The organism is Desulfobaculum bizertense DSM 18034, assembly GCF_900167065.1.
Taxonomy (GTDB): Bacteria; Desulfobacterota; Desulfovibrionia; order Desulfovibrionales; family Desulfovibrionaceae; genus Desulfobaculum; species Desulfobaculum bizertense.
The window spans coordinates 363,853-421,523 of record NZ_FUYA01000002.1; the positions used below are offsets into that span (position 1 = coordinate 363,853).

General features: G+C 45.9%; 37 protein-coding genes and 1 tRNA gene (1 of these 38 running past the window's edge). 11 read left to right on the forward strand and 27 right to left on the reverse strand.

All coding sequences use genetic code 11. The features are described 5' to 3' along the window. Positions 1-230: 230 nt before the first annotated feature. The 7 genes from cas2 to B5D23_RS04475 are packed head-to-tail and all read right to left on the reverse strand — an operon-like array spanning position 231 to position 7,665. Positions 231-521 carry a CRISPR-associated endonuclease Cas2 gene (cas2, locus tag B5D23_RS04445; protein WP_078684203.1) on the reverse strand — a complete coding sequence of 97 codons (291 nt, stop codon included), beginning with the start codon at positions 519-521 and terminating at the stop codon, positions 231-233. A 2-nt stretch (positions 522-523) separates the two neighbouring features. Beyond that, the gene (cas1c, locus tag B5D23_RS04450) at positions 524-1,546 is read right to left on the reverse strand and encodes a type I-C CRISPR-associated endonuclease Cas1c (RefSeq protein WP_078684204.1); all 1,023 of its coding nucleotides are present in this window, start codon (positions 1,544-1,546) and stop codon (positions 524-526) included. Beyond that, on the reverse strand, positions 1,539-2,171 hold the full coding sequence (cas4, locus tag B5D23_RS04455) for a CRISPR-associated protein Cas4 (RefSeq protein ID WP_078684205.1): 633 nt from the start codon (positions 2,169-2,171) through the stop codon (positions 1,539-1,541). The genes cas1c and cas4 overlap by 8 nt, the downstream gene beginning before the upstream one ends. A 14-nt stretch (positions 2,172-2,185) precedes the next feature. Continuing rightward, positions 2,186-3,055, reverse strand: coding sequence for a type I-C CRISPR-associated protein Cas7/Csd2 (gene cas7c / locus B5D23_RS04460; RefSeq protein WP_078684206.1), 870 nt, complete (start codon positions 3,053-3,055; stop codon positions 2,186-2,188). Between the two features lie 3 nt (positions 3,056-3,058). Continuing rightward, complete coding sequence (cas8c, locus tag B5D23_RS04465; protein WP_078684207.1) at positions 3,059-4,816, reverse strand: type I-C CRISPR-associated protein Cas8c/Csd1; 1,758 nt, start codon at positions 4,814-4,816, stop codon at positions 3,059-3,061. Further along, the gene (gene cas5c, locus B5D23_RS04470) at positions 4,813-5,481 is read right to left on the reverse strand and encodes a type I-C CRISPR-associated protein Cas5c (protein ID WP_078684208.1); all 669 of its coding nucleotides are present in this window, start codon (positions 5,479-5,481) and stop codon (positions 4,813-4,815) included. Before cas5c ends, cas8c begins: the two co-directional genes overlap by 4 nt. 21 nt (positions 5,482-5,502) lie before the next feature. Beyond that, positions 5,503-7,665: a CRISPR-associated helicase/endonuclease Cas3 gene (locus B5D23_RS04475; RefSeq protein WP_078684209.1), complete on the reverse strand. Its 2,163-nt coding sequence runs from the start codon at positions 7,663-7,665 to the stop codon at positions 5,503-5,505. Positions 7,666-8,166: 501 nt separating this feature from the next. Between B5D23_RS04475 and B5D23_RS04480 the strand changes: the two genes are divergently transcribed. Beyond that, the gene (locus B5D23_RS04480; RefSeq protein WP_078684210.1) at positions 8,167-9,441 is read left to right on the forward strand and encodes a site-specific integrase; all 1,275 of its coding nucleotides are present in this window, start codon (positions 8,167-8,169) and stop codon (positions 9,439-9,441) included. Positions 9,442-9,526: 85 nt separating this feature from the next. On the opposite strand, the gene B5D23_RS14905 is transcribed toward B5D23_RS04480, so the two are convergent. Continuing rightward, positions 9,527-9,895: a helix-turn-helix domain-containing protein gene (locus B5D23_RS14905; protein ID WP_200803624.1), complete on the reverse strand. Its 369-nt coding sequence runs from the start codon at positions 9,893-9,895 to the stop codon at positions 9,527-9,529. 215 nt (positions 9,896-10,110) lie between these two features. Here B5D23_RS14905 and B5D23_RS04490 point away from each other — a divergent pair, with 215 nt between their 5' ends. Further along, entirely contained in the window at positions 10,111-15,630 is a 5,520-nt protein-coding gene (locus B5D23_RS04490) for a DUF4011 domain-containing protein (RefSeq protein WP_078684212.1), read from the forward strand. Positions 15,631-15,715: 85 nt separating this feature from the next. Here the strand turns inward: B5D23_RS04490 and B5D23_RS04495 are convergent, their stop codons facing one another. Continuing rightward, positions 15,716-16,393 (reverse strand): hypothetical protein, encoded by a 678-nt coding sequence (locus tag B5D23_RS04495; protein ID WP_078684213.1) that lies wholly within the window; start codon positions 16,391-16,393, stop codon positions 15,716-15,718. A gap of 107 nt (positions 16,394-16,500) precedes the next feature. Here B5D23_RS04495 and B5D23_RS04500 point away from each other — a divergent pair, with 107 nt between their 5' ends. Further along, positions 16,501-16,980 (forward strand): hypothetical protein, encoded by a 480-nt coding sequence (locus B5D23_RS04500; protein WP_078684214.1) that lies wholly within the window; start codon positions 16,501-16,503, stop codon positions 16,978-16,980. A 59-nt stretch (positions 16,981-17,039) separates the two neighbouring features. Here B5D23_RS04500 and B5D23_RS04505 read toward each other — a convergent pair whose 3' ends face one another. The 6 genes from B5D23_RS04505 to cas6 form a co-directional block, all read right to left on the reverse strand. Beyond that, positions 17,040-18,500: a hypothetical protein gene (locus tag B5D23_RS04505; protein WP_078684215.1), complete on the reverse strand. Its 1,461-nt coding sequence runs from the start codon at positions 18,498-18,500 to the stop codon at positions 17,040-17,042. Beyond that, positions 18,493-19,440, reverse strand: coding sequence for a type III-A CRISPR-associated RAMP protein Csm4 (gene csm4 / locus B5D23_RS04510; RefSeq protein ID WP_078684216.1), 948 nt, complete (start codon positions 19,438-19,440; stop codon positions 18,493-18,495). The genes B5D23_RS04505 and csm4 overlap by 8 nt, the downstream gene beginning before the upstream one ends. A 1-nt stretch (position 19,441) precedes the next feature. Next, a complete protein-coding gene (gene csm3 / locus B5D23_RS04515; protein ID WP_078684217.1) occupies positions 19,442-20,152 on the reverse strand; it encodes a type III-A CRISPR-associated RAMP protein Csm3 in 711 nt (236 codons plus the stop codon). A 5-nt stretch (positions 20,153-20,157) separates the two neighbouring features. After that, positions 20,158-20,625 carry a type III-A CRISPR-associated protein Csm2 gene (gene csm2 / locus B5D23_RS04520; RefSeq protein ID WP_078684218.1) on the reverse strand — a complete coding sequence of 156 codons (468 nt, stop codon included), beginning with the start codon at positions 20,623-20,625 and terminating at the stop codon, positions 20,158-20,160. Positions 20,626-20,635: 10 nt separating this feature from the next. After that, positions 20,636-23,035 (reverse strand): type III-A CRISPR-associated protein Cas10/Csm1, encoded by a 2,400-nt coding sequence (gene cas10, locus B5D23_RS04525; protein ID WP_078684219.1) that lies wholly within the window; start codon positions 23,033-23,035, stop codon positions 20,636-20,638. Between the two features lie 1,060 nt (positions 23,036-24,095). Further along, positions 24,096-25,046 carry a CRISPR system precrRNA processing endoribonuclease RAMP protein Cas6 gene (cas6, locus tag B5D23_RS04530; RefSeq protein WP_159445911.1) on the reverse strand — a complete coding sequence of 317 codons (951 nt, stop codon included), beginning with the start codon at positions 25,044-25,046 and terminating at the stop codon, positions 24,096-24,098. A 121-nt stretch (positions 25,047-25,167) separates the two neighbouring features. Here cas6 and B5D23_RS04535 point away from each other — a divergent pair, with 121 nt between their 5' ends. Then, positions 25,168-25,563 carry a hypothetical protein gene (locus B5D23_RS04535; protein WP_159445912.1) on the forward strand — a complete coding sequence of 132 codons (396 nt, stop codon included), beginning with the start codon at positions 25,168-25,170 and terminating at the stop codon, positions 25,561-25,563. A 74-nt stretch (positions 25,564-25,637) separates the two neighbouring features. Then, complete coding sequence (locus B5D23_RS04540) at positions 25,638-26,723, forward strand: DUF6765 family protein (RefSeq protein WP_078684222.1); 1,086 nt, start codon at positions 25,638-25,640, stop codon at positions 26,721-26,723. A gap of 204 nt (positions 26,724-26,927) precedes the next feature. Here B5D23_RS04540 and B5D23_RS04545 read toward each other — a convergent pair whose 3' ends face one another. The 5 genes from B5D23_RS04545 to B5D23_RS04565 are packed head-to-tail and all read right to left on the reverse strand — an operon-like array spanning position 26,928 to position 33,932. Next, positions 26,928-27,338 (reverse strand): SMI1/KNR4 family protein, encoded by a 411-nt coding sequence (locus B5D23_RS04545; protein WP_078684223.1) that lies wholly within the window; start codon positions 27,336-27,338, stop codon positions 26,928-26,930. A gap of 22 nt (positions 27,339-27,360) precedes the next feature. Continuing rightward, on the reverse strand, positions 27,361-28,071 hold the full coding sequence (locus B5D23_RS04550) for an HNH/ENDO VII family nuclease (protein ID WP_078684224.1): 711 nt from the start codon (positions 28,069-28,071) through the stop codon (positions 27,361-27,363). Continuing rightward, complete coding sequence (locus B5D23_RS04555) at positions 28,068-31,247, reverse strand: ATP-binding protein (protein ID WP_078684225.1); 3,180 nt, start codon at positions 31,245-31,247, stop codon at positions 28,068-28,070. The genes B5D23_RS04550 and B5D23_RS04555 overlap by 4 nt, the downstream gene beginning before the upstream one ends. 8 nt (positions 31,248-31,255) lie before the next feature. Beyond that, entirely contained in the window at positions 31,256-31,864 is a 609-nt protein-coding gene (locus B5D23_RS04560; protein ID WP_078684226.1) for a hypothetical protein, read from the reverse strand. Beyond that, positions 31,854-33,932, reverse strand: a complete 2,079-nt coding sequence (locus tag B5D23_RS04565) for a GTPase domain-containing protein (RefSeq protein ID WP_078684227.1) — start codon at positions 33,930-33,932, stop codon at positions 31,854-31,856. The genes B5D23_RS04560 and B5D23_RS04565 overlap by 11 nt, the downstream gene beginning before the upstream one ends. Before the next feature lie 477 nt (positions 33,933-34,409). Here B5D23_RS04565 and B5D23_RS04570 point away from each other — a divergent pair, with 477 nt between their 5' ends. From B5D23_RS04570 to B5D23_RS04585, 4 genes are read left to right on the forward strand one after another with little or no spacing between them, the layout of a single operon-like run. Further along, positions 34,410-37,256: a DEAD/DEAH box helicase gene (locus B5D23_RS04570; RefSeq protein ID WP_078684228.1), complete on the forward strand. Its 2,847-nt coding sequence runs from the start codon at positions 34,410-34,412 to the stop codon at positions 37,254-37,256. An 8-nt stretch (positions 37,257-37,264) separates the two neighbouring features. After that, on the forward strand, positions 37,265-42,055 hold the full coding sequence (locus tag B5D23_RS04575) for an Eco57I restriction-modification methylase domain-containing protein (protein ID WP_078684320.1): 4,791 nt from the start codon (positions 37,265-37,267) through the stop codon (positions 42,053-42,055). A gap of 27 nt (positions 42,056-42,082) precedes the next feature. Continuing rightward, positions 42,083-48,448, forward strand: coding sequence for a DEAD/DEAH box helicase (locus B5D23_RS04580; protein WP_078684229.1), 6,366 nt, complete (start codon positions 42,083-42,085; stop codon positions 48,446-48,448). 13 nt (positions 48,449-48,461) lie between these two features. Beyond that, a complete protein-coding gene (locus tag B5D23_RS04585) occupies positions 48,462-50,576 on the forward strand; it encodes a UvrD-helicase domain-containing protein (RefSeq protein WP_144012538.1) in 2,115 nt (704 codons plus the stop codon). A gap of 14 nt (positions 50,577-50,590) precedes the next feature. On the opposite strand, the gene B5D23_RS04590 is transcribed toward B5D23_RS04585, so the two are convergent. Beyond that, positions 50,591-50,872, reverse strand: a complete 282-nt coding sequence (locus B5D23_RS04590) for a hypothetical protein (RefSeq protein ID WP_078684231.1) — start codon at positions 50,870-50,872, stop codon at positions 50,591-50,593. A 71-nt stretch (positions 50,873-50,943) separates the two neighbouring features. On the opposite strand from B5D23_RS04590, the gene B5D23_RS04595 reads away from it, so the two are divergent. Continuing rightward, entirely contained in the window at positions 50,944-51,909 is a 966-nt protein-coding gene (locus tag B5D23_RS04595) for a helix-turn-helix transcriptional regulator (protein WP_078684232.1), read from the forward strand. 91 nt (positions 51,910-52,000) lie between these two features. Here the strand turns inward: B5D23_RS04595 and B5D23_RS04600 are convergent, their stop codons facing one another. The 3 genes from B5D23_RS04600 to B5D23_RS04610 form a co-directional block, all read right to left on the reverse strand. Further along, positions 52,001-53,575 (reverse strand): hypothetical protein, encoded by a 1,575-nt coding sequence (locus tag B5D23_RS04600; RefSeq protein ID WP_078684233.1) that lies wholly within the window; start codon positions 53,573-53,575, stop codon positions 52,001-52,003. A gap of 198 nt (positions 53,576-53,773) precedes the next feature. After that, entirely contained in the window at positions 53,774-54,151 is a 378-nt protein-coding gene (locus B5D23_RS04605; RefSeq protein ID WP_078684234.1) for a hypothetical protein, read from the reverse strand. Positions 54,152-54,278: 127 nt separating this feature from the next. Beyond that, positions 54,279-54,881 carry a YagK/YfjJ domain-containing protein gene (locus tag B5D23_RS04610; RefSeq protein WP_078684235.1) on the reverse strand — a complete coding sequence of 201 codons (603 nt, stop codon included), beginning with the start codon at positions 54,879-54,881 and terminating at the stop codon, positions 54,279-54,281. A gap of 398 nt (positions 54,882-55,279) precedes the next feature. Between B5D23_RS04610 and B5D23_RS04615 the strand changes: the two genes are divergently transcribed. Further along, positions 55,280-56,314 (forward strand): AAA family ATPase, encoded by a 1,035-nt coding sequence (locus B5D23_RS04615; protein WP_078684236.1) that lies wholly within the window; start codon positions 55,280-55,282, stop codon positions 56,312-56,314. A 377-nt stretch (positions 56,315-56,691) separates the two neighbouring features. Here B5D23_RS04615 and B5D23_RS04620 read toward each other — a convergent pair. The 3 genes from B5D23_RS04620 to B5D23_RS04630 form a co-directional block, all read right to left on the reverse strand. Then, positions 56,692-56,767 (reverse strand) — tRNA-Thr (locus B5D23_RS04620). A 130-nt stretch (positions 56,768-56,897) separates the two neighbouring features. Then, entirely contained in the window at positions 56,898-57,524 is a 627-nt protein-coding gene (locus tag B5D23_RS04625) for an ATP-binding cassette domain-containing protein (protein ID WP_078684237.1), read from the reverse strand. Beyond that, positions 57,517-57,671 carry the end of an ABC transporter permease gene (locus B5D23_RS04630; RefSeq protein WP_159445913.1) on the reverse strand. Its footprint extends 610 nt past the window's final position, so 155 of the gene's 765 nt are visible here — the last part of the coding sequence; its start codon lies off the right edge, out of view — the gene reads right to left on this strand; it ends in the stop codon at positions 57,517-57,519. Before B5D23_RS04630 ends, B5D23_RS04625 begins: the two co-directional genes overlap by 8 nt.

Consider the following 57,671-nt stretch of genomic DNA (forward strand, 5'->3'; position numbering starts at 1 on the left):
CCCGCGTTTCAATCCACGCTCCCGTGGAGGGAGCGACTGCGGCGGTCTAAAACCCCCGGTATACAAGGCTTCCGAGGGGCGTTTCCGCCAACCTGCGTTTTTGACACAGGGAAAAAAGGAAAAGTAAAATGACCAGCAAGCTAATTATTTGATTTAACAGGATGTTTCAAAAACGCCAACCCCCCAGGGATTTCATGTGTGCTTGGGGTTGGCGCAAGCCTCTTGAGTTGTCAAAAAACAAGAGGCCCATCAAGATCCATCGCAGGCTTTGCCCCAACATGCTCAACTCGTCGCTTCCAGTTTGATCCTAAATAGTAGAAGCGGAGGCTATCTGTTTCTTCGTCAATGATTTCAATAAGATTGTGCTTGAGCTGTGCCCATTCTCCCGGATCAATGTCGCATTCGAAAACAGAATACTGCACGCGTTGTCCAAAATTTTGGCATTGGCGGGCGACCTTTTGAAGACGTCTTGTGCCACCCGGTTCAGAGGTGGCAACATCATATGTCACAAGAACGAGCATTCTTACCTCCATATAAGTGGCGGGTAGCCGTCAATATCCCCACGAATAAACCGAGCAAAAAGTCCTGCCTGCGAGTGGATAACGAGTCCCCATGGCATCTTTTCCTTGAGAAATGGATGCTGAATCTCTTCGGCTTTTTTATTTTGCCATGCAGTGAGAACTGTTTTTCGCGTGTCATCATCCATTCGCACACCACCTGTTTCACTTTGTGTAAATCCCTTAGGTGAAACCTGACCAAGGTTGACAAGTGAGAGGCAGACTCGGTCTGCAAGAGGTGAGCGAAATTCTTCCATGAGATCGAGGGCTAGACTTTGTCTCCCCGGTCTGTCGCAGTGGAGAAAACCGACTTGCGGATCTAGGCCCCATGTTTCACACGCTGAGCGAACATCATGCATTAGAAGAACATAAACAAATGACAGAAGGGCGTTTATGGGGTCCTTGGGCGGGCGTCTGTTTCGTCCTGCAAAATGAAAGGCTTTGTGTTTTGACGAAATGAGTGCATCAAAATTTCCAAAGTAACTTGCTGCACAGTCTCCTTCGATGCCTCGGAGTCTTTCTGTCGGAATTTTTGGGGATAAGGCTTCCAGCTGGGTCTGCAAAAAGTCGCACGCCCTCTGAAGATGAGAAGCCTCTTTGGCTTTTCGAGCAGCGCGAAGTAAAACCATTCTTGAATTGTTGATTTTTCCAGCAAGGATATTGGCGCTAACCTGTGAACAGATGGCTGGAGTGTCTGCCATGCGATACTGGTCTCGCCGGAGGAGAACGTTTCCCGAAACAGCTCCCTGTACGCGAGCGAGGAATTTACCCTGTTCAGAAAGATAGCTGATAGAAATATCTCGCTCCGCGCAGTGCGCCATGAGGTAAGGGCTGACAGAAACTTGGCCAAAACAGACGATTCCAGAGAGCGCATTGAGAGGAAGCATTCCGAGCGTTTTGTGCTCATGTCGTATTTTGAGAGCCTCGCCTTCTTTGGAAAGCCATGCGCCTTGTGTGCTGACATAAAGCGTGTTGAGAAGTTTACGCATTGGAATCTCCTTTGGTCATGCGGGCGAGCCATGCCTCGACACGATGCTTGCGGTGAGATGTCTGTGGAAGACAATACTGTCGAAGTGAGCACGCATCACAGTGTGGTCCCAGTATTGGGGCGGGGGTCTTTCCTGAAGCAATAAGCTGGTGGAGGTCCCTGCTTGTTTTCTCCACGCTTTCCCGAAGCGTGTCGTCAAACATTACCTGTTCGCGACGCCGGGTTTTTCCATAAAAAATGGCTCCAGAATCAACAGAACAGTCAAGCATCTCTTCAAGACACATCCCCTGTGCACACAGTTGTATTCTGTCAATGTCTGACGCTTTTTTTCGTCCTCGCTTAAATTCTATAGGTTGGACTGTGGGCTGACTCGTTGAAAATTCAACAAGATCTGCAATGCCCACAAGTCCAAGTCGTAAAGATCGAAGCTCTAAGGAGCGGGCCATGCGGACATCTGGGCGAGTTTCATCCTGCCCCGCATCAACTGTTTCGTGAAGAATATTCCCTTCGACGGTGTACAGATTTTCTGCCCAGACTCGCTCAATATGAATAAGCGCGCATTGTCGCGGGCAGAACGCAAGATGCTGGAGCGCAGAAATGGGAAGAAGCTCGTCTTCAGAGTACATGGCCCTCTCCAGAGTTACAGTTTTTCGAGAAGTTCGACTCCCTGTGGAACCTGTGCTGCGTCCACTTCAATAGCGTAGTCTGCAAAGGCTCGTGCCGGGCCTTCGCATTCAGCTTTTTTGTTGACGGAAATCAGATCAAACAGCTTTTGAGCTGGGGCATTGCCGAGTTTGCAGTCGTGGCGGAAGACGACAAGCTTGCGAGCTGACATTTTGCCACGGCTTGCAGAGTGATCCTGATCGAACATGTTTACCAGTGAAGTCCAAAGCATTTCGAGGTCTTCATCGCTGAAACCTGTCTGTTGGGCAAAGGGTGCAGAAACATAGCCGTCAAGGCGGTACAGTGCATAGGGAACAAGGAATTTGCGGCCCATTGTGCGGTTACCGCCATCCTGTTTTTCTGCTTCCTTGGCCGTTTCTACTGCCATTCTGGTGATACTGATTTCCTGAGGGAAAATAGGGTCAATGGACTTGGAAAAGCTGAGCTGAACGGGGCCTCGAACCTGTCCGCAGTTGTTTGTCGTTGTGGACATGACAGCACCAAAGGCACGGACATCAAAGAAATTTCTGCACATCCAGTCGCGAGCTTTGAGTGTTTTTTCCTTTTTGTCTTTTATTTTGGAAACATCTTCACTGTCGTAGGCTCCCTGTCTATTTTCAGAAAGGACAGAGCTTTCCTGAACGTAAATATTCCATCCCTGCTCTTCACCTTTGGCAAGGGAAATATAGTTTCTGATTTTGCGTTTCATGCAGACGTCAGAAATAAGCCCAATGCTGGTTTCTGGGTCCATGCGTGGCATATTGCCTGCGTCCGGATCACCATTAGGGTTGCCGTTTTCGACGTCAAAAAGCAGAGTAAATTCATAACGATTTTCTAAAGCAGACATATCTTACGCCTCCTGCGTGTTCATTTTTTTCTGATAGAGAGCAATACGCTGATGATAGTATCCCAGAGTAAACAGCCCCTGCTGTTCAAGGGTGAGCACTGAGGGATAATTTTCGAGTTTATCCAGTATTTCAGCAATTTTTTTGTCGCTTGTGACTCCATACTGGGCCTTGCTGATGTGGTGCTGAGCCATGTTCAGGAGCATTGGAAAGACAGTTCGCGGGTGCGAGGATGCTGCACCGAAGTAGCGGTCTTTGATTGTGCTGTTAATTTTTCCCAAAGCATCAAGCTGTGCTTTTTCTAAAACTGCGAAGAGCCGACCAAGAAGATAGGCTGGATTTGTGCTTTCTGTATTGAGACTCACGGTAACCTCCATGTCTTTTGATGATGGATTGGCCTGAAAATATCTGACGAGATAGCCTTTGATGAGTGATGCCCGGAGATAATTGATTTTTCCGTCTGCGTGGAGACGCTGAAGCACTGCGGTCAAAAGCGCCCGCGGATATCGCGTCCCTAGGAAAATGGCGTTTTGCAAAGCACCATTCAGGACGTGTGGAATATTGTCATATTTCCGAAGCGCGGCGGTTTCGAGAAGTAAAGGGTTGGGAGAAGGGAATGGGGCTTCCGATGCGTACTGACGTTCTATTTCGATATCACGGTAGTGCTGCCCTATACGTTTGAGGTAGAGCGAGAGGGGGCCTGTTTCCCAGAAGCGAATGCCGAGACGGGCGGCGTTAGGCGCAAGCCCAAGAACGTAGCAAAAGACGGAATCATCAAGATCATATTCTGTAAGGTGTTTTCCCTGACGTATTCTTTTTAGGGTGTCATAGATTTTTTTGGTTTCCTCGGAGAGGTCAGGAACAGTCTTTCCCTTTTCTTTTTTGGTCTCAGGATCAGGCGGACAAAGGAGAGGTCCAAGTATATCCTCTGCTGGGCTTGCCTTTTCTGTCCAAAAGAGTGTGGACGTATCTCCAATGCGAACGAGTTGGCGACTTCCTGGGCGCAACAGATAATTCAGGGCTGTGGTGTACTGGAATGCTCCAAGGTCTGAGACTGGAGCGTTGGCACCACTTTTTTTCCCGTATGATTCAAATGATCCCGTATTGAATGACACAATATTTACACCGCTGGACTGACCGCCTGCGACGCCTTTAATGGCTGGGTGAATGTCAACAATTGGGCCTTTTTCTCCACGAACGAGGCACAGCCCATCTCCAAGAATTTTGGGAGAACGAAGGGCGCGCCAAAGTGTTTTAGCTTCCTCGTCGTCATGTGCGTACTGGAGTTCTCCATCGAGGCGAAAAACACAGTTTTTGCCCGCAATGTTTTCCCAGTTTGCAATTTCTGGTGCGAGGGCAGGGTCCCACGACATGATGAAATTGTGAACGGCCTTGAGAGCTGGCGTTTCTGTATCTGCAAGCTGTTCGTCAATGAGAGCTTTGAAGCTATTGAATTTATTGAGTGTGTCCTGTGGTTTCTTTTTGTCATCGGCCCCTAGCACATATGACGTGTTGTCCCAGAGGAAAAAAGGTTTGTAATTGTTTGCTCCAGAGCGTTTGCAGCTTTCAGGGACAATCAGAATTTTGGGGCGTGCTTTTTTGCCTTCATAATTCTGGATGTCAGTGATTTCTATGAGCCGTCCCTGTTTGTCCAGCAAGATGCAGAAGTGAATTTTTTCAAAGCTGTAACCGAATGATGGAATGTCGTCTGGGCGTTCCTCTGCGACTCTTTCATAATAGTCATTGAGAGCAGTAAGAATCATGACAAAACCTCGGATGAGTTAGGCTGCGGAATATCCACAATGCCGTTTTCCATGCGGGCGTGAAAGAACATAGGGGTGTTGTTGTGTGCAAAATCAATATCCCAGAGCATGAAGCCGAGGTCGCGGGTGGATTCTGCCGGGCTGGATATTCGAGTTGCTGGCGTGTCGCCTGTGAGAAGCGCAAAATCGCAGGGGAATTCACGGCATCCAAGATAGGGGCGATGAAAGCACTGGCCTTTTTCTGCACGTCTGCGGAATATGTCCGCGTGCTTTCCTGTGTTGCCACCATCGCCAGTTCCAGTTGCTTCAAAATGAGCTTCAAGGACATATTCAACATCCCGAAGAAGCATTGATGCACGTTGTTGCCGTTCTTTGTCTGCAAACTGGACGAGTTGTCCTTCGCCGCGCTTCATTGTCTTCGTGATGTTGTTGAAGGGAATTTTGTTTTCAACTTCATTGCGGCGGAAGTTTGTGAAACGGATAGGGTTGATGACGTGAATGCGGTCAATGATCCAGCGAATAGCTGGCTTCCAGTAGATTGCTTCCAGAATGCCTCGTGCTGCCGAGGGCGTTATAACGTCATATGAGACGCGCTCGACTTTCATCTCTGGTCGAGAAAAGCAGGCAAAGTCGCCTGATACGCGAAGTTTGATACCAAAAGACATAGTTCCTCCGGTGCGAAGTTCCTAAAAATTGGTGAGTGTTTCCGTTGAAATATGGGTGGGATCGTCGCAACTCAGACCCGTATAAGGAGAGTACAAATCATTATTTAAGAGGATGTGAAAAAGCTCATGTGAGTCTTGCTCAACAACTCCTGCAGCTTGAAGTTTTCTGAGTTCATGCGGCCAGATTTGCACAGTGTATTGTTGCAATTCGCGCAGGTCTTCCCGTGAGGGAGGGGCAAAACGGAGTTTCTCTACAATTCGCCGAGGCTCTTCATCTTTGGTGATAACAACGGCTTGTGTCTGAGTCTCAATAATGCGGAAGTCGCGAGCAATATCCTCAAAGTCAAAACGGAGCGACTTGGCGCCTTCTTCAAGGCGAGGAATGATTTGTTTGCTGTCGAGTTGCTCTTTGCCAAGCTCCCAGAAAAGTTTTTGGAAATATTTTTTAATGGCATCAAGTCCGAGAATGTCTTGGGGGCAGGGACGAAGAGCTTCTCTGGCGGCGCTGCATTGTGCTGCAAAGTGTACGTTGTAGGAGCCTTCGAGCTGGAAGATAGAGACCAGACCTTTTTTTCGCCGTCCTTCCCGATTACATCGCCCTGCGGCTTGAGCAATGGAATCAAGTCCAGCTTCTTCTCGGAAGACCCTTGGAAAATCGACGTCAACTCCGGCTTCGATTAGTTGGGTACTGATGACCGTGCAGGGCTTGTCTTCGGAAAGTCTTATGCGAATTTCAGAGAGAACGTCTTTTCTGTGCAAGGGGTACATCAGAGTGCTGAGGTGAAATATTCCCTCAGTTTTTTTTAGACCTTCAAAGAGGCGCTGTGCGGTCTTTCGAGTATTGACAATGCATAAAGACTGTTTTTCCGCTCTGATTTTTTTGAGTAAAGTGTTCTCATCAATTTCACCGAGTTGTTGCGCTTCGACTCGTTTGAATTTTATCTGAAGTTCTTGCGGGTTAGGTGCAATTTCTCTTTCCGTGGGGAGGTTCAGGCCTGCTTTTAGACCGTCTTGTGTGCGCAGGGCTGGCTGAGTGGCTGTGCATAGAACTGCGCTGCATGAATAATGGGTACACAGTTCATTGATGGCTTCGAGGCAGGGGAAAAGGTATGGCGTTGGAATCATCTGAGCTTCATCGAGTATGATGACGCTTTCAGCAATATTGTGGAGTTTTCTACATTGAGAGCTTTTGTTGGCAAAAAGCGATTCGTAAAACTGGACGCTTGTCGTCACAATGACTGGAGCATCCCAGTTTTCAGTGGCGAGCAAAGCTCGGTCCATTTCCTGCGGGCCATATGAATCTTTTAATTCTTTGAAATTAAAGTTGCTGTGGTGTTCAAGGACCTTTGTACCAAGCGCTTTCTCAAAAACTGTGGCGTTCTGTTCTATAATACTGGTGTATGGGATGACGTATATGATGTGGCGCATTCCGTGTTGCTGTGCATGTTTTAACGCAAAGCCAAGGGAAGTCAGAGTCTTTCCGCCGCCAGTTGGAACTGTAAGGGTAAAAAGTCCCGGTTTTCGTTCTGCCTGCTTGAGCGCATATGAATAAATGCTTTGGCGCAGGGTGTTGATAGAGGTGGTAGGAGCCTTTTGTGTGAGCTTCTCCATATACGAGATGAACGCTGCATGAAGATCGTTAAGAGATGACGAGTGACCTCGTAAGGCGGACTTTTTTGTGTCGAGAAAACGTTCAGTATCGCAAAAGTCAGCATCTACAAGGCAGGAATAAAGCATACGCATAAAAAAGGATCGCTCAAAGCCTGTCTGCATGTTGAAGGGGAGAGCGTTAGGAAGAGTATTCTCCAAACTTTGAGCAAATGCTTTTGTTGCAGGATGCAGGTCGAAAGACTGAATGCGGGGGAGAACGTCAGCACTATTCTTGAGGCCAGTGTGATGGCCTGCAATAGCTTGTCCTATAAGTGCTCCGTGACTTGCGCTTTTATCCCAAAGATAGCGTGCGCCTGCAGCGGAATGGTCGACTCGCGGACCCCCTTCGAGGCGTTTCTGAAACTGTGGGGTGGCTTTCCCCAGATCATGAAAGATGCCAGCTGCTTCTCCCCATCCAGAGGCGTTGAAGGAAGACGCGTATTCTTTAGCGAGAGCACTGACTCCGGAGAGATGAGTAATGAGAGACTGCCACGTGTTTTTTTGTGGGTTCTCTGTTGAGTGGGCGTAAAACATATCTTCGAATAATATGTTTTCAAATTGTTTTCTACGGATAAGTAATAAAGATGAAGCCTTGTATTATGCTGTGAATTGGAACTCTGCTAGGGGAGGGAGAGGTGTGGAAAGAAAAGGAGAAGGGGATGCTTTCTCAAGTTGACTGCAAAAAGGGCACAAAGCTACTCTTTACTATTTGATATAGTATACAAAATTAAGCGGCAGTCGACAAAAAGTTTAGAAATTTTATGCGTCAGCAAAACAAGAAAGGGTCTACAAACATGGAGTTTGTAGACCCTTGAATTCTCTGGAGCCAGCGATGTGAATTGAACACACGACCTACTGATTACGAATGCTTTTCTGGCTTCTGCACAGATGTTCACATTTGTCCTTATCCGGCTTATAGTTATGACTAAAGTATATTTTCTTCATTCACGAGATTACCCACGTTTTACCGTGCTTGCACGGTACAAGTGGGGGGAGAATGGGGGGAGAATTTGGTAGCTAAGTGAGGGAGAGATTATGTCCAGAAAAATGATAACAGCGGCCCCCGGCGTTCGCTATTACGAGCATGAAGAGCGAAAGCATGGAATACGCAAGGACCGTTACTTTTTTATTCGTTTTCAGGTTGACGGTAAAAGGCGTGAAGAAGGACTTGGTTGGTCAAGTGAAGGATGGACAGTGGAAAAAGCTGTTCAGTGTCTTATGAAGTTTAAGAATGCAGCCAAAACAGGTGATGGCCCCAGAAGTTTCAGAGAGCTCCGAGAAAGAGAGCGCCAGGCTGCAGCAAAGAAAGCTCAGAAGGGTACAGTAGAGGAGCTTTTTCAGGGGTACGTGGAGAATTTGCGTCAGCGAGAGCGAAAGAGTGTTGGTGAAGTTGAGCGGTCTCTCCTTACGGGAAAGAATAATGCAGCGAATGCACTTGGACGAACGAAGCCTGCTATGGACGTTAGAACGAGTGATGTGAAGCTTTTTTTGAGGAGTTTGTATCTCGATCGATCCAAGAGCATGGCCCATCATATGCGGCTTTATTTGAGTGCTGCTTTTAATTTTGGAATTGGCAACGAACATGACTATACACGGGCCCATTCTGAGGTTTCATTTGGGTTGTCCGTAAATCCTGTTGCTGCGATTCCTGCGGATCATCATGTGATAAAGCCAGGAAATCGTAACTTGTCTTCTCAGGAAATAAAAAGCGCCTGGAACGGGATTGCAGAGCGTCATTGTGATTCTGCGACGGTGCAGGCATTGCAACTGCTCATTGCAATAGGAGAACCTCGAGTGAATGAGGTCCTTCAGGCATCAAAGGTTGAGTTTGACCTTGAGGCAGGGACGTGGACTCTTCCAGGCGGGCGTTCAAAAAACAGACGTCAGCACAAGCTCCCACTCTCGGAGCGAGCCCTCAGTCTTGTAAAAGAGCGTTTCGATCAGGTGGATGGACCTTACTTGTTTCCAAAGAAAGGGACGCCAAAAAGTCCGATGCCTTGCTCTAGCCTGAATAGGGCGGTGCGAAGAATGTGTGAGGATATTGCGATGGAGCGTTTTACTCCGCGTGACCTCCGGCGAACATGCAGAACTCGGCTAGCTGACGCGGGCGTGCCCGGGTATTTGCTGAATATTTACTTTAACCACGGGCAGCAAGGTGTCGGTGAGATCCACTACGATAGATCTGACCACCTTAAAGAGAAGAATGAAGTTATGCAGAAGTGGTCCTCATTGCTTGATTCGTGGCTGGGAGATACCGACTCGCCATCTGGCCGAAAGATTATTCCATTCCCTGTTGCTGGGCATGGATGAGTGGCAAAAAAAAGGAATGAAAGTCCCCAGAGCTAAGCGGCTTTGGGGACTTTTTTATGAAGCCGTTAATAATTTAAAAAACAGTCTAATGAAAAAGCGAGAGCTTATTTTGTTCTGTATTGTGCCAATGGTTGAGAAACTGGAGATCCAAGGCGTCAAGGAGTTGGAAAATATCCGTGATTTTTGCAGTAGATTTCCCGCTTTCAAATTCAGAGATGAAGCGAACGCCCACGCAACTCTTCTCCGCAAGTTGCTTTTGGGTCCATCCAATATTCTTGCGCCGTTGCCAAGCTGCTTTGCCAAGGGATGCACCATTGTCGACGTTTCCTAAGAAGAAAAGATGATCTGGTGTGGTTGCTTTTTCGAGAAAGCTTGTGAGAAGGAGATTTTTACTCGTGATATGACGAGTTGCGATGAGCCTGTCATACCCCTTTGGTTTGGAGGTGGCGAGCAAGGCTTTAAGATGTGATTTTGTGGAGAGGGCTTTTTGTCTGCGTTCATAAAAACTCCCTTCTAGAAAAATACGTTTATTGATAAGGATGTTGATATTTATCCGTACGGGAGTTTTTGAAGAAGTCGTGAGTTTTAAACTGGTTCTCTTTAAAGATTTCTTGAAACAACTTTGATGTAGAGATATTGGGAAGTCGTTAAAAACAGGGAGAGATATAAATGCCGGCCAGTTTTTTAGAAGAGAATAATTTAGAAAAGTTAGCTCAAGAGAGTCTTGAAAATGTTCGCAAGAAATTGCTTGATCTGACCGGAAGAAATCGACTTCTTAATTTTAGGGAATCGAAAAAGACGATACGCATCGTTGATGAGCTACCAGATCAGGTTTTTGATATGCTTGTTGGTGGAGGACAGTCAATGGAGCTTATTTCTTATGACCCTCCAAAAGAAGAGCAAATTGAGGGTAAAGCTCTTCAAGAATCAAAACAAATCAAACCATTAACAAGTAGTGAAGCAAAAAAGTATTGTGAAAAATATGGTCTTGAATCTGAACAAGTTTGTTTTATAAGTGAGAGAGTAGAGGCCCTGGGATCTTTTGCAGCAGTTCAGGAACAGTACTCTAAAAAATCTCCAGTGGCGAAATTTGCGCATCAGTATGCCCGTACTTTGTACTGTTCGAATTTAGAATGTGACACGGATAAGCAGCTAGATGAGGTTCAGGACACATGCTCTATTGATTTGTCGAATGAACTTCCCAAAGATGTAGCCGAGCAGAGTGAAAAGCATAAAGATAAATTTTTACAGACTCCTTTAATTAAGAAGCAACTTGAAAAAAGATGTACTCAGGTCACTCGTGATTTTAAGGCGGCAATAAATGAGACTGGAGCCAATTTGCTGTACATGGCAATTGGTTTTCTTGAGTGGACCCAGGCTGATGATTCTCAGAAGAAGTTTAAAGCCCCTCTTGTGCTTATTCCTCTTGAGATAGAAAAAAGACGAGTGAATCGCGAGAATGAACTGTATGCATTTGAAGTGGCCTTTAGTACCGAATATATTGAATCAAATTTATCGTTAGCGGAGCTTTTAGATAAAAATTTTGGTTTAAGGCTTCCTGAATTTGCTCCGGGGATAAAACCTGAGGTGTATTTTGAGGATGTCGCACGTGTTGTGGAAGGAAAAGAAGGTTGGAAAATCCATCGAGAGATGGTGATTGGCTTTTTTAGTTTTTCAAAGTTGCGTATTTACAAAGATTTGGATGAGAGTGCCTGGCCAAAAGGGAAAGGCCCCTTAGATAATCAGGCTATTGCTGAGTTGTTAGTTGGTAGAGATAAACAAGATCGAAACGATAGTCTTTGGGGGGAAGATCCTGAACCCGATGATTCGAATCTTGTCGATCAGATACCTCTTGTATTGGATGCAGATGGGTCACAGCTTTCTGTGATTAATGATGTTTTGTTTGGGAATGATAATATGGTGGTGCATGGCCCCCCTGGAACAGGCAAATCCCAGACAATTGCGAATTTGATAGCAGCTGCTTTGAGCCAGAAAAAAACTGTTTTGTTTGTATCGGAGAAAAAAGCAGCCTTAGATGTCGTTAGAAAGAGATTGAATAATGTTAATCTGGGTGATTTTTGCCTAGAGCTGCATAGCCACCAAAGCAGAAAGGGGGCGTTGCATGCTGATTTAGAAAGCCGTTTGAAGCACTCCTATTCTAAATCAAATGGCTTTGATTCAAAAATCAAACTTCGAAAGTATCATCGAAGCCGGCTTGTAAGTTATTATGATGAGCTTATGGCTTCGAGGGGGAATATTGGAAAATCTGCGTATGAGATATTAGGCGAGGCGGAGAAGTGGCGAACAAAAGTAACCAGCCCGGACAGCGATTTTGTGTATGATCATGCATTGGATCTTGACCAACAAACTATTGATGTTACCGCGGAAGAGTTAGAAGAGTTTTCTCGTCTTTTTAAAAAATTGCCTCCAGAAGCGGTGAAAGCTTGGTCTGGGTTTGTCCCCCAGGTTGTTCTTTCTGAGGATGAACGAAAGGTTCAGTTTGTTTTGGAAGATGCGAGTGAAAAGACGCAGGGATTACTTTCCAAGTTGAAATCTTCTGGAATTAAGGCTGATGTTTCTTTTGGAGAACTCCGTCGTTTTTCTAATGTTAATTTGGAAAAATTGCAGAGTATACCTCGTCCTTGGATGCAAGATTTGGGGGGAGTTCTAGAACAGGCACAAGGAAGAGATGTTATTCAGCGCCTGATTCGTGAGTTAAATGAATATAATAATCTCGTAAATGTGTGTACTTCCACGTTTGGTGTATTTGAAGGAATTCCATTTGATAATGTCGAGAAGGCAAAGAACGCAGCCCAACATCTTAAAGAAATGAGAGTGGGTTCGTGGTCATTTGGTGATTTGGAGAAAGTGCATCAACTAGGCAAGAATTTTATCCAACTTCGGGATGAACTTACAAGAGATACAGAAAGCGTCGCGGGGTTGTATCCTGGTTTTGTCCTAAACATTATATTTTGTGAAAAAATATGTGAGTTGTCAGATTTCCTTGAGCGGTTACCACCTTCTTTTGGACTCCACATTTATGATGGACATGTTTCTCGGCTTGGTCTCCAATATTTAGAGGAGGCAACGGGGGATGCCTCTAACATCTTAGAAAAAAAACAAAAGCTAACAAAGCTATTCGTTCTAGAAAAAGCCCCAGGAGTTCATGCGATTAGAGCTCTTGTGAATGTTTTTCGGAATAGTCCAGGTATGTTCGGTCGTCTTTTTTCTTCCTCGTATAAACAAGCTCAAAAAGAATTTGTAGCGTTTAGAGCGAAGGAAAACCAATCAAAACCTTTAGAGAGCATTGATGATCTGGAGTGCCTGATTGAGTTTTTGGATCAAGCTGAGTCTTTTGGAAAAGATGAAAATTATACAACGCTGTTTGGACCTAAATTTATAGGTATTGATACAGACTGGGCTAAGCTTGAGAACCAAGTTAAGGCGACAAGGAAGATTGCTTATTTATTAGGGTCAGAAGCTTCAGCTAAAAAACTTTTAAATGATATATCCCGTTATCAAGAAATGTTGCGGCATGTAACGGAATGCGTTCGTTTAAAGAAAGGAGAAATGGAAAAGCAGCTTGATGTTTTTGGAGTTCGGGGATTCTTACGTGAAACTTCATTTGATGATTTTTCTCAGAAGATTGAGCAAATAGAAAAAGGTGTTGCTGATAATTTACCCAGACTTTTGGCCCTCAATGTTTCTGAGAAGATGACAGTGACTCAATTTATTAATGCTGTAGGGACATTTGAAAAATGTATAAGTTTAAAAAGGAATATTGAACAAAATTTAAGATACAAAGAATTACTTGGAAACTATTTTTGTGGAATTGAAACAGAGATTGATCCTATTGCTAAAATGACGGAATGGACGTGTTCTCTCGTTGAGGACCCAAGCTGTGGGACGCGTATTTTAAGATGGCTTCTTAAAGAGCATACTCCCTCTAGGATAAATACGCTTGTCTCAATTGCTCATTCGTCTTCTGCGTATCTTCAGGCTTTGAATGAAGATTTCTGTTCACTTAAGGACTTAGGCCCCCTTAATCTTAATGAATGGCTGGGGTGTGATTTCGCCGTTTGTCCAGTTGAAAGTGCATTAGACAAATTCCAAAGCGCGTTGTCCCAGATATTATATTTGCAGAGTTGGCGGGTCAGCCAAGGGTTGAAGAAAAAACTCGTCGATAAGGGGCTTACAGATATAGTAGAAAAAGTAGAGGATGATCACCTTGACTCTGCTGAGGCAAGTTCTTTTTATCGCTATGCTATGTTTAATAGTATGGCCAGAGAACTTGTGCGCGGGAGTAAAGTTTTAAGAGATTTTCAGGGGGCAATATATGAGCAGGTGCGCGCACAGCTACAGAGCATAGAGCAAGAGCTTGAAGGGTTGTCGCAGCAAAAAATTGCGTGGGCAGCCTCTCAGAGAAGGCCTCCAACTGGTGTGAGTTACGGTCGAGTCCGTGATTACACTGAATTGAGCCTTATAAAACACGAAATCGGGAAAAAAAGAGCCCATATCCCAGTACGACAACTTGTCATGCGATCCGTCAGTGCTCTCAAAGCTTTAAAGCCGTGTTTTATGATGAGTCCAATGTCAGTCGCACAGTATTTGGCTCCTGGTGCTGTTACGTTTGATTTGGTGATTATGGACGAAGCCTCTCAGCTTAAATTAGAAGATGCTCTTGGCGTTGTAATGAGAGGAAAGCAGGTTGTAGTTGTTGGTGATCCCAAACAGCTTCCACCAACGTCCTTCTTTGATAAGAATATTGAAATCAGCAGTGATGATGAAACAATTTCAGATAATGCTGAGTCGATTTTGGATGTTGCACAAAACTGTTTTCCTAACAATAGGTTGCGTTGGCATTATCGTTCAGAGGATGAGCGTCTGATTGCATTCTCAAATGCGCAATTTTACCATGGTGATTTGGTCGTTTTCCCAACACCAAATAAAACAGGCGTTGATACTGGTGTTTTTCATCACTATATTGAAAATTCATACTCTCAGAAAGGAACCAAAGGTGGCGTTGTCAATAGACTAGAGGCGACGACTGTTGCTGAAGCTATACGGACTCATTTTCGAAAATATGGTGATTTGAGCCTTGGCGTTGCTACATTTAATGCAAGTCAGTGTGAATTGATTCAGGATGAACTTGATCGCTTGTGCCGCAGCGATAAATGGTTGGAAGATAAAATAAAAAAATGGGATGATACTCCCGACTCCTTTTTTATCAAGAATTTGGAAAATGTTCAGGGTGATGAGCGTGATGTTATCTTTATTTCAACAACGTACGGTCCCGACAAACAAAGTGGTCAGGTCTTTCAGCGTTTTGGGCCAATAAATAGTGCAACAGGCTGGCGCCGACTGAATGTCATTGTAACGAGAGCCAAAAAGCAGGTTCATGTTTTTACCGCCCTTCGCTCGACCGATATTAAAGTGACGTCAAGCTCCAAGGAGGGAGTTGTCGCCCTGCGGAATTATCTCGAGTTTGTTGAGACGGGGAGAATTCCAGAATGGGGTGAAGTTAATCCTGACCGGGGGCCTGATAGTGATTTTGAAATTGCAGTTGCTTATGCGTTAAACCAGCGTGGATACAAAACAGCATACCAGGTTGGTGTCGCAGGATTCTTTATTGATATAGGTGTGTATCATCCTCAGCATGAAGGAGAATTTATCCTCGGTATTGAGTGTGATGGTGCGACGTATCATTCCGCAAAAAGTGTGCGGGACCGTGATATTTTGAGACAGTCTATTTTGGAATCAAAGGGATGGAATATTCATCGTATTTGGTCGACTGACTGGTTTAAGAGCAGGGATAATGAAATAACGAGGCTCATGGATAAGCTGGATGAACTGGTAGCCAAAAGCACAGTCGTTCAGTCTGCTACGATTACAGAAGATATCCCTGGTCAGCGCTACAAACCGCAAAAGGATATTGTCGCTACGTCTGGTGACAGTGAGGATGAAGAGCTTCGCCATGCTCTGTTTGAATTTCGAGAAAATAAGATAAAGCCCGAGTATGAAGATGTTTGTCAGACAATTCTTTCTGATATTTGGATAGAAAGATTTGTAGAACGGAAGCCAACAAGTCGGGCAGAGTTTAGTGACTTTCCTCTTAAAGATCGTGAGACCATTCTGGGGGGGACGGAATATTTGAATGATATTCTGAATTTAATTGAAGATTTTGTGTAAGTTATTCTATCCAATACTAGAATATTTAAGGGGTAGCTATTCTGGCTACCCCTTTCTGTTTTTTTCGCTGTAGGAATAATTTTTTTTACTCAGGCTTTGGTATGCCGAACGTTTCTCGGAGAGCAGCGGGACAGGGGAGTGTCGAGCAGTAGGCGAGGTGCTTTCTTGTGAGCTGTGTCTTTTTCAGAGTCGAGAACTGGAGTGTTGCCTTTTCTGCGATGAGGGCTTCCCCGAGGCTTTTATATCCGATGCCAATTTTAAGCGTATTTGACCATGTGGTCTCTGCGTTTTCGACGCGGGGAGCGAGGTACAGCTCGAAGCATTTGGCGACGAGTTTTCTATATGCCGCGTTATTTCGTGTTTTATAGGGAAGTGCGAAGGGGAGTGCATCCATGACAAGGACACCGTGGCTGGCGACAAGGTCGAGCTTTTCTTTTCCGCTCTTCGGAGGTTCCCAGACAAACATACGGCACAGGTTCCCCAGGAGCCGGTTGTTTTTGCTGGCCGCGTTAAATACGTATCGCGGGAATTCAGGGCTTCGTACAGTACTCATGTCTTGGCTTGGTGGTGCCTCGGTGAGAAGCAGGTATTGGACGCCTGCAGGGGAGAGTCTGTTGAGGCGTGTGAGATAGTTTTGCCAATGCTGTTCTGTTGCGGTGAAGATTTGTTCGAGTTCGTTGAGGCTCTGAGGATTTTTTAGGATCTGGGGTGCGTAATTATTCAGTTCAGATTCGCATCTCTGGAGAAGTTCTTCGAATTTCATGGTGGTGTTCTCGGAGTCATTGCAGGGTGAAGTTGTAGCAAATATCCTTAAAATACAGTATGTTTTTGTTTTGTGATCGTGAAACATGTATTTCAAGGATGGATATCGTGAGTCAGATGAAGAATGGGCAGCCGTGGCACAAGTTTATTTTGGGGCGGTATTGGCGTCACGCTGTGGTTTGGATCGTAGTCCTTATAGGTCTGATAATGGCTATAAGTTATTTTTCCCATGATGCTGGTAAAGAAATCATAACGATAAGCCTTGTCTTTGCCGTCTTTATGACTGTGGGGAATTTTTTGTCCTGGCTCGTGGGAATCAAAGGGCAATGGATAGATTCATTCCCAAAGTACCTTAAGGTTCAATTTGAGAAAAACGGTAAAGAAGTTGAAGAGTGGGCTACTGATGAGCCTCTTGATTTGATTTCAGAAGTGGACGCAAGGGCGCACGCTCAGCAGTGGGGAAGAGTCCAGAACAAAAATGGTGATTTGCCGCTCACAGGGCGTTATAAGCTTGTCGATAAGGATGTGGATATAAAGAAGCGTTGGATAATTTACACTATGAAAATATTTCTCAATTCTGACGCATAGCTCCTTGAGCTCAAGGCAGAGGCTACCCCGGGAGACATTCTTCCGGGGCTTTTTGTGCGCTAGTTCTTACCGAGAATTTCTTTGATTTTTTTTAGCTTGGGCTTTTGCTTTTTGCTTATTTTCCCAGAAGTTTTGCGATTCCCGCCTCCGCTCTCAACGCGTACCCAGTAGTCCCACAGTATCTGTGCCGCTCGGCGCGTATCTTCTTCGGACGCGTACCCATCATTTTTGATGCGCAACCATACCTTGTTTTCGATACTGCTCTCTTCGAACTGTAGCTCTTCTAACTCCCTGAGTTCACGCTCTTCATCGGGAAGCTGAGCGAGCATTTCCTGATGCTGTCGTTCTTTTTCCTCTTCTGCCAGTCGTTCAGCTTCTTTCTGTTCTCGTTTCTGAGTTTCTACTTCGAGTCGATCTCGCCGCTCTGCGTCAGCTTGGCGGGCCTGTTTTTCTCGCGCATTTTGCAGCTCTACCCACTTGGTGTACTCGTCCTTTTCGCAAAGCTGGAGCCGTACCCAGCCGAAAGGATACCGTTTGTTTGCTAAGCCTCGGCTTGTGCCCCATTCAGACGGGGGTGTTTGGGGTTCGAAGCTTTCTTTGTGTGAATGCTGTCCGATTCGGAGCAGGGCGTCTTTTTCTCCAAGTTTATCAAGAAGAGGGTCGATGCGCTTGAGGCTGTCACCGACTGCAGAGGCCTTGTCTTTGGTATAGAATGTGTCTCGTTCATGTTTATACCGGACGAGACTAAATTCTCGGCACTTTTTAAAGAGTGTGGAAATGTCTATCTGCACCCTGCCTTTTTCAATGCGTGGATTCCATGCCCCTGTTTTGTCTTTTTCTTCCAGACAGATGCGACCATAGCTTGAGAATGCTTTAGTGCCGCTGCTGATTTCTCCTGCCAGTGCTTCGCACACACCCATCGGAGAATATTTGCTCTGAGTTTTTCTGTTGGGGCTGTAGCTTTCGGCGGTAAATATCTGTCCTGCTTCGACAGGGAAAACACAGTCAGATACGGAGAGGCCGTGCATGAGGATTTTGAAATTTGCAGGGCTACAGTGAGGGAGATTCGCCTCAATAATCGTGCTCAGTGCCCCCTTGAGACTTGAGCCGGGTACAAGGAAATCATGAGCGAGACCAGAATGCAGGGCTTCTGAGATACAGTAGTTCCCAAGCTCTTTGCCCTCGTTAATTTTTTTGAAATAGTTGTCTACTTCACTTGTCCCGTCCGCGCTGCATGACATGTGAAAAGAGGCGTAGTTGTCTGGTGCCTTGCGCGTTTCATGCTGAATTTTGCGGCGGATTTCTTCCCATTTGCCAGCATCAAGCCATTCTGCAAGTTTTTTTTTATTCTCAGGGTATTCAATCCATGAGTCGAGATCGAGGCGATAATAGATATATCCTTGGCGCTCGCCATCGCCCAAAAGCAGATACTGTGACGGGTCAAGCAATTCTCCTGAGCCAATGTGAACAGGTGTCAGGATGTCGAGCCGGAAATAGTGGACGTGCTGCGGTTTAGGCATGGGAGACTCCTGTGGCAAGCGTGCAGGGGAGAGAGAGCCGTGCTGTGACATGCACAAGGCGTTCATCATAATGGAGATTCCGTAGCACTGGGCTTCCGCAGGGGGAGGAACTGAGGACTGCACCCTCTTTTATAGCGAGGAATGGCTTTTTGAATGCTTGTCCATCGGCGCAGGCGCTCCCCACGCGACCGTGCTTGAGGAAGGTCTGAAATGTCCCTTCAATCCCAGACATGTCTTGCGCGGACAAGACAGAAAGACAAAGCTGGTGCGTTCCCTCAGATTCCAGCGCTTTCGCATCGAAATCCTGATCGCGCGTAACGGAAAATTGTCCTTTACCCGTGCTCGCCCGTTTCCCATATCCCCAGCGGCCTAGATTGTTGAGCAGACTTTCCAGTTCCTCGGGGTTCTTTGTCCGCGCGTAGAGGTCAAGAGCCGTCCCCTGCGGATAAAAAGTTTCCGTTGTGGTGTAGAGCAGTCCATCTATGGCGCGCTGTGTTTCGCGATCTATGGAAACATGAGACATCGTCTGCGTTTGGGACTCGATGGGGCTGTGTTCACTCTCTTTTTCAAAAAGCGAGAAAAGCCCCGCAAGGGAAAGCGAGTCTTTGCACTTTTTCCAGTGCTCCAGAGGAATGAAGCGCTGCTTGCGGAATTTTTTGAAGGCAGAAATTCGGGTAATGAGTTCAGGTCCGCATTGTCCCTGGGCCATGGCGCTTCGTTTGGGTAGAGGAAGGCAGGGCATAGGCAAAGTGTTTTGCGGGAATGCTGAGCTGAGCAAAAATTCTGGAGAGTCAGTTTCAAATGAGGCGACGCATTCCTTGAGTCGTGATTCTCCATCGCGCAGTGCGATCAGGTTCAAAAGCATGCCCGTGATGGTGTCGCTACGGAGTGGCGTTGCAAAGGGTGATTGAGGGAAAAGCTGAAAGCGGCACAAGGGCATCTTAGCGCTCCTCGTCTACGGCTTTAGCTTCGGGGTCCTTGCGTAATTCATCTATGCTTGTTGGCTTGTCATCAAACTGGAGGTTCTCAAATTGGACCTGCCCATATCCTCGCGTTCCTGAGCCTCCCAAGGCGTCCATTTCGAGAAAATGCAGGCTCTTGCCAAGTGCATCACGGGTATCAGCAAGCTTATCATCTTCAAATTCGCGGATGACGATTTCAAAATTGAAATGAACTCCCGCCGGAACACGCTCTACGGTTCGAGGGTTAGCCACAACCGTTCTTTTTCCTTTTATTATTTTGGGCGTAATCGTGTTTTCGTGCTTGAGTTCCATCTCAAGGCGTCCGCCCTGAAATTCTTCCCTGTCTGTTTCTGAGAGCTGGGCATCACGGAAGATCAGTCGGCTCGGGCCGTTGCTTGGGGTTTTGGTGTTGCTGCTACCAAACAGCCTGCAAACTGTGCAGTCCCCGCAGCCGCATGGAGTGTTTTTCGGGTCGTCTTCTCCTTTGAGATCTGGGGCGTACATTTCCAAAAGAGAGCGAATTTTACCCTTGAGAGAAGAACCCGGAATGTATGGTTCTTCTGTGACTGGATTTTTGATAATCGGGTTTTGGGCGCCACCGATTTTGACTTCATCGTTTCCCGCGCCAATATGCAGGCCTGTGACCAGTCGGATTTCGCCAGAGAGGGTATGGAATTTTTTAAATTGCATGGTGGTTAGCCCCTGTTTTTGTATGAAAAGAAGCCCAGAACAGCCTCAAAGTGCAGCAGAAATGCCCGAAAATCTTCAATGCTGGTAATCTGCTCTATGCGCTTGTCGAGAAAGGTGCGGAAAGCCGGGGTAAAGCTTCCATTTTCTCGTGAACTCGCAAAAGCGACACGTGCGCGAAGGAGCTTGATGTGGGGCAGAATCTTTTCAAAAGCTGTGCTCTTGTCCTGTTGGTATTGGCACCGAAGCTGGCGATCGAGTCGTTGAACTTCGTTGTAAAAGCGTCGAATTTGCGTGTTCTTTAATGCTCTTTCTTTGCAAAGAACCTGAGCTATTTCCTCTGCGTTTGTGCTCAGGAGCTTTGTAAGCTGTTGACAGTTTTCACTGTCATTGTGAGCTGATGGGAAAAGATTCTCTTTGACGAGTTCTTCCATCGAATTTGACGTATACGATTGTGTGGTGTTTGAATTCCCCATTTTCCCCTCTCTATTCTTTTCGCAGACGATATAATGCGCAGCTCAGCGGCAGGCGTGCGGTAATAAGCTTTTTATGGTCGGTCATGAGTGCGCTCAAGAGCTTTTCCTCTTTGGCCGTCAGATATTCAATGTCCTGCTCGCCAGATTCGCTTTCCCCTTGCTGTATGTGCGGCTCAATATGCCGGGCAAAATTGTAGTGCATCCGTGATCGGTAGATGATGTGTTCAAGCTTTCCCTCGCAGTAAACACGCCGTGCCTCCTGCGAGTAGTGAAGCAGACGAAAGATGCTTCCCATGCTGAGTTTGCCAGTCCGAAGCATGGATTCGAAAAGTTTTGCCTCCTCAAGCCGCTCTGGGAAGTCCTTCCAGCTCTGCGTGATGTCAAAAAGCGTGACGGCATTTTTCTGAATGACCCCGCTAGAATCCCCTCGCCATTCTTTGGACCGCTCTAAAAGCTCTTCTGCCTGTTCACCCAGTGTTCGCATCGGGACGTGCGGCTTGCTGATGGCAATGCCTGCCGAAAGCGTGATGCACGGGTTGCCGCCAACATATCTTTTGAAATCCTCAGCGAGAATTTTTGCGAACTCCACAATGTTGTCCCACGGGCCAAGAAGAAAGAGATCGTCGCCGCCTGCAAAAACAACGTAAATATTCGGGAATTCGTTTTTGATGCGCTGAACAAGCTGATAGGCAAAAAAGTGGTTCATCATGCGCGAGAGCGCCGCGCTGTTTGCAATGGATATTGCCTTACCAAGCCCGGCACTAAAAATGAGACCGAGATTGTCCACGTCTGCCTTGAGTGTCCCGAGGAGCGCCACGCCCACAAGCGCGTTTTCCTGCGTTTCTGGATCGCACTCCATGTGCCGCGACTCTTCCGCAAGCATGCTCAGGTTTTTGGGTTCATCCTTTTTGACAGGCAAGCCCTGATGTATGAGCTGTTCCTCGTCTTTTTCGCCCAGTCCGTCTTTTTCCCAGCGCGCAATGTCTTCTTCGGTAAAGACAGGCAGATGTGCTGCCAGCGGATGAAATGCGTGGTCTTCCCGGTTGCGGATATTGCTGATTTCCAAGACCTGTGCGGTCTCCTTTGCGTCGATTTCTTCGGCAAAGCGTAACGAAATGTCATTGAAAAGAGGCACCTCATCACGGGACAGCTTTTCCGCCGTCTTTTTTTCGTAGATCAGATAGGTGTATTGCGTCTTGGGAAGCCGAAAACCGATGGTGTCAATCTGGGCGCGGCACTGCTCACAGACACGGACGTCTTTGTGTTTGAGTGTGTCGCTTTGCGGGTTCAGACGGCAGAGTTCACAAATGCCTTTTGTGTAGTCGAGATCAGAGACGGGAGAGGTGCGACTCTGCATGAGGCGGGAAAATTTATGGAGCTTGGCGCTGTCGAGCGCATCATTGAAGCGGTCGAATGCCGCGCGAAACGCTGGTCCGGAAAGTTCGTCTGTACCGAGGCAGGTGTCATAGCTCAGCGAGACGCCCAGCTCACCGTGAAAGTGGTCGAAAAGCCAGTGTTGAAGCTTCTGTTCCAGTGTGGCGAGCTGTGCTTTGATTTTATCTGTTGCCGGAAGCAGGAGCACAAAACGCCCGCCTGCATCCATGATCTGGGCGCATGGGCCAAGACCCGTGGCGTCCAGAATAGCGAGGACAACGGATTTGGTCAGAGCCTGCAAATAGAAGGAGCGTGCGCGATAGAACTTCGCGAGCCCTTTGGAATGCTCTGAGGATGCATTGAAAATATAGGACTGGATGCCGGAAATATCACCGCCGCAAAGCAGGAAAGGCGTGTCGCTGTCTTCTGCGACAAGGAGAGCCTGAGCAATGGCGCTTTGGATGCGTGCCGCGTCATAGGCGCTGATCTCATACCCGGTTGCTGTTGTCGTTCCGGGAAAGGGGACGCACCACAGGAAGTTTTCGCACAGGGAGAGAAAGGCTTTGAGAAAAAGCGGTGCGCCGATGTCCGTGGGCAGCTCGCGGAGTTTCTCGCAGAATGCTTTTGCATGATCTGGGAAAGCGCCTTTCTGGAGTGACTCGACAGGAAAGACGGCCTTGTCCAGCGTGCTGGGGGCATATATCTGCTGTTTGCCGTGCTTTGCTGTACTTCCAGAGAGCGAAATATGCTGGAAAACACAGCTCAGGTAATGGGAAGAGGCTTTGCCATCCGGAGACGGCAGGGCGGCATACTTTGCTGCCCGTTGCAGAAGCTCTTGTTCGGGGAGCGGCGTGCCATGGCTGAGAGCTTTGAGCGTGTCCCGGATGCCTTCCAGCTCCGCAGGGAGCGGGAGATTTTCCGCCCATTTTTGGCGCTCTTTTGCCAGACTGCCTGAATCTGGTGCGTGCAGGGTCAGGGCTGCAATGGCGTTCAGAAAAGCACCGAGAGTGAGCGTGTAGTGTGCGTTTGTATCCATGCCTGTGCTTTTGTATAGGTTTGGCGTTTGAATGAAACGTCTGTCTTATACACTCGGAACAGGCTGAAAGCAAAGGAATATCCCTTCTTATTCAGGGCTATGGTTGTGACGACATAGAGTCTTGGGGATATGGCAAGGGGTACGTGTCTCAATCCCTTTTCATTCAGGGCTATGGTTGTGACGGTGAACACCCTTGTGAGGCTTCGCCCTGAACACAGTCTCAATCCCTTCTCATTCAGGGCTATGGTTGTGACGAGTCTCGTGTATTCAACTGCCGGGTCTCCATGCGTGTCTCAATCCCTTCTCATTCAGGGCTATGGTTGTGACTTATGTCTGACGCTGCCGCACTCTGGCAGACAGTGTCTCAATCCCTTTTCATTCAGGGCTATGGTTGTGACTAGTCGCTGGTCTTTCTTGTCTGACTTGACAAATGTCTCAATCCCTTCTCATTCAGGGCTATGGTTGTGACTAGGGTGGACCGATTGCGCTGTATCGGTAACGGGGGCTCAATCCCTTTTGAATCAGGGCTATGGTTGTGACGCCCAAACAACTGGAGGTACAATGATAATCAAAATCTCAATCCCTTCTCATTCAGGGCTATGGTTGTGACATAACCCAAACGGGTTTGGGCAGGGCACAATGATGTCTCAATCCCTTCTTATTCAGGGCTATGGTTGTGACTACACGATAAGGTAAATGAGAATTTCAATGTCACGTCTCAATCCCTTTTGAATCAGGGCTATGGTTGTGACTGCCCGGCATTGATAATGTCGATACTATTCGGGTGTCTCAATCCCTTTTCATTCAGGGCTATGGTTGTGACATCTCGTGTGTTCAACTGCCGGGTCTCTATGCGTGTCTCAATCCCTTCTCATTCAGGGCTATGGTTGTGACCTGCGGGCCTTTTTAAGCCTTATCTGGCGCGGCTTCCGAGGCCTGTTTTCGCCAACCTGTCTCTTTTCGCTCAGATTTTCGTCCGCGCTTTTTTTTTATAGCAGCTATCCATTCAAAATTCCATGCTTTCTCTGTAACGCCGACCTCCCCGGGATTTCATGTGTGCTTAGGGTTGGCGCTGGACTGTGTCCAAAGCGTATTCCCCAAGGCCAAAGGTCGCATTTTTCCCGATATGGAGCACTGTTCCAAGCTTGAGCAGGGGCCATAAGTCGGGCGGAAGCTGCTCAATGCTGGCAGTTCCGAGAAGCCCACCAATGGACATGCTGTCATGCTGCCGGGTGGAGTAGCGCTGCTGTGCCTGCCAAGAAAGCTGACTGTTCAGGTGAACGGATTCTGCGGCTGTGAGCATATCCTTAAAAGGGATGTCGGGCGAATGACCACAGTGGAAGGTGCAGAGCAGTGAAAAGCGCCGCAGGAGCGTACTGTAGATGTCCCGAAATTGTGGGGCATGGTTGATTTTCCCTGCGGTCTTGAGCCGGAGCGGAGAGAGAAAGTGCATGTGAAGAGGCCCGGTGGGGCAGGGGCTGTGCTCAAGGTACTGCCGGGCAGAAAGGGGTGCGGGCAGAATCAGGTCTTGGTTTGGTGCAAAGAGAAGAGTGTCGCCAAGGCTGACCTGCTCAAGCTCGCACCGGCCGCGCTTGGCTCCAAGGCCATGCTGGGCAACGGACTGGAGCACAAGAATGATGTAGGCAAGGGAGCCGCACGCGGAACCGAAAAGCGTCAGGCCAAAATCGAGCTGATCTCCGGCGTGGATGCTGCGCCCAAGGCCGCGTGGCGGAGAGAAGACAAAAGGCCGGGGAATGCTGTTGTACTTGCGCATGACCGTGGCGTCGGGCGGAAGGGGTGTTTCGAAGATGCGGCTGTATGTGCAGTCCTGCCGCAGAATACAGCCCTCGCAACTCTCCTTGCGCGTGAGGCAGACCTCGCGACGGAACGCATACCCAAAGGCCCCGCGAAGCATGGCTCCAAGATAGGCCGGGACAGGAAAGTCCTCCTGCGCCCGAAACGTGAAGCGCAGAGGAAGAAATGTAAAATAGCTCTGCCAGTCCGTGTTCATGATGTTTTCTCGTGGTATTTCTGTGGAAAAACGAAGCGATGCTATAGAGAAAAACATATATTGCCAAGTGGATGGGAGGTAGATAAGTGGGGGAGCTGGAAATAATTTTTGAGGAAATGTTATGAGAAAAGATATTCGGCCAGTGTTTTTGTTTTCCGAAATGAATAAGCTCATGTCTGAGCTTCAGTTTGAGAAGCTCATCGCAGGGAAAAGTAAAAATACGACAATTCCGTATTATAGAAGAGCAAAAGAACTTATTTGCCGAGGTTTGCTTTCTAGAGGGGCCGATGCAAAAAAGGTGGATGGGGAAAAGGAGATAATAGGTGGAACATATTCTTTCTCTAGAGGAGGAACTGAAGGTCGCATTTTTTTAGTCGAACGGAATATTCAAGCGACACTCCTATGGCATGGGCCAGTAGCCTTGTATCGACAGCATTGGATGGCTTTGAGAGATGAGTTGGTGGGGCCTGTCCCATATCGGCTGTATGGAGTTGCAAATAGAATCCATAAGGCATGATGCTTATTAAGGTGATGTGAATATTGACTTTGTTTTGAAAAGGGGGTTCATAGTAAAAATAAAAGGAGATATTTATGCAGGAAGATATGCATTTTTATGGAACGTATGCTTTGGCTAAGGCTGCTGGAATAGAAAAGAGTAGTGCTAAAGAAATTGCTTACGCAGCTCAGTTTGTAGATGACTCTACTAAATGCGATAGTGACTGGCATAGTGATGGGAGCTTGCTCTACGGGATTGCGACCGCGCATTCGAATGGGCAGTGTGTTAAAAATGTGGTTTCCAATGCTGGTGATCATCAAAAGATGACAGAAGAACAGCGGCGTGTTTGGGTGCCATTTCATTTTTTGCCAGGGGCTAAAGGTTCTACTTTTGATGAGAAGCTTGTTTGTCAAAAAAATAGTTCAGTAGCACAAGAAATGATGATGCATCATGTCCATAATGGAGAAGGAAAAAGTTTTTACAAAGAATTGCTTGGGATTGCCGCTCATGTGTACTTGGACACATTTTCGCATTATGGTTTTTCTGGAATTAGCTCAGATCTTAATTCTATTAAAGACAGCTCGCTAAACGCTTTGGACGTAAAAAATACAGAGATGAAGGATTATATTTTAGGCAAGAAGGAACGTTTTTTTACCAAATATAGGAAAGGAGGGGTGGTGAGCTTTTTTGCAGAGAAGGCTACTGCCTCTCTTGGGCATGGAGCTGTTGCAACGTATCCTGATAGGCCATTTTTAAAGTGGGAGTTTGAGTATGAAAAAACCCATGGGGGGGTGAAAAAAGTGGAACATAACAACCAAGAAGACTTCTATGAGGGGAGTGAGCAACTCTACAAATATTTTTCGTCGGTTAAATTGGCAGAACTCACAGACGGCGGGGTTGTTACTGATTTTTCTGATATAGCAGATAAAATTAGAGAAATATTGGCGTTAGAAGGAGACAGAGAGGCGAGAATTAAAGCTTGGAAGGATTCTGGGCTTGTTGAACAGGACGTCGTATATGACGCTTCTGACTGGGAAAAGTCCAAAAACGACTTTCCAAGTTTAGAGCATTCAGAAGAAGTCGTAAATACTTCAGTATATAAATTCCATCAGGCGGCAGCGTACCACCGATGTTACGTTTTAAAAGAATTATTGTCTCAGCATGGAGTTGTTGTATATTAGCTTTGGTAGGTGAAAGGGGAGAGTTTGGGAATATTCTCCCCTTTTTTTTTCGTTTTTACGATTAAAGTGTCCTTTGCCCAAGGGGTGCCATAATCCTGAGTGTAAAAGTGAGCCTTGGTAGCTGTATGCCTAACGTTTTATTTGTTTAAATTTGAGCTTAGGCTATAAGGGAGGTGGGAACTTTACCTCGATTAACGGTGTCGTTTATTGAAGGCGTAGCTTCATGCAATTGGTAATGTATTCATTTAGTGAACTGGCGATTTGTTTTGGCTCTGTATTTGGCATAGATTGATAAATCAAACCACAAGAATTTTGCCAAATGATGATGCCATCGACGCCTGTAGCCTCAACAACATACATTGTATGGGGAACGCTAGAGTTCAAGCTCCATTCTTGTTGCGTAACAGAGACAACATTTCGATGTGCTGACTTAGAAATTCCTGTTAATTCAATTCCATCAGCCAGAATTGCACCAAAAGATGATAAATAGGTTTTGTACTCTTCAGAAAATTTAATTCTAAGCTGAAGTTCTGCGTCTGTTATTTCAGTGCTTGAGGCAGCTTTTAATGTAATTAGCTTAGGCAAACTTTGGATTGTTTTTGTGATTGTTGCCATTAGTTGAGTCCCTCATTTTGAGTTAAGCTCGCATTTCCCAGTGCGTTCTTCGTTCTATAGCCCATGTATTTCCTTCTCCGTGTACCTCTGTTGCGCATGTATTGTCGTGCCAAAGACTCTGATTTTTTTTCCCAGATTCATATTCTCCTGTTCGGTGTTCTTCTACGGTCAACTCTACAAGAGGTGAGTCTGCTTTTTGTCCAAGGTGATGCAACTCGATTGGTTTGCCCGTTTTGTTATCTAACGGAGCTTGCCCGCGAGCTATCCGATCTTTATTGGAAATACCATCGTCATCGGTGTAGTCAAGGTCTATGTCCTCTTTGATTAAGCAGTTGCGACCGTCGATATTGGCTTCTTTTAAGTTGGCATTTTTGAGAATCTCGTACTGTGCCATATTGTTAATATTTTCTACAATGTCTAGAGACCAGCCTGTTTCTTCCTGTATTTTTGTTTTTTCTTCGTCGTTTAAATTTTCTGCTTTAGAGATGCTCGCTTCAGAAAGATGGATATCTGTGTTTTCTTTAAATCCAGATACATTTTTTGTAGTAATCTGTTCCAAAAGTTCAAGACGAGTGGTGTTTTCGATAAATGCTATGTCTGGGATTTTAATCTGATGAGTGCTGTTTTTTTCTAAAGACGTGGGAAGCTCTTGAACAACAGATTCTTTTCCTTCGAGAGGATGGATAGGTCGTTCAGCTCCTTGAATTGAAATTATATCGAAACCAAATGTCATATGGCGTGACCTCCTTTTACCGCAGTAACAATTTCATTCAATGTCTTAGGAGAAATCTGTGTAAAGTATTCTTTTACTGAAGATTCAATGTCTGTTTCTGCTGTGAGTGACCTCTTTATAAGTAAGGTGACATTTTGTTTCGAAAACTGATTTATATTTTGAGTATAAATTTTAGATAAGAGATCTTTTATAGTGGATGCTTTTCCTGGAGTAGGGCTGTAAAGCATGCCTTTGAGTTCTGTGGCGAGATTGTCTGTAGGTAATTTGTTTGCACAATAAAGGCCCCGGGTGATCATCTTGATGAAAACTGAAGACATATATTCTGCAATAAGTTGCGACGAATCATAGCAAAGTATAAGGGTAACGCCTCTTTGACGAAGAGTGCGGGATATTTTGTCCATCGAATTAAGGCAAGCAGATACACAAATATTTTGTGGCTCTGTAAAAATCGTGTTCAAAAGTGAGAGCGTCGTACGTTTTGCATAATCGTCTGTGCCAAGAGCACTGTGAATCTTTGATAAATTAATTTTGTTAAAGCGATTATTGTTTTTGTGGTATAGCACTTCATCACTAACGAAGACATCAAGACTCTGAGGGGATCCGTTGTTAGAATGAAGCTTGTTGGATATTTTAACAACTGTTGGCAAAGACATTCCTTCTTTGTGGCAAAAAGCATATCCAGTCTCAAGCGAGCCTAGCTGTAATGCGCCTTCAGTTGATATTCCAATTGTGTTCGCAATAGTCTGCTGATCATCTGCCGAAACAATTCGTTGAACTATTTTTGTTGAAGAATTTTTAATGACATCTGGAGCAAGTTTCATCGGAATTTGTTCTGCGACAATAACCCCTTGTCCATATGAGCGCATTTCTGCAATCATATTTGTAAAATGTTCAACAGCTTTCCCTTTTGGGTTGCCAACGGTCTCAGAAGAAGATTCTGTGTCCGTATTTTTAAGTAGTCGATGTGCCTCTTCGATCACTAACAAATGTTTTAATTCAGTGGCGTTATTACCTGCAATTTCTTTAGCAATTTGCTGATACTCATTTATGAATATTACTAGCAGTCCAACGCTAAATGCTTTGTCCGAATCATCTGCTAAGCCTTCTAATTCAAATACAACTTTTTGTCTAAGTAGGTCTGAAAAGTTAAGGCATTCTGATGTATTAAATGTGAAACCCTTTGCGCCAATGCATAAGTTCTCTAGCCGTACTTTTATTGCTGTTTTGACATTTCCAGCTACCTCACCGTCATATTTTAACTCTTCTTCAACGTAACGTGCTATTTCATTTTTTAGTTCCTGCATTGTTGGGAAGAGATATTTATGAGAGTCAAGAGCGTATTTTTTCTTCGCAAATTCAATATTGAAAAAATCTGTTTCACTTTGAGTTTTTGCCAACATTGGGTGAAATCCTAACGTCAAATCCCATCCTTTATTTTTATATATCGTATGCAGGCATTTTTCTAATATATAAGGCATGGGTCCATAGAAAGAAAATGATGCGTTAAAAAGGTCTTTTAAATAGTCGATGTGTGTCTGTGGGCTAACTCCTGGCATAATATAAAAAGGGTTAATTTGTGGGCAATTAAGCTCGGGTTTCCCTAAAGTATATATCGAATCAACAGTTGATAAATTTCGATATTCCTTTTTTGCAGACTCAATAACCAAGAATGGTTTTTGGGCTTCCGCGAGAATTTTTTTAACGGTTGTAGTCTTGCCACTTCCTGTGATCCCACAAACAAATGTGTGCTTGTTGAGGTCTTGCTGTGTTAACGTGAATGGCATATTTTTAAAGGTGTTCTTGCCGTCAGCGATGTGCCCGATTTCAATAGAACTGAGATTTGTGAGGCTCCTAGACATAGGGTAATTTTTTTCAATTCGGAGTTCAAAATCTGGAACGCTTTCAACAGGAGGCGTGCATAAGAGACTTAGTTCTGCAGTATTTATATATGAACAAAGTGGATTGCTTTTATCGATTCCCAAGAAGTGTGGGATTTGTACGATATTTTCACAAGGCGACGTTGGCTCAAACGCGAGTAGAGGGAGCTTGTCTGGGTCTGGCTTCGATAATTCACCACACAAGCACGCTTTGATAATATTTTTGGAAACTTCTGAATCGGCGGAATAGGTGATGGCTGTTTGCCATAGGCCATTGTTTTGACCACATTTTAGTCGCTCTATTGCTTTGTCGGCATAATTCATTAATTCAAGCGCAAAACCATTTTGGATGTCACCTGAAATAGTATTTCCTTGAGTTATTGCTTCGGAGATAGAGTCACTATATCCTTCTGAATGTGTTTTTCCGCCACCGATGATTGTGCCAATAAGCGTTCCTAGTCCTGCGCCAGCCGCTGTGCCTGCCATTGTGCCGATGGCTGGGAGTGCTACCGTGCCGATGAATCCTCCTGCTAATGCTCCGACGCTTCCCCCGATTTGTCCTGCTGTACTACTTTTCCCATCATTGACATTTGTTGTATGCGAAGTTGTGTCTGAGTAGCTACTCGATCGAGCTACATTTCGTTTGCTAACAGCGAAAGCATTGTCTTTAATTGATACTAGTTTAGAAATATTTTCTGCTACAGATTGCGTCGACTGCGGTTTTGCTAGAAATAAAAGGGTGTAGTCCTGTCCATTCAGACTCCGCATTACGGATGATAGGCTAAACGTTTGTTTCTGTTCGCGAAGGTAAATTGAAGGAATACCAGACAGGATGCCAAAGCTTCTCTCTTTCTTGGCTTCCTGTGAAAAGTTAGGGCGATAGCGTTCTATTCTAATGCCTGAAAGCATTCCCTGTGTAATTCTCTTTACACTTTCCGCATCTCCACTTGAGTATACGCCAAGTACTAAGTTTGTAATGCCATTACGGCTAATGAGACCGTATCCAAGGGAAACGTTTATAGAGTGCAACGCTGTGAAGAGCTTTTTTATTTTCGAGTTAACGATTTCAAATGCGTTATCTACTGTTTCTGCGGTGCAGCTGCTTAGACGGAAAAACGTCATTCCATCGAGTTGAAGGGTGCTCTCTTTATCTAGAAGTGAATCTACTCTGTCCCTATTAACGAGATATGCAGGATACACAAGGCGTAGAAATTGGTCTGTCTCTTGAGCAACAAGTTGAGTGTCGTTAGAAAACTCAGCTATAACAGAGTGTTCTTTTTGGGGGAGTGTAGTTTCCATTTTTAGCCTTAAAGAGTTTGTTTGATTTCTTCAACACGTTTATGAAAATACTTCTCCACTTCATCAAACCAAGCGAGATACTGTTGCTGTGCTTCGGCAAAATACTGGTCGAGCACTCGAGAAAATCGTTTTTTATTTTTATTTGGTTCAATAACGAAGTAGTCCAAAATCGCTGAACCAATAGCTGCTGCAAAGAGCATCCCGGCAGGGATGGGGGCAAGGCTTGAGGCAGGGATTATAAGTGCTGCTCCTATTGCACAGACTCCACCTCCAGTTTTCATGGACTGTAGAAAACGGGAAGCTTCCTGATATTGAATAGATTGCGTTTTAAATTGATACTTGTCGAGTATCTCTTGTTGAATGTCCAATGCATAAAGAGCATTCTGCCGAGATATATCATCAGAAAAGAAAGGACTTTGCATTGTCTTTTTTTGTAAATCAAACAGCATGTCGCTAAGCATTGTTTTGCTGCGAGATGAGGTCTCAGAGTTAATCCGTTGATATATTTGGGAGATGGCATCTTCCGTTGAAGGATTATTTTCTATTATTCTTTGGGTTGTTTTTTGAAGCTTTTGAAACATATGTTCAACTTTGGGCTCTATAATTTTACTGTACATTTTTTTCAATTCCTCCCTTTATTTTTTCTGCATCTGATTGAGCCAACGATGTCTTCTTCATGAAGATATTAAATTGCTCAATGATTACCAAAAGCTGTTCTGCTGTTGCTTTTTTCTTTTCTATGGAATCAAGCTCATCCATTTTTATTAGAGCATTTTTCTCCAAGTCATTTCTGTATCGTTTTCGTATGGCAAATGTAAAATCAAGTAGAAGCCCAACGAGGTCGCTTTGTATAGTATCTAATCGCTCAGTAATGCTGTTTTTGATGAGATTGAAATGTTTGTTTTGCGAGTATTCTGAATATGTGTGTGTTTTTTTGAATGTTGCACCGTCTTCATAAGACCGTTCTATATAAGCTTTTGAGGCGTTTGATTCTTTAATGTCTTTAAAAGTCTCTTCAGTAAAGTTAGGTTGTAGTGTTATAGATGGAACAGTGGTGCCTTTGCTTAGTGTTATTAATTCTTTGTCAAATTGGGAAACTATTTTCTTTGAAAGTGTCGTTGTTAAGTCAATATAGTATTGTATCTTTTTTTTTGAAATTTCTTCTAGCTCTGTAAAAGCTCGATCTGAGCGAGGGTTGATTTGTGACACTTCTTCTGAGAATGACGCTATCTCTTTAGTTGCTGATTGGGAAATGATTCCCTCATCACCGATAAATTGTTTCGTCACTTCATCAAGTTTATCGTATAATTTGTTCTCGATTTTTTTTATCTCCTCATTAACACGTGTAATTTTTTTAGCTAATTCCCGTGGGTCTTCTGCCTTTTTACGGAATGAGTCTAAATTACAGGCAAGATCATTATCTAGCTTAGAATAAATAGTGCAGATGGAGTCGAGTAATAAACTGAGCAAAATATAGTGAGCTTTTCTCCCAAATGTTTCTAATGCATTATAGACAGCATTGAAGTTGGATTTTTGTTGGAGAGCCTGTATGAAATCGCCTTCACCTAGAAAACCGTTTGTTTCTTGATAGGCTGTTAGTGTGAAATCATCGAGCGTTCCGAGTTTGTTTAAGCGGCGAAGTTCAGACTCAACATCAGTAATTTTAGAAAATTTTTTGGCATAAAGTTCAGCTTTACTATCAATGAAAAGAATATTTTCTTTGTTTAGATTCTTGAATTGTTGGTATGCTTCATTTTTTAAACGATGTAGATCATTTGATGGGACGTCTGTGGTTCGTGTAAGGGCAAGGAATAATGCGTTTTTATTTCGTTCGAGAGTCGTTTGATGCATAAATTGTTCGAATTGAGTAGATTCGAGGGCTTGCCCTGAGATCGATTTTAAGAAAATAATTGCATCAGCATTTTTAATATACTTTGACGTTATTTCTGCGGCTCCACCTCTGGCGCAAACCCCAGGAGTGTCTATAATCTCAATTCCATGCATTCCTTTTCCCAGAGGGAAAAAAACTTCAATATTAGTTACAATATCTTTCCAAGAGTTCTTTTTTACCTCGATGTAATGACGGATTTTTTCATTGTATTTGCGGGAAGGTAAATTATGAATGTTAGCCGCTTGAACTTCGGGTGCATTTAGTAGATCTTCAACCTCATTTTTCTTAATGACGATCTGTTTATTTTTTTTCTTGGCTCGTAATCCAGATTTTATAAGGATTTCACTATTTATTATTGGGACGGGAATGTCTCGATAGTTGTCATCTAATGCCCCATTTTCTTTAAGAAATTTTTTTGCAGCAGAGCCTTCTATTGTCTCATGGGGCCTCCCATCTGCATACGTTGCCTCAATACAAAATTTTTCACCATGTTTTACTTTTATGATGGCGCTTGTGCACTGCTTGACATCCATCGGTAAGAGTTCGGAGCCTAAGTAGGCATTAATGAAAGTGGATTTTCCACTTTTAGATTCTCCGGCAATTACTAAGCTAAAGCGATCTTCTCGTATTTTTTTTGCCATGTTGCGGATGTTACGGACTAACGGATCTAACCGCTCTGCGGGGTTTGGTATTTGGGATTGTTGAGCATAATCTTCGATTTCTTTCATTAAGCCTTCAATTTTTTCATATGAGTTGAGTGCTTCTTCTTTTCGTGACTGGTAATCTGTAATCATTATTTGATCTCTTTGTGACGTTTGGTTTGTAGCAGGGCTGTTTTGAGGAAGATATATCGATGATCATATATCACTGATTTGTTTCGGCATAAAGTCTCTTTGTGGCAACCCCCTCGTTTCATTTTTTATGTTATGGAAGCCAACGAGAAGCTCGTGAATGAAGCGAGGCAGGCTTCGAAAAGGCGAGCCCCGCAGTAGAAAATGGTTTGGACTATTGCTTGCGATTGATTTTGAGGAAAAAACGGGATGACGTTTTTTTAATTTTTGTGCGCCCCAGTTCGCTGGGGCTTTTTTTATGCCGAAGTTTTTCCTTTTATTTTTCTGAAAACGAGATTGCTATAACAATTTTACATATGGATATGCAGATGACTGTAGTTTTTATTGGTTAGGTGTTGATTTTTTTGGTTTTTACCGAGAATATCAGGGGTCTTGGACTTGATGGATACGTATATCTAATTTTTCTAATCGGAGCCTCTCATGCTGAGTTCTGTTCCCCTTGCCCCGGGAGCGCGTGTCGTTATTCGTGATGCCGAATGGCTTATTCGAAAAGTTGAGCCTGCTGAAAATCGTGGGAAACTTATTCACGCCATCGGACTATCTGAAATAGTTCGCGACAGGGAAGCCTTATTCCTTACGAATGCAGAACAAAAAATAACTGTCTTAGACCCTGCCAAGACAGAGCTTGTTTTGGATTCCTCTCCTCACTTTTCTTCGTCTTTGCTCTACATGGAGAGCCAGCTTCGAAAAATTGTGCCTACTGACGACAGAATCTATTGTGGCGACAAAGCAGCCATGGACTCCGTTCCATATCAGCTTGATCCTACCGCTCTTGCTTTGCGCCAGCCTCGGCAGCGTCTCTTGATTGCCGATGCCGTCGGCCTTGGTAAAACTCTGGAGTGTGGCATCCTGCTGTCGGAGTTAATTCGGCGCGGGCATGGCCGCCGCATTCTTGTTGTCACTGTGAAGAGCATGTTGACTCAGTTCCAAAAGGAGCTTTGGTCCCGTTTCTCCATCCCCTTGACCCGTCTTGACTCTGCGGGGCTTCATCATGTGCGGCAAGAGATTCCAACGAATCAGAATCCTTTTCATTATTTTGATAAATCAATCATTTCTGTCGACACATTGAAACAGGATAATGAGTATCGGGTATATCTCGAAAATGCGTGGTGGGATGCGATTGTCATTGATGAGGCACACAATGTCGCAGAGCGAGGAAAAGCTCGCTCACAGCGCGCTCGTCTTGCCCGTCAGCTCGCCTCTCGTTCTGATAGCTTGATTATGCTTTCTGCAACTCCGCACGATGGCTCAGCCAAAAGCTTTGCCTCTCTGATGAACATGCTCGACCCAACGGCGATTGCCAATGAAGACGAGTATGGGCCGGAAGATATACGTGGTCTGTTTATTCGTCGTTTCAAAAAAGACATCAAAAATCAGGTGAGAGCTGAGTTCAAGGAGCGAGTGATTTCTCAGGAACAGGCAGCTGCAAGCCCGGAGGAAGAGCGAGCATTTGAATTGCTGGCATCTCTTCATCTTGCAAAGTTCGATAAGAACAAAGGAGCTGGCCAGCTTTTCCGAACGGTTCTTGAAAAGGCGCTGTTCTCTTCTCCCGCAGCATGCAGGAAAACGATTGAGAATCGGCTCAAGAAAGTGACAGAGGACCTTAGCAAAGAAGCGTGGCATGACGTAACGGCTTTGAATCAGCTGAGAGACGCTGTTTGTGAAATTACAACGCGGAAATTTACAAAATTTCAGCGGCTTGTTTCTCTGCTTCAGGACCCGGAAAGTACGCTGTTTTTTAGTGGAAAAGCAGATGACCGTCTTGTGATTTTTACCGAGCGAATCGAGACTCTTGAGTTTCTTAAAGAGCAGCTTCCCAAGGCGCTCAAGCTTAAAAAGGATCAGTTCACAACGCTTCGGGGAAATGATTCCGATACTGAACAGCAGGCTGTGGTTGAGGCCTTTGGTCAGGAACTGTCCCCATTGCGTCTGCTGATTGCAACTGATGTCGCCTCGGAAGGCATCAACCTCCATTATCTCTCCCACAAGATGGTTCATTTTGATGTCCCGTGGTCCTTGATGGTGTTTCAGCAGCGAAATGGCCGTATTGATCGCTATGGTCAGACGCAGACTCCATATATTGCCTACATGATGACAGACTCTGGTACGGAGAAAATCAAGGGTGATATGCGAATCCTTGAGTTGCTGATTCAAAAAGACGAAGAAGCAGCAAAAAATATCGGTGATCCTTCGGCTTTTCTTGGGGTGTATGACGTTGCTCAGGAAGAGTTGAAAACTGCTGAGATGATGGAGCAGGGGGATGCTGAGAGTTTTTGTTTTGAGATGGACAGAAATATTCAGGAAGAAATCGACCCGATGGAAGCCTTGATGCAGGCTTTTGAGGAAGAACAAAACAAAGGGGATGACGAAAGTGCCCCTGTGACAGCCTCAATGCCAAGCCTGTACCCAGATGATTTTTCTTTTGCCTGTGCTGCGGCTCGCCAGCTTGAGATTGGTGCCGTCATGAATCCGGAGGAGCGTTCGCTCGAAGTCCCTCTTACTCCTGATTTGAAGTACAGATTCCGAAACTATCCTCGCGAAATTATGTCTGGCCGCAAATCCTTTCTTTTGTGTGACCAGAAAGATGTCATTCAGGCAAAGATTGCCGAAAGTCGCCGGAGTGAAAGCTCGTGGCCAGATGTTCAGTATCTTTGGGAACTGGATCCTGTTGTGCGATGGCTTGCAGACAAGGTCATGAGCAGTTTTCGACGCCATGAGGCTCCCGTATTGCCCCTTCCTGGCTTAGCTCCTCGTGAGCACATTTTCATTGTTGCTGGTTCTCTTCCTAACCAAAAAGGCAATCCCGTTATCGATGACTGGTTTGGCTGCCACATCTTAGGGCGTCAGTTTAAGGGCTTTTTGTCTCTTGAGGACGTTCAGAAAAAGACAGGCATCGGTCAGCGCGATCTCGTAAACAGTTCTGTGGAGCCTGCGCTTGGGTCGCTTAATGATTTGCGGGCCACTGTTGTGCTGATGGCAAAGCGACATATGAAAGCGAAGCGAGAAGAGTTTAACTCTGCGATTGAGCCAAAGTTGCAGGATCAGTTGGCACGCCTGGAGAAGCTCGAAGGGCAGCACATGCAGCAGCTTGAGCTGAATTTGGGGCACACAGAAAAACATCGGGTTGATACCGAGCGTTTTGAGACCCGGCAGCGCGAAACTCAGAGTGTGTTTGAAGAGTACAAGACGTGGATTCGGGAAACGCTTCGTACAGAAGATGAGCCGTATATTAAGATTATCGCCGTTTTGACGGCTGATGGAGAGTAGCCGTGGCAATGGATTTGACCGGAATCAATAACGAGAATGAGTTTTATACAAACCACTACATCTCGGAAGTTTTGGAAAATGATCTCAAGGGACTCAGGCAGCAGTGGAATCAGCGTGAAAAAGAGGAGGGAGTGGAGTCTCCGGTAAAGACCTTGCGATCTGTTGCCCAAGCCTATTTTACGTTCCGCCGTGATTTGTCACGCAAGAGAACTGATGACGCGCTTGTGTCCCGAATGCGTTTTGCTCGCGAGTTTTTCTCTGCTCTGGGCTATGAACTCAATCCACAGGAAAAGGAACTGGACGGCGGGGAATTTCTGCCCGTGCTTGGCGAAGTCTGCAAGAAAAGTGGTGCGGCTGAGCTGTGGGTTGTGCAGGCGATTGATGAGTCGTGTGAAGGCATTGATCCGTTGAGTTTGCATCCACTCATGGCACAGTACGAGGAGCAGCGGCCCGCGGATGACGTCTTGGAGCAGAGTTTTGAGGAACTCTTGAACAAGGGGATTTTTAGCCGGGAAGAGCCTCCGCGTTTTGTCATTCTTTTCTCCGCCTATCAGGTCATTTTGGTTGACCGAACAAAGTGGAATCAAAAGCGCATCCTGCGTTTTCACTTGCCAGATATTTTTGACCGCCGCGACGACTCAACACTTTTTGCAATGGCTGCATTTCTTGGCCGCGAGTCACTGTGTCCTGCTTCTGGAATGGCACTTATTGATACGCTTGATGAAAATTCTCATCGCCATGCCTTTGGTGTGTCGCAGGACCTCAAGTATGCCCTGCGTGAATCCATTGAGCTTTTGGCAAATGAAGCGGTGTATTCTCTTCGGCAGCAGCATGAGGGCATTCACGAACGAAACCTTGAGAAAGATCTGTCCATTGAGTGTTTGCGCTACATGTATCGTATTCTGTTCCTCTTTTACATCGAAGCTCGTCCTGATCTTGGCTATGTTTCGTTGAAAAGCAGTGCCTACCGAACCGCGTATAGCCTTGAGTCGCTGCGTGATTTGGAAAAGATGAATTTGGAATCCGAGGAAGCGCAAAACGGAACCTATTTGCACGAAAGCCTGTCTTTGCTGTTCCGTATGATTTGGGAGGGGTATCCCTTTGGGGGCTTGGAGGAGCGGCAGGCTGCGCTGGCAGATGATGAAGCCGGTCCACATCGTGGTTTCGTGATTGCGCCGCTCAAGTCCCATCTGTTTGATCCTGCGCAGACTCCCACGCTAGAAAAAGTGAGCTTCCGAAACTGCGTCTTACAGCGCGTCATCGAATTGATGTCCCTGTCGCGTCCCAGCAGAAACCGAAGGCGCCGAGGCAGAATTTTCTACGCTCAGCTTGGTATCCACCAGCTTGGTGCTGTTTATGAAGCGCTTCTGTCATACCGTGGCTTTTTTGCAAAAACTGACCTCTATGAAGTGAAGCGGGCCAAGGAGAACCCTGACGAGCTGGAAACGGCGTATTTTGTTCCGCTTGGTGATCTGGAGAAATACTCCCGTGACGAAATCGTGATGGAAGATGGAGAGCCAAAGCGTTACCCGCAGGGAACATTTATATATCGTCTTGCTGGGCGAGATCGGGAGAAATCCGCATCATATTATACGCCACAGGTTTTGACGCAGTGTCTGGTGAAGTATGCCCTGAAAGAACTTGTGCAGGGAAAGAGTGCAGATGAATTGCTTGAGCTTCGCATTTGCGAGCCTGCAATGGGTTCTGCGGCATTCCTGAACGAAGCTGTGAACCAGCTTTCGGAGCTGTACCTTGAGCAAAAGCAGGAAGAATGCGGGGGTCGTATTTCTGTCGAGAAATACACTCGCGAGCTTCAGCGCGTCAAAATGTACATCTCGGATAACAATACCTTTGGCGTGGACCTCAACCCGGTCGCCGTGGAGCTGGCCGAAGTCAGCCTTTGGCTCAACACGATTTCGAGCGAAGGGCTTGTCCCGTGGTTTGGAAATCAGCTCATATGTGGCAACTCTCTTGTTGGTGCCCGGCGGCAGGTCTGGCCTGTGAGCTCACTTCGGCGTGGAGCAGAGAGACCGTGGAAGAATGAAGCTCCTGTGCGGGTTGAGCCGGGTGAGGAACGGAAGTCTGATCACGTATATCATTTCCTTGTGCCAGATTTGGGCATGGCGGAATACAAGGACAAAGTGATTCGCCAGCTTGCGCCGGAAGCTATTGCGAGCTTCAAAACGTGGAAGAAAGCGTTTTGCAAGCCCTTTAGTGACGAGGAAATTTTCCAGCTTATGGAGCTGTCCGACGCGGTAGACCGTTTGTGGACCGCTCACGCCAAGACGCAGGCCAAGCTTCGTGAGCAGACCAAAGATGCGATTCATGTGTGGGGGCAGGATACGGATGTTCAGACAGAACAGCTTTCCACAGTACAGCAGAAAGACCGTATTTTGCATCTTGAGCAAATGGCTGAGGGTATCCGCCACGCCTCACCGTACAAGCGCCTCAAGCTGGCAATGGACTACTGGTGTGCGTTGTGGTTCTGGCCCATTGAGGCTGCGGACCAGCTTCCGACTCGCTCCGAGTTTTTGTGCAACATGTCGGAAATCCTTTTGGGCGAGAGCTTTGTGTGCACGACCGAGAGTGACGGCACAATGTTTTTGCCGGGCTTTGGCCCTGAGCAGAGTGACGTTGAAGTGCCCTTTGACCGCAGGCTTGGCCTCGTGGACGTGGACAGGCTGTGCGAGCTGTCGCCGAACCTGTCCCTGACGCAAAAGATTGCGCGTCGGTATCGCTTCTTGCATTGGGAGCTTGAGTTTGCGGACATTTTTCAGGAGTACCACGGCTTTGATTTGGTGCTGGGGAATCCCCCGTGGCTCAAGGTCGAGTGGAATGAAGGCGGCATCATGGGTGACCATGAACCGGAATTTGTTTTGCGTAAGTTTAGCGCACCTCGCCGGGCCGCTCTTCGAGAGGAGACGCTTGAACGCTATAGCCTGACGCATGACTATTTCACTGAATATGTTGATGCTACTGCAAGCCAAAATTTCCTGAATGCAATGCAGAATTATCCGGCATTAAAAAAGATTCAGACGAATTTATATAAGTGCTTTTTGCCGCAGTCATGGATGATAGCCCGGAAAGATGGCGTTGCTGGATTTTTACACCCTGAGGGTATCTATGATGATCCAAAGGGCGGGGCTTTCCGGCGAGAAGTCTATCCGAGGTTAAGGCATCATTTTCAATTTGTGAATGAGTTGAAACTTTTTAAAGAAGTTCATGATGAGAAAAATTATAGTATAAATATTTACTGTACTGGGAAAATGGAGAGGAGTGGAGTAAAATTTTTAAGTGGCGTGAACTTCTATCATCCTAAGACTATTTATGATTCTTTTGCTCATAATGGGGAGGGTCCTGTCCCCGGCATCAAAAATACTCAGAATTCGTGGAATGTCGAAGGGCATAAAGATCGAATCCTTGAAATTACAGATGAAGAGTTAGCGCTTTTTGCTTCGCTGTATGATGCGAAGGGAACTCCTCCTCGAGAGGCTCGTTTGCCAGCACTTCATGCGCAGGAGTTGATTGGTGTTCTGCGAAAGTTTGCCGTTCAGCCTCAGCGTCTTGGAGATTTGAAGGGCGATTATGTTTCCCTCGAAATGTGGCATGAAACGAATGCCCAGAAAGATGGGACAATGCAACGGAAGACGTGTTTTCCCTGTGAAGCCTCGCAGTTGATTCTGTCTGGCCCGCATTTTTTTGTGGGGAATCCGCTCTACAAGACTCCGCGGGCTGTGTGTTCCCAGAATTCACACTACGACATTCTTGATCTCACAAGCCTGCCAGACGATTACCTGCCCCGTACGAACTACGTCCCGGCCTGTGATGCCCAGACATATCTTGAGCGCACCCCGTGTGTCCCGTGGGGCGAGCACAAGCCTGTGACTGAGTATTATCGATTTGTGAATCGAGAGATGCTTTCGCAGAGTGGTGAGCGGACACTACTGGGGACCATTTTGCCTCGAGGGGCCGGGCATATAAATACCTGTATTGCCACTGTTTTTAAAATTCATCGACAATGTGTCGATTTCTTAGCCGCCGCAATTTCTCTTCCTGTTGATTTTCGAGTCAAAACAACAGGAATGGGGCATGCCAATACAACACTGATTGCCCAATTGCCTGTTTGGGATGTCCCTGCAGCTCGTTATCGCGCCCTTTCCCTCACATGCCTGACCGCTGCTTATGCGGATTTATGGGCTGAGTGCTATGAACCTGAGATGCGTCACGACCAGTGGACCAAGCCAGACAGTCGCCTTTCTCCGACCTTTTTCTCGCAGCTTGGACCGACGTGGAATCGAAATGTGGCCTTACGAAGTGATTATGCCCGGCGGCAGGCACTCGTCGAGATCGATGTGCTTGTGGCGCAGGCCCTTGGGCTTACGCTGGATGAACTCAAGACCATATACCGTGTTCAGTTCCCGGTCATGCGGCAGTATGAGGCTGATACATGGTACGACGCGCGTGGTCGTATTGTGTTTACCGCGTCCAAGGGACTGACGGGTGTTGGTTTGCCCCGCAAGGCAAAGAAGAAGGAGCTGAACTTTACACTGGAGACACCTGAGGGGGTGCAGGAAAATATCGCCCTTGGCTGGGAAGACGTGAAGGGACTCAGGAAGGGAATTATTCGCGAGACTCGTGAGGATGACACTCTGCCGGGTGGCCCTGTGAGCCGTGTCGTGGAATACGTTGCGCCTTTTGTGCGCTGCAATAGAGAGATCGATTATCAGACTGCATGGAACGCCTTTGAAGAACGCGAAGCAGTTGGCGAACAGATCTCAGAACAGGTTTCCACGTACTAAACAGTTATCACGGGAGAGAGGGAAAACATGCTTCCAGCAGTCGTCGCGCACGAGATTCGACATGGTCTTGATGATTTTTTGAAAACAAGCTTTCAGTTGTCATCACCGTATTTTGCAGGGCTTCTTGATGAATTTATCGAAAACGGGACGCCGTTTCGTGGCCCATATGTTTCTCTTGGTTTACCTTTTCTGGAGGGAGAGCACGGGAGAGATGTCTTCCCGGAACTCAAGCTTCGGTTTCCGCCATACAAGCATCAGGAAAAGGCTTTTGCCCGGCTGAGTGGGGAAGAGCCGGAATCAACGCTCATTGCAACCGGCACGGGATCGGGTAAAACCGAGTGTTTCCTGTACCCCATACTTGAGCATTGTCGTAAAAATGCAGGTCATCCCGGCGTGAAGGCTATTTTGATCTATCCCATGAATGCACTGGCAACCGATCAGGCTGGACGTATTGCCCGGATGATTTCCGGGACACCAGCCCTCGTGGGGCAGGTTCGTGCTGGTCTCTATGTTGGGCAACAGGAAGAGAATCCCGCAAAAACCATGGGCGAAGATCATGTCATTACGGATAAGGCAACATTACGCCAGAATCCTCCTGATATCCTGCTTACCAACTACAAGATGCTCGACTACCTGCTCGTGCGGCATCAGGACCGCCCTTTGTGGGAGCATAATGGTCCTGAGACGCTTCGCTATCTGGTGGTTGATGAGCTGCATACCTTTGATGGTGCGCAGGGAACAGACCTCGCATGTCTGATTCGGCGGCTCAAAGCCCGGCTCGCAACACCAGAGCATGGGCTGTGCTGTATTGGAACCTCGGCAACTCTTGGGACGGGAAGCGCAGAACCCTTGCTTTCATATGCACAGGATATTTTTGGCGAAGCTTTTGAGCGATCAGCAGTGATTGAGGAAGAGCGCGTCAGTGCTGCGGAGTTCTTGGGCGGGGGACTCATTGAATATGCGATGCATCCCGCACTGGAGAAAAAAGACGAGCTGAATCCTGAGCACTTTCATTCTCCCCTTGAGTATATTGCCGCACAGGTAGAACTGTGGTTTGGACTGGAGCCGTCCGGAGATGAAATTCAGAGTGATGCCTTTCGTGTTGAGCTTGGGAGTCTCCTGAAAAAGCATTTGTTTTTCCAGAATCTTGTGCGTGGCCTTGGTGGGGAAATTCGGGATGTGGAGGAACTCAGAGAACTTGTTCTCTCTTTTGCCCATACCTTGCGAAAAGCTCCCGGTGACTATGTTGAAGATATCCTGCTGAGCTTGTTGTCCTTGGTGAGTCATGCTCGAAGGGAAGTGACGCCCCTCGGAGAAAAGAGCGAAACGCTTGTCATGCCGCTTATGAATGTTCGTGTGCAGATGTGGTTGCGCGAGATGGCCAATATGGTCGTAAGTGTGAAGCGGCGCGATGAGATGCTCAAATCGCAACCGACGTTGCGCTTTGCTGCGGACCTGCCAGAACAGAGTGAGATGCGTTACTTGCCGCTTGTCTACTGCCGAGAATGCGGCGCCGCGGGATGGATAGCCCTGACGGATTTGCAGAACAAGCAGTATCATACTGGGCTTAAACCGTTATATAAGGCCTTTTTTCGTCCCGGTAAGCTGGGCAAAGAGTACCGGATGTTTTTCCCGGACTTTGCCGAAAGCAAGGAAGATGCAGAGGCGACCCACAAGGCTCTGCCTCATGTGGACGGTTCAATTTTGTATATGTGTGGAGACTGCCGAGCACTTGGACTATCAACAAGTGAGGGCTGTTGCTCCTCCTGCCACTCAAGCAACGTTATTCGGGTTTTTGTTCCTCATGAGTCTTCCAAAGAGTGCCCGATATGCCGGGCCAAGAATAGTATGCTGCTTATGGGAAGCCGTGCAGCAACGCTGACCAGTGCGTTGATTTCCATGCTTTATGGCTCGCATTATAACGACGACAAGAAGCTCATCACTTTTTCGGACAACGTGCAGGATGCCGCGCACCGTGCGGGATTTTTTGGGGCACGAACCTATGGCGTAACGCTTCGGACGGCCATACAGCAGTGTCTCCAGTCCCTGGGGAGCACTCCGAATTTGGCAGAGTTCCCTCAACTTTTCACTGAGTATTGGGAAAAGCGGCTTGGGCGGAATGTTCAGCGCTTTGTGGCGAATTTTATACATCCGAGCATGGAGTGGCGTTACGACTATGACCGGCTGATGAAGCAGGGACATCTCGCAAAGGGTTCAGAACTGTTGAATTTTGTTGAGAAGCGGCTGAGCTGGGAGATTTGGTCAGAGTTCACTATGAGTTCTCGCATTGGGCGAACTCTGGAAAAAACACAGGCTTCTGTTCCCATGCTGCGGCCCGAGGCAGTGGACGGGGTTCTGCCTGCGTTAACCCTTCGCTTGCAAAACGAAGTCGAGCGGCTGCGGGATGTTCATTCGGAAGATGTACGGCGTTTCCTTTTGGGGCTGGCATCGCATATGCGGCATAATGGTTCCGTTTTTCGAGATACCAGAGGCTTTGACAGCTACATTGAGTCTCGCGGTGATGAAAAACGAATTTCAGGGTTTATATATCCGTGGATGCCATACCTGAGCACGCGAAATAAGCTGCCAAAGTTGCTGACTTCGTACGCTGGAGCGAGGAATTTTGAGCAGGTGGTGAGCCTTGGGAAAAGCTCGTGGTGTATTGACTGGGCACTAAAAGCGTTTCCAGACCTTTTGGGACTTGGGAATAGCCTGATTGGGACCCTGTATGATGTCTGCTTTGAGGAACTGGAAAAAGCCGGGATTGTGATTCGACGTGAGCTTCCGGTAGCGGGTTCAAAACCACGTGTCTGGATGCTCAATCCTCAGGAAATTCTCCTGACAACACGGCCTGTACGCATAAAATGCTCGCATTGTGGAAGCGAGCTGACTGTGCCTGCCGGAGTGCAGGAGTCGTGGAATGGGGCACCATGCCAGCGATATGGATGCAAAGGGCAGTATGCTGTCTCGAAGACGTGTTCTGAGGACTATTTCGGTCGGCTGTATTGCGAGGGAGACCTGCAACGCTTGTATACGGCTGAGCATACGGGGCTTTTGACCCGTGATGAGCGTGAAAGCATTGAGACAGCTTTTCGCGCAGGGAATGACGTTCAGCCTGATGCTCCTAATCTGCTTTCCTGCACGCCAACCCTTGAGATGGGTATTGATATTGGCAATCTTTCAAGCACGATTCAATGCTCTGTTCCGCCGTCTCAGGCGAGCTACTTGCAGCGAGTTGGACGTGCTGGGCGTAAGGATGGGAATGCTCTCAACTTGACCATCGCAGGTGCCAAGGCACACGATTTGTACTTTTTTGAGCAGCCGCAGTTGATGATGTGTGGTGATGTTCAGACTCCGGGCGTTTTTCTGAATGCTTCCGCAGTCCTTGAACGGCAGCTGACAGCGTTTTGCCTTGATCGATGGGTGCTTACTGGCATCACAGAGAAAGATATTCCTGCAAAGCTTGTGTCTGCGCTTACTGCTTATGAGAAGCGGAATGAGTTGGCTTTTCCGTACAACTTTTTGCGCTATGTCGAGAACAATGCCACGGAACTCTATGCTGATTTTGTCGCGTTGTTTGAAGGGCAGTTGACATCTGATTCTGAAGACTACTTGAAGCATTTCATCCTTGGGACGCTTGAAGACATTGATGAAGGGAGCGTGCAGTCCTCTTTGGGGTTCAGAATACTTGAAGGACTGGGGCGGGTTTATAAGGAGCGAAACTCGCTGCGAGACAGGGCTTCCCGTACATCACAAATGCTCAAGCGGATTGAGAAGAATCCGGCAAAGGGCGAGAAGACAGATGTCCGCATGGATGAATTGAAGCAGGAAATTACTGCACTCAGAAAGCTTGCCTCACAGATTGGGCAGAAGAATGTCTTTAATTTCCTGACGGATGAAGGCTTGATTCCAAACTACGCGTTTCCTGAGCAGGGCGTAACGCTTCACTCCATTGTTTATCGGAAAAAGGAACAGGCGAATAAGGACGGAGATTCTCAAAAAGAGTTTGATGTCAGTAGCTTCGAGTATGAGCGTGCTGCGCAGAGCGCGATTACCGAATTTGCCCTTGGCAATAAGTTTTATGCAGGGAAGCGGCAGGTCGTGATTGATCAGGTCGATATTGGTACGTCCAAGCTGGAGGCTTGGCGGCTTTGTCCTGAGTGCTCATACACAGAGCGAGTGACATCAGAAAAAACAGGGCCATGCCCGCGCTGTGGCTGCGAACTTTTTGCAGATTCCGGGCAGCGTCGAGATATGCTGAAAATGTCTCAGGTTTTTGCGACAACAGCAGAACGGAAGAGTCGTGTTGTTGATGACTCTGAATCCCGGACGCCTAATTTTTATGTGCGTCAACTTTTAGTTGATTATGATCCTGCGGATGTGAGTGCAGCTTGGAAAATTGATTCTTCGGAAACGGCATTTGGGTATGCCTTTTTGTCGCGAGCAAATTTCCGTGAAATCAATTTTGGGGAATACGCAGATGAAGAGGACGGGCTGTTCGTCGCCGGAGACGATAAGCCAAAGCAGGGGTTCAGAATCTGTGAGCAGTGTGGGCGCCTGCTTGAAAAAAAAGAAAAGCGGGAACTCCATGCCTGGGGATGCCCTGCTCGTGATTCTAAAAATAAAGAAAAGGTCCTCGACTGCGTGTACCTCTACCGGGATTTTCAGTCTGAGGCGATTAAGGTCCTTTTGCCGTTTACCGGAGCAGAGCATTCCTCGGTCGATATGGAATCTTTTATCGCGGCGTTTAACCTTGGACTTAAACTTCATTTTGGCGGGCAAATTAGCCATTTGAAAAGCACTTTGCACACGGAACCTGATGAGCAGGAAGGCAAGCTGAGAAAGCATTATCTGGTTATTTATGATTCTGTTCCTGGAGGGACTGGTTACCTGAAAGAAATAGTTCAGGATAAGCTGATTATTGAAATTCTCGAAAAAGCTTTGCGGCATATGCAACAGTGTCCGTGTAGTGAAAAGCCAGAGCGTGACGGCTGCTATCGCTGCTTGCTGGCGTACGGAAATAGTTCGCAGATGCGATCGATTTCTAAGACAAGCGCCATGCGTGTTTTGTCTGGAATTTTGAAGCACCAAGACGCTCTGGTTGAAACCTCAGAGTTACGTTCGGTTTCGCTTGGAGCACTTTTTGAGTCTCAGCTTGAACTTCGTTTTATCGAGGCACTTCGGCGACAGAATAGTCCAGAAAGAAAGGTTGTTCTTCAGCGGCAGGTCATCCACGGGCGCGAAGGCTTTTTCCTCGAGTTTGGCGAGACGTGCTGGAACATTGAGCAACAGGTTGAGCTTGGTGACACGGAGGGCGTTAGCGTCCCGTGTCGTGCTGACTTTGTATTGAGCCTTGCGAGGAGTGACGGCCGGGCGAAGCCTCTTGTGGTTTTTACAGATGGATTCCGCTGGCACAAGGAGCGGCTTGGAGTGGATATGCAGCAGCGTATGGCCTTGCTGCGTAGCGGTGCATACCATGTTTGGTCGTTGAGTTACGACGATGTGGAGCACGTTTTTGGGGGCAAGGTTCGAAATGCTCCAGACTATGTCCATCTCTCAGGGGGCTTGGGATGGAAGACTGACATGTGGAGCTCTTATGAGCCGAAGCTTTCGAACGATGATCTTCTTGATGAGAAGTCCAGCTTCAAAATGTTGTGTGAGATCCTAGAGCACCCTGATGATGCGCGATGGAAGGTGCTGGCAGAAAAATATATTCAGTGTTCAATGACAACGCCGAAGGTTGATTCTCTCGCTGCGGATGTGTGTCAATTTTTCCCCACGAATTTAATGGATTGTGCAGTGCTAGGCGGGGCGAAATTTGCGGGGCATTTTTCAGCGGATGGTATTGAAGTCGTTAGCTCATGGCGAAGGGGAGAGAGTACAGAAAATGCGATAAATGATTTTTCTGTCGCGCTGTATTTGGACGATAAGCCAGAACTCCGGGAATCTCAGCCTTTCCACTCTGCGTGGCAAGGCTATTTGCGTGCGGCTAATGTGTTTCAGTTTTGCACTCGATCGGCGATGGTTGTTCAGTCGGGGCTTATGGATGGCTTGTTTGATGACTTTGCAGAATTAACACCTGAGCCTCGTTCTGGCGATTTGAGTGAAGAACTTGGGTGGAAAGAGGTTTTTGAGCTTATTGACGATGCATATGAGCCTCTTGCTCGCGATGTGCAATCTCAAGGCTGTAGAGCGCCAGAGGTTGGGATAGAGCTGGTGGATAATGAATGTGTCATTGGTGAAATAGAGTTGGCATGGCCAGATCAAAAAGTTGGTGTGCTGTCTCAAGAGTATGCTGGAGTTCTTTCTCGTGGCGAAACTCTTGGGTGGAAACTTGTTGTGGCAGATGATCGGGATAAGTGCTTGAAATTTATTGAACGTGAGGTTGGGTAACGAGATGACTGTTATGAATCAGGATGTTCAAGTGGCTATTGCTGATAATTTTATTGAGAGTTGCTCAAAGCTCCCTGTGGATTCTCGGGAAAAGGCGTTTCGTTTTTTGCTGAAGTTTAAAAGGAATCCCTTGGGGCAGGGGGCAAATCTCGAAAAGCTTACGATGTGCCGCGACAAGAACCTCTATTCTGCACGAATTGACAAAGCGAGCCGTGCAATTTTGAAAAAATCTGAGTCAGGTTCTGTTCTTTTGTTGCTTTGGGCAGACACCCATGATGAGGCATACCGCTGGGCACAGAATAGAGTGTGTGAAATTAACCCTGAGACAGGTGCCATTCAGCTGTATACCGTTGATGAGCAGACCATAGCAAATGAGAGGGCTCCAGAGGAGACCCAAACGGGGCTTTTTGCAAATGTTCGGGACAGACATTTGCTCAAGCTTGGAGTTCCTAAGGCGCTGCTTCCCAAGATCCATAGAATGCAGCAAAAAATTGACTTGATTGAAGCTGAAGATGAGGTTCCGCGTGACTGCTTTGAAGCGCTGACTTTTTTGGCAGACGGGGAGCCATTGGAAGATGTGCTTCTTTTGGTTGATGAACTGCGTGGTGAACAGGAACGTGTTGATACCAGTGATTTTGAAAAGGCACTGATAAACCCGTATTCTCAGCAGAAATTTTATGTTGGCCCTTCTGAAAAAGAACTCAAAGCAGCTTTGGATGCTCCGTTAGAGAAATGGCGAGTTTTCTTGCACCCATCGCAGAGAAAAATAGTTCAGCGAGATTGGAATGGGCCTGTCCGTCTTCTTGGAGGCGCAGGGACGGGGAAGACAGTTGTTGCCTTGCACAGAGCGAAGTGGCTTGCTGAGAATCGATGTACAGCAGATCAGAAAATACTCGTTACGACGTTTACTAAAAATTTGGCGACAGACATCGCGAATAATCTTGCGGCTATTTGTCTTGATGGACAGATGGCGCATGTTGAAGTCGTGAATCTTGATCGATGGGTCAACGAGTTCCTGCAAAGGAATAATTACAGGTTCACCATTGATTATGGAAAGCAGGCAGATGAGCTGTGGCGAAAAGCTTTTGAATCACGGTCTGACAGTCTTGACTCCAAGTTTGATGAAAAATTCTTTAGGGAAGAATGGGCGAACATTATTCAACCCGAGGAAGTATTGACTCTTAAAGAGTACTTCAAAGTCTCTCGAACAGGCCGAGGTATTCGCATGGGGCGAAAAGAGCGAAAACTCGTCTGGCCTGTTTTTGAAGAGTATCGAGTTTTGCAAAATGAGCGTGGAATACGGGAGCCTGCCGATGCAATGCGAGATGCGTGTGGCCTATTACAACACATGGGGAAAAAGCCGTTTAATCACGTCATTGTCGACGAAGCTCAAGACATGAGTTCTCAGGCTTTTAAGCTTCTGAGAACAATGGTCGATGAACATCCGAATGATATATTTATTACGGGTGATGCGCATCAGCGTATTTATGGGCGACCTGTTGTCCTAGGACGATGTGGAATTGAAGTGCGCGGGCGGTCTAAAAAGTTAAAAATTAATTATCGCACAACGGATGAAATAAAAACTTGGGCAATTTCTGTGCTTCAAGGTGTTTCTGTGGATGATCTTGATGGAGGAGAGGATAGGTTCGAACAGTATACATCTTTGTTGCATGGTGAAAATCCCTGTATCCGACGTTTTGAAAATGTAGAGAAAGAAGTTGAAGGGGTTGTTGAGCTTATTTCTGCTTTGAAAGCAAATGGATTAGCACAAGAATCTTTATGTGTTGTCGCTCGAACAAACTCCGTTGTAGATTCTTATGGAACGATGCTGAATGAAAGAGGGGTTCCAACGTATAGGATACTTGGCACCGCAATCGATGAAAGGAAAAAACAAGGGGTCAGACTTGCTACAATGCATCGAGTTAAGGGATTGGAATTTGATGCAATGATTATTGCAGGAGCAAATGCGGATATGATCCCTAATGCGGCGTTAACAACGGATGATCCTATGGTGAAAGTTTCTATTTTGAATAAAGAGCGGGCCTTGCTCCATGTTGCTGCAACTCGTGCCAAAAAATATGTTTTTGTCACAGGGTATGGGGAGCAAAGCCCTTTTCTTGAAATGTAAGTTATAGAAGAGGGCTAGTTCTTAAGCATTTTGGGGAGCCGGTACAGAAAGCGGGGGCCAGGTTCAAATTTACCATGGACAAAAAAGCTGCTGACTTCGCAGACTGCGCGGGTAAACTTCTCAAACTCTTTTCCTTCGACAACCATAACGGTGAGATCTTGGATGCTTTTTTCTTCGAAGTGTTTAAAGCTCAGATTTTTATAAAAACAATAGTATCCATCGCTGTAAACCAAGTACTGGTAACCTTGCTGCATGCACAGTTTGCGAACGTGTATAGTTTCTTCTGAATAATCCATTATGTACTCCTTTTGCGTTTGAAAAAGAGAGTACAAGGGCAACTTCCGGATTTTCCGGACAAGGCAAAACAATGAGTAAAAAAAGTACACGAGTTGAAAAAGTTTTCAATATTTTAGAGTACTTATCGTTTATAGGGGGGAGCGCTTTATGCTCAGATATGACTAGGGAACTTGGAATTAGTAAAAGTACGCTGAATGAAATTTTGAATTTTTTAAAAGATCAAGGTTATGTGAATATTGAAAAAGATAAGGGGGTAAATAAGTATCGATTAGAAAAAAGAGTGGTGTGGCAGGACAGGATTCTTGATCCCGATGAAGTCCAAGCTGTCCAGTTCTGTACTGATATGTGTTCGGAGCTGCTGTTCGGAGGGAGACAAGAAAAAGCTTGGAAAGGGCTTCGAAAGTATTATCAAAATATGTCCCGAGATTCTGAGCATGTTGTGGGTTCGAAAATGCGGCACTCCTTTAAAGGAAGGGTTGATTATTCAGATAAGTCTAAAATTTTAGATGTGCTGTTTGATTCTCTCTCTTTGCAAAGATGGGTGCATATTGATTACAAAAAAATAAATAGTGATCGTGCTGTTGGATATAAAATTATGCCAGTGGATATAATTGTTCAAAACAATGCACTGTACCTAGACGCTGTATATGATGATCCCCGTTCACCTGAGCGCAAGAGAAGAAGTTTTGCTGTTTGTAGAATATGCAATGCTGAACTTTGTAAGGATCGCTTTAAGAATGGGGTTGAGCCAGAAAGAAAGTGTCTTTATGGCTTGAACTATGGCCCGGCGATTGATGTAAAAGTACGATACGATAGGTTTGTTAAAATTTATGTTGAAGAGCGAGTGTGGGGAGAGAATATGTTATATGAGAAAGAACAGGATGGTTCGTTTACATTAAGTTTTAAGACAGCGAGTAAGCTTGAATTAGAATCTTGGGTGCTTTCATTCGGGGAACATATGGAGTGTTTGGAGCCTTTGGAGTGTCGAGAGCATATTAAGAAAAGGATGGGGGCTGCGTTGAATAAATACACCTAGCATCCATAAATTGAGGATGCTAGGTGCTGAAGTCAAGGAGCATAGGATACGTATTTAAATGTCACTTTTGTATTAGGTCTTTTTTTGAAGTCTATCGAATTGCAAATGCAAATTTGCTTTTGTTCTTATCAAATACATAGATAGCGGTTAATGGAATTCCTGTAACGAATACACCTGTAAGGACATCTGTGGTGTTTTTATTGAATTTATTTAATAAAGGGACACCGGCTAAGCCTGATGAGAGAGCTCTGTTAATATAAATACCTAAGACTGATGAAGCCGTTCCAATCATTATTGTTTTGATTCCTTCGTAGCTGTCAACTTTTTTATCCATAAGAACTTTTACACATCGAACGGTTGATAAAGTTGATTCTCGAATTAAAGAAATGATAAAGGCAGGTGTTTTTAAAAGCATCGAGGTTAAAATTTGAGGTATGACACTGAGAGCTCCTGCAACTCCACTTTCAACACCAAGCTTTTTAGCTCGTTCGATAATATTGTGTTCGTTAAAGCGGTTTGCTAATTTATCTTTGATCGTGACAGACCGTTCGCAGATGTTTTGTTTAAAATCTCGATTGAAGATATTTCCATCATGAGCAATGTTCTTTAGTTCATCGACAAAAATATCGATTGTTTCATAAACGATTAGGCCAACGACTTGCTGAACAGCAAGTTTTGCACCTGATTCAACTGCGGTCGAACCAATAGTCGCTACTGCTTGAAGGGTTTGCTTTTGGGAAGCTCCTTTGGCTTTAGAATAGGCTTCTTTGGCATCTTCTTTTTTTACAGATCGAGTTTTTCCATTAATTTCGATGTTGACAATGTCTGGGTCAAGCTCATCTTCCACGCCTCTTTCATCTAAGAATTCCATTAAATCTTTTGAGCCTTTTGCTCTATTCAATGAAGAATCTGCAAAAACAAGATTGTCAGTGTCATTTATACAATCTTTTATTTCTTCATTGGTTGTTGCTGCTCTTAGCAGGACACTGTCATAGGTCGACTTTGCAGAAATCACATGCTCAATATCTGAATCAAAAGGGTCTAATAGGTTGGAACTATTATACCCATCATCCAGATACATCATGCTGTCTTTCGCATCTTGTCTTTCTTGCTGCATTTTATGAAAATTTTCGTGAGATCTTACATTGTGAGCAGAATTAAAATCTTGATATGAATCTGACAAGTTGTCGAAGCGAGCCTCAAGTTTATTATCCAGCCCATTGACGATAGGGCCGAGGCAGAAGGATGAAATTGCCCGCTGTAATGCTTCTTTTTTACATTTCTCAAAGATATCACTCATGTCTGAAGCTGGCTGAGGAAGTGTGTCTTTGATTTCATCAATCATTTGTTGTGTGTCTTTATCGACATCGAATTTATTGTTGAAACTACTGACTATTTTGTCTGTTCCTCTTTCGAATAATTCTATGCTGTTGTCTTTGTAGAAATTAATATCTTTGAATTTTTCTACTTCAAGGTTGCCAATAGACTCCGAAACTGAATCTATCTTTTTTTGCGTTTTTTCACGTACGTTGCCCACGAGAGACTGGCTATGATTCTTTAGAGAAGTCAAATGTGAGGCCGTTTCCTTGTCTGTGTCTTCTTCGGTCTGTTTTGATCGTAACTTAGGTGTCTTGATAGATTTGATTTTGTTTTTGAATGAGAGCATTTATTTCTCCTGTGGGTGTCTAGTTGCTTTTCAGGGGAAGAACTTAAATGTTAATCGGTAAATTTGTGAAGTACTACTTAAAATGAGTATATTCAATAGGCTTTCAGGTGTTACTCGGGGTGGATGTGAACGGAATCTTTTTGAGATTTTGCATGGTTTGAATTGTTGGGGAGAGGCTTTCACCTCTCCCTTTTTAGTTTAATCAGCGATTGTGAAATTCCAGCACCGGAAATTGTATCCAGGCATGAGGCGAATCAACGTCTTAACCTGATTGAGTTCAAAACCTTCTTTCCTCAGCATGGACTGGTAGTCCAAGAACGCTTTGATTCCTCCCTCACCCAAGACCGAAAAGCTCTTGAGGCCAAAGTCTGATTCAAGAAGGAATTCATAGCTCAGCGCATATCCATTTTCAGCCTGAGTCGTCGTAATGGGAAGCTCCTTCGTTTCAACAACTCTCCCGTTTTCAAAACGAAGTTCTTTAACGTGAATAAGGCTCATGACACCCTCAAGGGAAGAACCAAGGCAGTTTGAACCATTCCAAAACTCATCTTTCTTTGCAAAAAGTCGAATACCCACGATAATCTCCTAAAGTAAAAGGAAAGGCCCTTAAGGTTGAATCCCTAGGGCCTTGTGATGTGTGAGAAATGATCCCGTATCTTTTCTCTTATACTGTGAGTTCTCTCGTATATTTTTTTATTGTTCCTCATGACCGTCTTCTTGATGTGCCAAACTCTCTGATCCTTCGAGGTGCGTTTCCTTTGGTGTTTTCTTTTGCCAAGTAACTTAATCTATAGAATACATCTCTTTTAACTTCTTCGTAGTCCTTTGCTCCTCGCCTTAGCATATACGAGCATGAACCCTTTTTACCTGTTCGCCATTTGTTGCAGTAGGATATGAGTCCTTTCGCTGAGTCTAAACCTAATGCTCGTGCCCAAAGCTCTTCAGCTTTGTTGAAAACTTTATATGGAGACTGGATAAGGTTCCCATTCAATATTAGTGCAACATGGTAGTGCTGGTGTTTTTCCCGAGACTGCTCTCTAACCCAAATGTATTTCGGATCGAGTCCCTTGCGTGACAAGTTTTTTGTCAAGTGAGCGATGAATTGAGGCATGTGCCTATCTTTGGAGTTGAGAAAGTAATTTTGTGGATATCGAACATCCATTCTCATGATGAAGACTTTACCGTGGCGCTCTTCATACTCTTCAAGGAGAGACAACATTCTTTCCAAGATATCTGATCTACACGCTTGGTCTTTATCTCGACTACCCAGTATCCTGTATTCTTTGAATTCTTCAAAGCATCTCATGGATTTCTCCTTTGTTTATGAGGTGAATTGTTTCTTAGATGATTATCTGATGAATGATATTATTTAATTGGACTATGCTGATGTAGAGTTGAAAATTCTTGTGAGACTATATGAGTAATCTAAAGAAGATAGATTAGATATTATAATTTACCTACAGAGAGGGGATGGAAAAAGATGGAGAGATTGTTAGGTGTGAAATGGTGCTTTATGCATGATATGTGTGGTGTAGAGAATGTAGAAAAGTGTCTGAATTAACTTCTATACTATAGAGCTAAGAGATGAGTGTTTTTCAAAATATTTGAGTTATATATTACTTCTTTGAAGATGCTGGGATTTTTGCCCAGAGCTACGCCTCCTGACATGTGTCGGGAGGCTTTTTTGTCTTTAAAGGAGAGTCTATGCATTCACACAAAGAACTTGAGTCGTTGGTTTCGGTCGATATGGATGCCGGAGAGGTGTTTAGTGGGAAGCGTTCTGGGACAACGGTCAAAGGCTATGCAAAAGCGACAAGCTATACGCCTGCCATTCATCCTGAGTTTATCTATCATGACGCCATGCGTGACATTGTCGTTTGGTTCATGAGTCCACCAGAACCTCTGTATGTGTTTGGCCCCACGGGGAGTGGCAAGACCAGTCTCATTCGGCAGCTTGCAGCAAAGCTTCACTATCCAGTCTTTGAAGTGACCGGCCATAGTCGGCTTGAGTTCCCGGAACTTCTGGGACACCTGAGTCTCGATAACGGGTCAATGCGTTACGAGTACGGTCCGCTTGCCCTCGCCATGAAGTATGGGGGGCTTGTGCTTATCAATGAGTTGGATTTGCTTGATCCGGCAACGGCTGCAGGACTGAATAGCGTGCTTGATGGGAGTCCGTTGTGCATTTCAGACAACGGCGGTGAAATGATCATCCCGCATCCCATGTTTCGATTTGTTGCAACGGCAAATACCAACGGTGGGGCAGATGAGACTGGTTTGTACCAGGGAACCTTGCGACAAAATATCGCGTTTATGGATCGATTTTGGCTTTGCGAATTGGGCTACCCGCCAGCGGATGCGGAGCTGTCACTGTTACAAAAAGTTGCACCCCGGCTTCCGGAAACAATTCGGTCCGCGATGGTGGATTTTGCAGGTGAAGTCCGGAAGCTGTTTATGGGGAACGGTGAAAATTCAGAGCACAGCATCGAACTGACATTCTCAACGCGAGCGCTGATTCGCTGGGCAGAACTCACTGTGAAGTTTCAGCCCTTGGCTCGACAGGGAATTCAGCCCGTGAGCTATGCTTTGTATAAATTTATATCTTTTTTGGGGATAATGAGTCGTACTTATTCTGTATTTTTGAGTGTCGAGAAGTCGCTATCTTTGGGGTGGAGTAAGAGCCCTAGGCCGCCCCTGACAAGGGGGCCTTCGAATTCTTTGATTTTGTTGGCCAGATAGATTGATGGTGAGATGTATATTGTTGAACTCTCAAAAGAGCCTTCAGGTTCCTTGAATTCAATTTTTTCAGAAAGATATGGCATACAAAATGTTTTGGCGCCTAATTTTATAGTCCTGACAGGGGATGTGCATTACCTCTTTGGAAATATAAAAACAATTTGATTTTAAATAAAAACTTATCGACCAAAATTGGTAGGAAAGGCATTTGAGGGCGTGTCGAAAGGGATGGTGAAGGCGATGACCTTTTACGTAACAGTACACAGATGAGGGTGCAGAAATTCACGTTACGTCACGATTAAAGTGGGGGTAAAATGGGGGGAGAATGGCAAAACAAGAAAGGGTCTACAAACATGGAGTTTGTAGACCCTTGAATTCTCTGGAGCCAGCGATGTGAATTGAACACACGACCTACTGATTACGAATCAGTTGCTCTACCGACTGAGCTACGCTGGCGTGTTGCGAAGAGGTGTTTAAACCAACCCGTAGTGCTGGTCAAGCGAAATGTTTTAAGAAATAGATATTTTCTCGCCTCTCTGATTTTGAGTGTGCGACTTTTTATTTCAAAGCGCAAGGCTTCTTGCGGTTACGGTGTGTCATTTTCGAAGTGCAGGGTAGCCGGGGAGACTGGCGCAGCGGATATTTTTGCAAACGTTGCGGGTGTTCCGAGCAGTGGCGCGAGGTCGTGAGTGACAACGAAGGCCGCGCCTCCCCGCGCGCAGCATTGCGCCAGTTCGTTTTTGATTTCCGTGTGCCAGCGTTCATTCAGGAATGCGAACGGTTCGTCGAGAAAGAGCATATCTGCCTCGGCCGAAAACGCACGGGCGAGGTTGAGCCTTCTGCGCATTCCGCCGCTCATTTCTGGGGGGAGAGCTTTGGGCGGAAGCTCAAAGCGGGCGAGAGCCTGGTCGGCCTGCTGCTGACGTTTTTGGAGTGAAAAGCGTCCACTTAACGCAAACAGAAGATTATCACGAGCTGAAAGCCATGGAACAAGAGCGTCATCCTGAAACGCTACAGCTCGCGTCTTTCCCGCATGTAGAACTCGTCCTGAGTTCGGAGCACTTACCCCAGCCGCAAGCTCAAGAAGGCTCGTCTTTCCGATGCCAGACGGTCCATGCAGAACAAAAAGTTCTCCAGAATGGATGTGCAGTGAAAGGTCGTCCACAACGCATGTGTCCGCATAGCTGAGGCTAACAGATTCAAGCTTAATCATTGTGCTGGTCTCGTGTGCGTGAGGTATACTTTTGTGCCCAGCTCCGAAGCTGGCTCACTGGTCCAAGCTCTACACAGGCTCCCAAAAAGATGAGGACCAGTGTCCATGCAAAAAGCTCTTCCATGTCGAGCATGCGATAGGCCCAAA

What these genes read in the sequence shown, in the direction of transcription:
- B5D23_RS04490 (WP_078684212.1), top strand. Translation starts at nt 10,111, where the DNA reads ATGCCGGCCAGTTTTTTAGAAGAGAATAATTTAGAAAAGTTAGCTCAA.
- cas5c (WP_078684208.1), bottom strand. Translation starts at nt 5,481, where the DNA reads ATGTCTTTTGGTATCAAACTTCGCGTATCAGGCGACTTTGCCTGCTTT.
- B5D23_RS04575 (WP_078684320.1), top strand. Translation starts at nt 37,265, where the DNA reads ATGGATTTGACCGGAATCAATAACGAGAATGAGTTTTATACAAACCAC.
- cas8c (WP_078684207.1), bottom strand. Translation starts at nt 4,816, where the DNA reads ATGATTCTTACTGCTCTCAATGACTATTATGAAAGAGTCGCAGAGGAA.
- B5D23_RS04610 (WP_078684235.1), bottom strand. Translation starts at nt 54,881, where the DNA reads ATGAGATGCTTTGAAGAATTCAAAGAATACAGGATACTGGGTAGTCGA.
- B5D23_RS04570 (WP_078684228.1), top strand. Translation starts at nt 34,410, where the DNA reads ATGCTGAGTTCTGTTCCCCTTGCCCCGGGAGCGCGTGTCGTTATTCGT.
- B5D23_RS04540 (WP_078684222.1), top strand. Translation starts at nt 25,638, where the DNA reads ATGCAGGAAGATATGCATTTTTATGGAACGTATGCTTTGGCTAAGGCT.
- B5D23_RS04475 (WP_078684209.1), bottom strand. Translation starts at nt 7,665, where the DNA reads ATGTTTTACGCCCACTCAACAGAGAACCCACAAAAAAACACGTGGCAG.
- B5D23_RS04560 (WP_078684226.1), bottom strand. Translation starts at nt 31,864, where the DNA reads ATGTACAGTAAAATTATAGAGCCCAAAGTTGAACATATGTTTCAAAAG.
- cas10 (WP_078684219.1), bottom strand. Translation starts at nt 23,035, where the DNA reads ATGGATACAAACGCACACTACACGCTCACTCTCGGTGCTTTTCTGAAC.
- csm3 (WP_078684217.1), bottom strand. Translation starts at nt 20,152, where the DNA reads ATGCAATTTAAAAAATTCCATACCCTCTCTGGCGAAATCCGACTGGTC.
- B5D23_RS04505 (WP_078684215.1), bottom strand. Translation starts at nt 18,500, where the DNA reads ATGCCTAAACCGCAGCACGTCCACTATTTCCGGCTCGACATCCTGACA.
- csm4 (WP_078684216.1), bottom strand. Translation starts at nt 19,440, where the DNA reads ATGCCCTTGTGCCGCTTTCAGCTTTTCCCTCAATCACCCTTTGCAACG.
- B5D23_RS04595 (WP_078684232.1), top strand. Translation starts at nt 50,944, where the DNA reads ATGAGTAAAAAAAGTACACGAGTTGAAAAAGTTTTCAATATTTTAGAG.
- B5D23_RS04495 (WP_078684213.1), bottom strand. Translation starts at nt 16,393, where the DNA reads ATGAAATTCGAAGAACTTCTCCAGAGATGCGAATCTGAACTGAATAAT.
- B5D23_RS04545 (WP_078684223.1), bottom strand. Translation starts at nt 27,338, where the DNA reads ATGGCAACAATCACAAAAACAATCCAAAGTTTGCCTAAGCTAATTACA.
- B5D23_RS04580 (WP_078684229.1), top strand. Translation starts at nt 42,083, where the DNA reads ATGCTTCCAGCAGTCGTCGCGCACGAGATTCGACATGGTCTTGATGAT.
- B5D23_RS04625 (WP_078684237.1), bottom strand. Translation starts at nt 57,524, where the DNA reads ATGATTAAGCTTGAATCTGTTAGCCTCAGCTATGCGGACACATGCGTT.
- B5D23_RS04565 (WP_078684227.1), bottom strand. Translation starts at nt 33,932, where the DNA reads ATGATTACAGATTACCAGTCACGAAAAGAAGAAGCACTCAACTCATAT.
- cas6 (WP_159445911.1), bottom strand. Translation starts at nt 25,046, where the DNA reads ATGAACACGGACTGGCAGAGCTATTTTACATTTCTTCCTCTGCGCTTC.
- cas7c (WP_078684206.1), bottom strand. Translation starts at nt 3,055, where the DNA reads ATGTCTGCTTTAGAAAATCGTTATGAATTTACTCTGCTTTTTGACGTC.
- B5D23_RS04585 (WP_144012538.1), top strand. Translation starts at nt 48,462, where the DNA reads ATGAATCAGGATGTTCAAGTGGCTATTGCTGATAATTTTATTGAGAGT.
- B5D23_RS04600 (WP_078684233.1), bottom strand. Translation starts at nt 53,575, where the DNA reads ATGCTCTCATTCAAAAACAAAATCAAATCTATCAAGACACCTAAGTTA.
- B5D23_RS04590 (WP_078684231.1), bottom strand. Translation starts at nt 50,872, where the DNA reads ATGGATTATTCAGAAGAAACTATACACGTTCGCAAACTGTGCATGCAG.
- cas2 (WP_078684203.1), bottom strand. Translation starts at nt 521, where the DNA reads ATGCTCGTTCTTGTGACATATGATGTTGCCACCTCTGAACCGGGTGGC.
- B5D23_RS04550 (WP_078684224.1), bottom strand. Translation starts at nt 28,071, where the DNA reads ATGACATTTGGTTTCGATATAATTTCAATTCAAGGAGCTGAACGACCT.
- cas4 (WP_078684205.1), bottom strand. Translation starts at nt 2,171, where the DNA reads ATGTACTCTGAAGACGAGCTTCTTCCCATTTCTGCGCTCCAGCATCTT.
- B5D23_RS04480 (WP_078684210.1), top strand. Translation starts at nt 8,167, where the DNA reads ATGTCCAGAAAAATGATAACAGCGGCCCCCGGCGTTCGCTATTACGAG.
- cas1c (WP_078684204.1), bottom strand. Translation starts at nt 1,546, where the DNA reads ATGCGTAAACTTCTCAACACGCTTTATGTCAGCACACAAGGCGCATGG.
- csm2 (WP_078684218.1), bottom strand. Translation starts at nt 20,625, where the DNA reads ATGGGGAATTCAAACACCACACAATCGTATACGTCAAATTCGATGGAA.
- B5D23_RS04555 (WP_078684225.1), bottom strand. Translation starts at nt 31,247, where the DNA reads ATGGAAACTACACTCCCCCAAAAAGAACACTCTGTTATAGCTGAGTTT.
- B5D23_RS04615 (WP_078684236.1), top strand. Translation starts at nt 55,280, where the DNA reads ATGCATTCACACAAAGAACTTGAGTCGTTGGTTTCGGTCGATATGGAT.
- B5D23_RS04535 (WP_159445912.1), top strand. Translation starts at nt 25,168, where the DNA reads ATGAGAAAAGATATTCGGCCAGTGTTTTTGTTTTCCGAAATGAATAAG.